The organism is Bacteroides sp. AM10-21B, from assembly GCF_003472565.1.
In the GTDB taxonomy this organism is placed as follows: domain Bacteria; phylum Bacteroidota; class Bacteroidia; order Bacteroidales; family Bacteroidaceae; genus Bacteroides; species Bacteroides propionicigenes.
In genome coordinates, this window is record NZ_QRME01000001.1 from 288,358 (window position 1) to 346,028 (window position 57,671).

The window sequence follows — 57,671 nt, forward strand, 5'->3', positions numbered from 1 at the left end:
TCACAAGTAGGTATGCCTCATCAAGGCAAAAAAAATCCCCATTGCGTTTTGCAATAGGGATCAACTGTGAGGATAAGTATTTAAGCTTTATATCTTTGCCTTTCCTTCATTAACCGCTGCGGATAACTGTTGCAAAGCCTTTTGCAGAACCGAACGGGGGCAACCTACATTCAGCCGCATGAAGCCTTCCCCCGGTTTGCCGAACATCGTCCCGTCATTCAGCGCCAAACGGGCTTTTTCCACAAAGAGCCGTACCAACTCTTCTTGCGGCAACCCCAATCCGCGACAATCCAGAAAAATAAGGTAAGAAGCCTGCGGGCGTATCATGCCGATGCCCGGAATATGCTCTCTCAGATAATTTTCCGTAAAGTCTATATTGCCTTGTATATATTCGAGCAGTTGTTCCAACCACTCTTCTCCATGCGTATAGGCAGCCGCAGCACCGATATAGGCCAGCAAATGTCCTTCGCTGAACTCGCCCGCCTCCATAAATTCCCGGAAACGATGGCGAATATCCTCGTTCACCGCTATGGCATAGGAACTGCCCAATCCCGGCATATTAAAAGCCTTACTGGGAGCCATAAAGGTAAGAGAAATCTCCGCAGCAGCCTCGGAAACTGTGGCAAAAGGATGATGCTTGTAGGGCGGTAAAGTCAAATCCGCATGTATCTCATCGGATATGACCATGGTTCCGCTATCCTTGCAGACAGCGGCTATCCGACGTAATTCCTCAACCGTCCATACACGCCCGCCGGGATTATGAGGATTACAAAGAATGAGCGCCCTGCATCCTTGAATATCCTTAGCGAAACGGTCGAAGTCAATATGATAATGCCCGTCGTACAAATCAAGCGGCGAGTAGACGACTTCACGCCCCAAACGTTCGGTCACCAAAAAGAAAGGATGATATACCGGAGTCATTACCATCACCTTATCTCCCGGCTTGGTAAAGCATTGCAAGGCAAAGGCTTGTCCGCGCACAATTCCGGGAACAAACGTCAGCATATCACGCGTAATATCCCATTGATGACGCCGGTGCAACCAACTGCAAACAGAGGTATACCACTCCTCACAAGCGAAAGTATATCCCAAAACCGCATGGTCGAGACGACGGCGCAAAGCATCCATTACAAAAGGCGGTGTACGGAAATCCATATCCGCCACCCACATGGGAAGCAAATCGTTACGCCCCCACACATTCTCCACGCCATCCCACTTTACGGAATCCGTACCGCGGCGTTCAATCACTTCATCAAAATTATACTTCATAAGGTTCAAGTAATTTTAAATAGGGAAAAAGATAAACACAGCCACATCCCACAAAGAATGCGACAGGATAATAGCGGCAAACCTATTCGGGAAGAAACGGTAAAGCGCTCCCCACACTACGCCTGCCACCAATGCTGCCATGATAAGCATGAAATTGCAAGAGCCGGCATGCACCAACGCGTACAAAGCCGTAGCCACCGCAAAGCCTGCATCGGGATTCTTCCAACGTTCGGAAAGCGTGCGTTGTACGTATCCCCGCCAAAAGATTTCCTCTGCAGGGCCTATCAACACCAGCATCAAGGCAGCCAGCAACCAGGGAGACTCGCCTTCTTTCATACCGTAAATGGAATCTACCTGCGGACGGGCAAAGTCGAACATCCAAGCGGAAACCTTATCTCCTACCCAGAAAATCATCCATAAAGCAACGGCAATGCCAACGCCCAACAAAACATTGGGAATACTCCATTTCACCCCCCGCCACCAGCCGGGGTTAAACAAAGTGGCAAAAACAGATAAAGTCAGTGCGGAACCGGTCATCATCCACCAAAAGTTAACGGCAGGCGCCGTCCACGGTGAAAACATGACAGTCCACAATATAGCTGCCAACACAATAGTAAAAACAAATTTCTTCATACGAATAAACCGGCTATAACAAATGATAAAGCAAATACCAAACTAAACAATAACTGGAGTTTTGCCGTCATTTCATCCAAATTGGCGATAGCGGCAACACCCTTCCCGGAAAACCGGGACATGACACGAACATTGCCGACGGCAGGAACCAATACAAGCAAGACCAACAAAGTCCATAAAGGAAAAGTTCCGGTAGCTACGCAACCGGCAATCCAACCGAAAGGAAACAATATCTCCGCGCAATAAAGAATCACAGAAGTCTTTCCTCCCAATTCCATTGCCAATGTCTTGATGCTTGCCCGGGCGTCGGTCTGCATATCGCGGGTATTATTGGCATGCAGGATTGCCACCGTAATCAATCCTACGGGAAGCGCTATCCACAGAACGTCCCACAGAAAGACTCCGGTAGAGACATAGGCAGTCCCCAAAGTAGGCAAGAAAGCGTAAGCCATGAAGATAACGACATCTCCCAACGCATTATACTTCAGCGGCGGATAGAGAAGCGCACACGCCGCACCGCCCAAGCCGATATACAACAAGGGAAAACCGGTGCGCCACAATAATCCGAGGCCTCCGGCAAGGGCCACCAAAAGCAGGGTTAACGACAAACGGTATATTTCCTTAGGAGTAAACATATTGTCCGTCAGCGTCTTTGCGCCAAACGTGTCTTTCATATCAACTCCTTGCTTATAGTCGAAATAATCACTCCAAGTATTTCCGGCGGCATGAAAGACAATGATATTCAACAAAGCCCATATACCGTTCGCCCAGTTTATATCTTCCTTCATCCAAAACAAATAGGCCAGCGTCACCACCACCGGCATGGCCGAAGCCGGGAACGACCACGGACGTACAGCTATCATCCAGTCTTTAAAAGAATGTTTCTTCATTATATATTCGTTTTTTTGATTTTAAATGCACTGAACAAAATTGTGCGCAAAAGTACGAAATATCTTCGCTTTTGAGTACATTTGCCAACCAATTTAAAAGAGACCTATATGATTAAAGCTCTGTTTTTTGACATTGACGGTACACTGGTGAGCTTCAAAACCCACCAAATTCCCGTTTCCACCATTGAAGCGCTGGAAGCCGCTAAAGCCAAAGGCATACAGATATTCATTTCTACCGGACGTCCACGCGTCATCATCAATAACCTCGCCGCCCTGCAGGAGCGGAATTTGATAGACGGCTACATCACCATGAATGGCGCCTATTGTTTTGTGGATAATACCGTTATCTACAAAAGCCCCGTTCCGACAGCCGAAGTAGATGCGCTGACAAGTTTCTGCCACGAACGCAATATCCCCTGCATACTGGTAGGCGAACAAGATATTTACGTAAACCAGCCCGGCGAAATCGTAACAGAGATATTCAATAATCAGCTCAAGACAGACCCTATTGCATCAGAACCCTATACAAGCAACCATTCAGACAAGGAGTATTACCAGCTTACACCTTTTATCACTATTGAAGAAGAGCAAACCATACTGCCTTCCATTCCCAACTGCGAGATGGGGCGCTGGCATCCCGCATTTGTCGACGTTACCGCCAAAGGAAATACCAAACAGCGGGGCATTGACGAAATAATCCGGCATTTCGGCATTCGTAAGGAAGAGACAATGGCGTTCGGTGATGGCGGAAACGACATCAGCATGTTGCGCCATGCCGGCATCGGAGTAGCCATGGGGAATGCCAAAGACGATGTAAAAGCCGTAGCCGATTATGTCACCACAAGTGTTGATGACCACGGCATAGCCAATGCGCTAAAGCGATACGGGATAATTGAAAGTTGAATCATGTCTTTCGTACCCGATACCCAAAACAAGGAGTTTCAAGACGCTTTGAACCTCATACAGTACACCCGCCAGTCTGTTTTCCTGACGGGGAAAGCGGGTACGGGCAAATCAACCTTTCTCCGGTATATCTGCGCACATACCAAGAAGAAGCACGTAGTGCTGGCGCCTACGGGAATCGCCGCCATCAATGCGGGAGGAAGCACATTGCACAGTTTCTTCAAACTGCCGTTCTATCCACTTCTGCCCGATGACCCTAATTTCAGTCTGCAGCGGGGACGCATCCACGAATTCTTTAAATATACCAAGCCGCACCGCAAGTTACTTGAAGAACTGGAATTGGTTATCATCGATGAAATTTCGATGGTGCGGGCAGACATTATCGATGCCGTCGACCGCATTTTACGTGTCTACTCACGCAATCTGCGGGAACCTTTCGGCGGAAAACAAATCTTACTGGTAGGTGACGTCTTTCAGCTGGAACCGGTGGTGAAAGGAGATGAACGGGAAATACTGAACCGTTTCTACCCCACCCCCTATTTTTTCTCTGCAAGAGTCTTCAACCAAATAGACCTTGTATCCATCGAACTGCAGACTGTCTATCGCCAGACCGATAAAGCATTTGTCAGCGTACTGGACCACATACGAAACAATACGGTGGGGGCTGCCGACTTGCAACTGCTCAACACCCGCTATGGCACACAGATAGAACAGTCCGAAGCCGATATGTACATCACTCTCGCCACCCGCCGCGACAACGTGGACTATATCAACGACAAGAAACTTGCCGAACTGCCCGGAGAGCCCGTAACATTCCATGGTGAAATCATGGGCGACTTCCCCGAAAGCAGTCTCCCCACCTCGCAGGAATTGATACTCAAACCGGGTGCACAAATCATTTTTATAAAGAATGATTTCGACCGCCGGTGGGTAAACGGCACAATCGGCATCGTCAGCGGCTTCGACCCCATTGAAGAGACGCTCTATGTCATTACGGACGATGGCAAGGAATGTGACGTGAAACGGGAATCATGGCGAAACATCCGCTATAAATACAATGAGAGCAAAAAGCAGATTGAAGAAGAAGAATTAGGAACTTTCACCCAATATCCCGTACGGCTGGCATGGGCCATCACTGTCCACAAAAGTCAGGGACTGACGTTCAGCCGGGTAGTTGTCGACTTCACAGGTGGAGTGTTTGCAGGCGGACAAGCATACGTAGCGCTTAGCCGATGTACCTCTCTGGAAGGAATACAACTGAAGAAACCCGTCAGCCGCGCCGATGTATTTGTACGCCCCGAAATCATAGGATTTGCCGAACGTTTCAACAATCGCCAAGCTATTGACCGCGCCTTGAAACAGGCACAGGCAGACGTACAATACGCAGCAGCGACCAAAGCATTCGACAAAGGAGATTTTGATACTTTCCTCGATGAGTTTTTTAAAGCCATCCATTCCCGTTACGACATCGAGAAACCTGTTGTGCAACGTCTTATCCGTAAAAAACTGAATATTATCAATCAATTGCGCGAAGAAAACCGCGCCCTGAAACAGGCAGCCGTAGAGAAAGAAAAGACACTGGTGAAATACGCCCGCGAATACATCATTATGGGTGACGAGTGCCTTAAACTGGAGATGAAAGAAGCCGCCATGAAGAATTACGAAAAGGCTGTTGCTCTCTGCCCCAAATTCAAAGAGGCATGGAAGAAAATTAAAAAATTAGAGAAAGAGATGCTAAAAAGATGATTCTCTTGCTTTTGAGAATATTAACAAGTATTTTTACACCCAACTTATTAATCCCATAGTATCATGCTTCTGAAACTTTATGAAAAGAATAACAATCCGGCAGATTTACAGCAAGTTATCGACATCCTGAATGACGGCGGCATCATCATCTACCCTACCGATACTATGTATGCCATTGGTTGCCACGGATTGAAAGAACGTGCAATAGAACGCATCTGCCAACTCAAGGACATTGACCCGAAAAAGAATAATCTTTCTATCATCTGCTACAACCTGAGCAGCATCAGCGAATATGCCAAATTCGACAACAATACGTTCAAGCTGATGAAACGCAACCTGCCGGGTGCTTTCACCTTCATCCTGAACGGCACTGTCCGTCTGCCGAAGATTTTTCGCAACCGCAAGGAGGTGGGAATCCGTATGCCCGACAGTCCGATTATTCAAGAACTGGCACGCCTGTTGGATGCCCCTATCATGACTACCACCCTCCCTTACGAAGAAAGCGAAGACATTGAATATTGTACCGACCCCGAACTGATTAATGAGAAATTCGGTAACATCGTAGACTTGGTAATAGACGGCGGCATAGGCGGTATCGAAGGCTCTACAATAGTAGACTGCACCGGTGGCGAAGCAGAAATCGTACGTCAAGGAAAAGGCCGGTTGGACGAAGGATAACAATTTACTAAAACGTGACCAACAATTTAGTAAAACGTGCTCGGAGATTTAGTAAATCGCCGGTCACGTTTTACTAAACAAAATAAAAGTAGCCAAACGGCAGAAGTGTAGAGCAATAAAAATAGAGCTGCCCGTTCCTCTCACAACGAGAAAACGGGCAGCTCTTTATCTATCTACTATTTCCTTATTATTTCAGCAAAGAAGCCGGGTCAAGATGATCTGCCTCAATGTCCTTGAAATAACGGTATGTACCGACTTTCAGTTCTGCGGTAGCGGCATCGTCACAAACGATGATTCCTTTTTCATGCATTTGCAGAGCGCTGATAGTCCACATCTGCATCACAGGACCTTCCACTGCATGATAAAGAGCGCGGGCCTTGTTATGACCGTTTACAATAATCATGACTTCTCTTGCGCTGAGCACAGTACCTACACCCACTGTCAGGGATGTTTTGGGCACTTTATTCACATCATTGTCAAAGAAACGAGAGTTGGCAATGATAGTGTCGGTAGTCAGAGTCTTTTGGCGAGTACGCGATGACAAAGAAGACCCCGGTTCGTTGAAAGCAATGTGCCCGTCAGGACCAATGCCGCCCATGAAGAGGTCAATTCCGCCATAAGATTTTATTTTTTCTTCATAACGTGCACACTCCGCATCGAGGTCGGCAGCGTTGCCGTTCAGTATATTGGTATTTTCCGGCCTGATGTCGATGTGGCTGAAAAAATTGTTCCACATAAAAGAATAATAGCTTTCGGGATGTTCCTTCGGCAAGCCTACATATTCGTCCATGTTGAAAGTCACTACATTCTGGAAAGATACAATACCCTTCTTGTTCAGGTCGATTAAGGCTTTGTACATACCCAGAGGTGAAGAACCTGTAGGGCATCCCAGTACGAACGGTTTCTCAGGTGTCGGATTAGCGGCTTTAATCTTAGCGGCTACATAATGTGCCGCCCACTGTGATACGGATTGATAATCCGGTTGAATGATTAGTCTCATTACGATTATTTTATTAGGTTAATAAATTGGAGGTTTATTGTCATTTTCTGTCTTTCTTCAAACGCTCTGCCATGGCGCGTGCCAGATTCTCGCATTGCTCATAGGTAATGTCCTTCATGGCTTGTTTCATTTCCACCGGATCGCCTACGATTTCAAACTTACTCTTTTCGGCAAATTCACCCATACGCTTCACAGCCGCACCTGCCCAGCAGAAGGAACCGAAATAGCCCAGATAGCGACCTTTCACTTCGCGCACCAATATCTTGGAAAGCAGCGATTCTATTTCCGGATAAATCTGGTTGCTGTAAGTGGGGCTTCCGATTATCAGACCCCGGTACTTGAATATATCGGCTATGATGTAAGAAGGATTGCTTTTGCTGACATTGTGCATCACGATGTTCTTGATGCCTTGCACTGAAAGTTCCGCAGCGATTGCCTCTGCCATTTGTTCGGTATTGCCGTACATGGAACCGTAGGCGATGACAACACCCTCCTCGGCTGCATAGCGGCTCAGGCGGTCGTAGACGCCGATTACTTTGGCAATGTTATCCGTCCACACCGGTCCGTGAGTGGAACAGATGGTGGAGATGGGCAGCCCGCCCAGTTTTGCCAGCGCCTTCTGCACAGGAGAGCCGTACTTGCCTACGATATTAGAATAATAACGAACCATCTCGTCCCAATACTTGTCCAGATTCATGCGTGTATCAAGGAAGCCGCCGTCAAGCGTGCCGAAACAACCGAATCCGTCACCGGAAAAGAGCACGCCGTCCGTTTCGTCAAACGTCATCATCGTTTCGGGCCAGTGCACCATGGGAGTCATGTAGAAACGAAGTTTATGGTGTCCTAAAGCAAGAAAATCTTCGTCTTTCACCATATATTGCTCACCCGTCACGCCATAAAATCCCTCTATCATTCCGAAAGTCTGTTTGTTGCCAACAATAATAATGTCGGGATAATGCTGTTTGATTAAGCGGATAGAGCCGGAATGGTCCGGTTCCATATGGTTGATGATGAGATACTGGATAGGGCGATCACCGATTATGCTCTTTATTTTCCGAAGATATACCTCAAAGTAACAAATATCTACCGTATCAACCAATGCAACTGTTTCATCGTCTATCAGGTAGGAGTTGTAAGATACTCCGTAAGGCAACGGCCACATACCTTCAAACAAATGCTTATTGCGGTCATTCACTCCCACGTAGTGGATTTTTCCTTTTATCACTGTTTTTGGGTTCATTGTTATTATCTTCTAATTTAGATTGATTCCATATTTAACTGCGGCAAAAATAAGGCTTTTTTCTCACATTTCATACTTCTTCCCCTGATATGCATCAAGTTCTTTCATTCTTTTTTGAACCCGATGGTTAAATTCATAATTTTTCAGTCCCCAGTCGGGTGCGATAAGCAAATCTTTAGGAGATTGCGAGACAAAACGCTCCAAGACAATATCCGGACGAAGATGTTCCACATAATCTACCACAAGTTCAATATATTCCTCTACGCCGAAGAGATGGAAATCTTCAGGACTCCGTTCATATTCCAAAGCCATACGGGTGCCGCGTATCAATTGTAACTGATGCATTTTCAGCGTAGTAATCGGCAAACCTGACAAATCTTGCGCCTGCGCCACGATGCTTTGGTGAGTCTCACCCGGTAGCCCCAAAATTATATGTCCGCCGGTCAATATGCCGCAAGCCGCCGTCCTTTCCACTGCATCAACAGTGGTTTGAAAAGTATGTCCGCGGTTAATGCGGCGAAGCGTTTCGTCACAAGTGCTTTCGATGCCGTATTCCACCAAAAGAAAAGTATGCTTATTGATACTTTCCAAATACCGGAGCAGGTCATCGGGCATACAATCCGGACGGGTACCGATTACCAGTCCCACTACCCCGTCTACCGACAACGCTTCTTCATACTTTCGCTTCAAAGATTCCAATTCGCCATAGGTATTGGTATAGGCTTGAAAATAGGCAAGATACTTCATTTCCGGATACTTATGGGCAAAGAAATGTTTCCCCTCTTCCAATTGCCGGGTGATGGATTTTTCGGTACGGCAATAATCCGGGTTAAAAGTCTGGTTATTGCAATAGGTACAGCCGCCATACCCTTTGTTCCCGTCACGATTGGGACAGGTAAAACCGGCATTCAACGAAATTTTCTGTACCTTATATGGAAAATAACGTTTCAAAAACAGAGGAAATTCATTATAAAGGGGTGTCACATTCATCGGTTTTTTCATTTAGAAGCAAAAATAAGTTTTTTTCTTCGTAATAAGAAATATTCATTTCATTCCCTTCGAAGTAAAGGGTTCTTATTGGAAAACTAAAATAAATTCATAGCTTTGCATACAACCTTTATCAATTAACCTCTAAGAGTATGAGTAACAGTTATCACAAAAACCTTGTATTTACTGCTGCATGCATCGGGATGTGTTTCTTCGGCGTTTCAATGATTACATTAGGTTCGGTCTTACCCGCCCTCGTATCCAAATTGGGGTTGAGCGGATTGCAAGCAACATCGTTAGTAACTTTCCTGCCTTTGGGCATGCTGATAGGCTCTGTAATTTTCGGTCCCATTGTCGACCGCTTCGGACATAAAGCCTTGCTTGTGCCCGGATGCATCATTGTGCTGCTGGGCGTGGAGGGTTTGATATTCTTCAGGAGTGTTCCGCTCCTTCAGGTCTCCATAGTGGGCATAGGTTTGGGAGGCGGCATCCTCAACGGAGAAACCAATGCGCTGGTGTCCGACATCTCAGGTGAATCGGAAAAAGGTTCGCGACTCAGCTTTTTGGGAATGTTCTACGGTTTGGGAGCATTAGGCATACCAAGCCTTTTGGGTATTTTATCTGAATATTACTCTTTTGAAACTATCCTGCAAGGCATAGGCTTTATCATGCTGGCAGGAATACTGTTCTGCATCCCGGTACGCTTTCCCACTCCCAAGCAGGCGCAAGGTTTTCCGGTAAAAGAAGGATTGGGACTGTTAAAAGAAAGCGCCTTACTGCTACTCAGCCTTGTCCTTTTCTTCCAAAGTGGAATTGAAGGAGTGTGCAATAACTGGTCTACAAGCTATTTGGGGAGGATGACTGACATTCCCGCCAACAGAGCACTGATTGTATTGACCTGCATGGTTGCGGGACTTACCATAGCACGTATGCTGCAAATCCTGATTTTCAAGAAAGTACAACCTGCAAAAGTATTGCCTTACAGCCTTATACTCACGGCAATAGGCTTCGGACTGTTGACCGCATCCCCGGGATTCCTGCGGGCTGCAACAGGCATGGTTTTGATAGGAATGGGGCTGTCACCCACTTACCCCGTCATACTCAGCATACTGGGCACACGCTATCCGGCACTGTCCGGCACGGCTTTCAGCATAGCGCTTGCCATAGCACTTGTAGGGCAGACTTGCATGAACGGACTGATGGGCATGATTTCCGTATACGACAATGGCATAGCACTTTATCCTTATATGATGATAGGCTCGCTCGTAGTCATGCTTATCATCTTCCTGCGTGTTCCCCGCAAACGATAAAAGGGAAATTATCATTTATTAATTAGATTAGATTTCCGCTTTATCGTATATTTGTACCCAATAACCGAATTAAGAGATATGAAAAAGATAAGTTTTGCACTTCTTTTCTGCCTTTATACGCTGGCAAGTTTTGCCCAAAGCGGCAAACCACTCGATTTAAAAGAAATTGTATCCGGAGAGTTTACCCCTCAAAGTATTTCAGGCGTAATCCCTATTCCGGGAGATGGAGAGCACTATTCGCAAATGAATGCGGACAAGACGCAAATCATCAAATACTCTTTCAAAACAGGCAAACCGGTGGAAGTATTGTTCGATGCCGCCACCGCCCGCGAATGCCCGTTTAAGAAGTTCGACAGCTACAGCTTTGCTCCGGACGGCAGCAAGCTACTTATCGCAACGGAAACGACTCCTATCTACCGTCATTCTTATACGGCAGTACATTATATATATAGCCTGAAACGAAATCTGGACGGTAAGATAAACAATGTAGTAGAGAAACTGTCCGACGGCGGGCCGCAACAGGTGCCGGTCTTTTCGCCCGACGGATTCCAAGTGGCTTTTGTGCGCGACAATAACATCTTCCTTGTAAAACTCCTCTACGGCAACAGCGAAAGCCAAGTGACCGAAGACGGCAAACGCAATGAAGTGCTGAACGGCATCCCCGATTGGGTGTACGAAGAAGAATTCTCTTTTAACCGTGCATTGGAATTCAGCCCCGACAGCAAGATGTTGGCATTCATCCGTTTTGACGAACGGGAAGTTCCGTCTTATACTTTCCCGGTATTTGCGGGAGAAGCGCCCCATATCGCTCCTTATGAAAAATATCCGGGTGAGTATACCTATAAATATCCCAAGACGGGTGAAAAGAACTCAAAAGTATCTGTACATACGTTTGACATCAAGTCTAAAGTAACCCGTAAAATCAATCTTCCGTTGGAAGAAGGAGGATATATTCCCCGCATCCGTTTTACGCAAGACCCGAACAAGCTTGCCATCATGACGCTGAACCGCCACCAAAACAGGTTCGACTTGTACTTTGCCGATCCTCGCAGCACTGTCTGCAAACTGGCGGTGCGTGACGAAAGCGATACGTATATCCGCGAGAATGTATTCGACAACATCATCTTTTATCCGGAAAACTTCAGCTTTGTAAGCGAAAAAAGCGGATATAACCACTTGTACTGGTACAGCATAGCCGGGAACCTCATCAAGCAAGTCACCTCCGGTTCCTATGAGGTACAGGACTTCTTGGGCTATGCCCCCGAAGACGGCAGCTTCTATTACAGCAGCAATGAAGAAAGCCCGCTACGTAGCGCTATCTACAAAATAGACCGTAAGGGAAAAAAGACTAAATTATCATCACAGACCGGCACAAACAGTGCGCAGTTCAGTACAGATATGAAGTATTTCATGAACCGTTACTCCAATCTGGACACTCCGACTGTCATTACCCTGAACGACAATACCGGCAAGACACTTACCACGCTCGTAGACAATGCCGCCTTAAAACAAAAGCTAAGAGGATATGATATGCCGAAAAAAGAGTTTTTCTCTTTCCAAACCTCCGACGGCGCTACCCTGAATGGCTGGATGATGAAACCGACAAACTTCTCCTCCGGCAAGAAGTATCCGGTTCTGATGTATCAATACAGCGGTCCGGGTTCACAACAGGTCCTTGACAAGTTCGGCATAAGCTGGGAAACCTATATGGCATCACAAGGTTATGTCGTGGTGTGTGTAGACGGACGCGGAACAGGCGGACGCGGTGCGGAGTTCGCCAAAGGCACTTATCTGAATCTCGGCATCAAAGAAGCCAAAGACCAAGTGGAAACCGCCCTGTATTTAGGACGCCAGCCCTACGTGGACAAAGAGCGTATCGGCATCTGGGGCTGGAGCTATGGCGGATATATGACTATTATGAGCATGAGCGAAGGAACTCCTGTGTTCAAGGCAGGTGCTGCCGTTGCCCCTGTCACCGACTGGAACTATTACGATACCGTATACGGCGAACGCTTTATGCGCACCCCGAAAGAGAATGCCGAAGGTTATAAAGCCTCATCCGCTTTTACCCGTGCCAACAAATTGCATGGCAATCTGTTATTGGTACATGGCATGGCCGATGATAATGTCCATTTCCAGAATTGTGCGGAATATGCCGAACATCTCGTACAGCTTGGCAAGCAGTTTGATATGCAGGTTTACACCAACCGCAACCATAGTATATTCGGTGGTAATACCCGCTTGCACCTGTATACCAAATTGACGAATTTCTTTAATCGGGAGTTGAAAAATAAATGAGCGAAAGAATACGCAAGCCGGAATGGCTCAAAATAAGTATCGGCGCCAACGAACGTTACACCGAGACAAAACGTATTGTAGAATCCCACTGCCTGCACACTATCTGCAGTAGCGGGCGTTGTCCTAATATGGGAGAATGTTGGGGAAGGGGTACAGCCACCTTCATGATAGGCGGAGACATCTGTACCCGTTGCTGCAAATTCTGTAATACGCAAACAGGCAAGCCTATGCCTCTCGATCCGCAAGAGCCGGTACACGTAGCCGAGTCCATCGCCTTAATGAAACTCTCGCACGCCGTGGTCACCTCTGTGGACAGGGATGATTTGCCTGACCTCGGCGCTGCCCATTGGGCGCAAACCATCCTTGAAATCAAACGCCTCAATCCGGAGACAACCGTCGAAGTATTGATACCCGACTTTCAAGGCAGAAAGGAACTGGTGAACATGGTTATTGCAGCCCGACCGGACATTATCTCCCACAATATGGAGACGGTGGAACGCATCAGCCCGTTGGTACGAAGTGCAGCCCGCTACGAAACCAGTCTCGAAGTACTGCGACAAATATCCGCAAGCAGTACTACCACCAAATCCGGTATCATGGTCGGTCTTGGAGAAACTCCGGACGAAGTGGAGGAATTAATGGACGACCTGCGCAATGCGGGCTGCCATATTCTCACTATCGGACAATACCTGCAACCTACACATAAACATTATGCGGTAGCCGAATACGTTACCCCCGCCCAATTCGCCGCTTACAAAGAACTCGGATTAAAGAAAGGATTCACTCAAGTAGAAAGCGCACCATTAGTACGCTCCTCCTATCATGCAGAAAAATCAACCCAATATCTACAAAAAAGGATGAAATAAAGAACATTTTATACAAGCCGTTTGTTAAAAAGGAAACGGCAAAATAGCGTAGTAATGGGCAAGCAAAGAGTTCTATCATCCAAGTTTAATATGTCTCTGGGATATATCCCCGTCATTATATCCATTATATTATGTGAGTTCATAATGCAAGACATAGCCATCTATATCGGTACAGGTGTAGGGGTGCTATCCAGTATCTATATGTCACAACGCAAAGGCTCGCATATCCCTCAAATCATACTATACTGCACGACAGGAATGTTACTGTTACTGACAATAACATCACTTTTCGCCACCGACTATTGTCCGAAAGCGATGTTTCCGTTCACCTTGGAAATTAGCGCCATCATTCCACCGCTTATCATCTTCTTGAACAGGAGGCGTTTCCTGAATTACCACGAAGCACAGACCCATAAGTGCTGTAAACAGTTCTTTGCACAAGGAGCCGAAGCCGCAATAGTATCCGCCCGCGTGCTGCTGCTAATCGGGTTCTTTCATTTTCTAATCATATCACTTGCCATATTGTTCGGTCACCCGCTAAGTGACACGATGCGCCATTTTTTATTCCGCATCCTCCCACCCTGCGTATTTATACTGAGCATCTTGTTCAACCAGTTCGGCATCTACTATTTCAATAAGGTGATGAAACACACCGTATTCGTCCCCATAGTGACTAAAAAAGGAGATGTCATAGGAAAAGCAATAGCATCGGAGGCCATCAACCGAAAAAATGATTATATCAATCCTGTTATCCGCATCACCGTAGCATCACATGGCATGCTATTCTTATTACCACGTCCTCAATGCAGTATACTCGACAAAGGAAAAACGGATATATTAATGGAAAGCTACTTATTATATGGTGAGACCTTAGAGCAAGGCGTAAAACGTGTATTGCTGAAAACACTACCGACAGCTCCTCTGCAAAACCTGTATTTCAACTTTACATATCACTTTGAGAATGAAGTAACCAACCGTCTGATTTATCTATTCACTCTTGATTTGGATGATGATTCCATCTTATGCAATAAAAAGTTTAAAGGCGGAAAGCTTTGGACATTCCAACAAATAGAACATAATCTTCATCGAAACTTCTTCAGCAGTTGCTTCGAGTCTGAATACGAACATATAAAAGAGATTATTTATACAAGAGAAAAATACAAGGAATCTTAGATAAATCGGGAACTTTTCCCTGCCATTCCTTCACTGTTTTAGTTTTGATATATTCCCTTTCACACGTAATATCGGCAGCGATACAGAGTTTGGTTTGGGGACGGCAGTTATGCAAAATATCCTCTATCATCTTATTGTTGCGGTAAGGAGTTTCTATGAAAAGCTGAGTTTGATGTTCGTTGTACACACGTTGTTCCAATGCCTTCAGCTTCTTAGCACGTTCTCCGGGTTCAATCGGCAGATAGCCGTGAAAGGCAAAGCTTTGTCCGTTGAAACCTGAGCCCATGACCGACAATATAATTGAAGAAGGACCTACCAAAGGAATAACCCGCAGATTCTTACGTTGTGCCATCGCCACTACATCCGCTCCCGGGTCGGCAACAGCCGGACATCCGGCCTCAGAAATCACCCCCATCGAATTGCCGGCTTCAAGAGGCTTCAAATATCCGGAAATATCTTCCGGTGATGTATGCTTATTAAGCGTATAGAATGTAAGCGAATCGATATCTATTTCCCTATCTACCTTTTTCAGAAAACGACGTGCCGAACGTACATCCTCCACTATAAAATGCCGGATAGTCAAAATCATTTCTTTGTTATAAGAAGGTAGTACTGTTTCAACCGGAGTATCGCCCAAAGTAACAGGCAATAAATAAAGAGCTGTTTCCATATAAAAAAAGTGATAGAATGGAAGAGTGAGAAAGTAATAGAGTGATAGGGTGTAAAATGTTGGAAATATCCTGCCATCACTTACCACCTTATCACCCTAGCACCTTTGTTTCTCTTATCCGTAGATTATATTTCCGTTTTCGTCCTTATATTCATCCAGACCTTTCTCATAAGTGGCCATAGCACGCAAACTCATACCTACGCTGGAGAAACCTCCGTCGTGGAACAGATTCTGCATGGTGACTTTACGGGTCAGGTCGGAGAACATTACGATACAGTAATCTGCACATTCATCAGCCGAAGCATTGCCCAAAGGAGACATACGGTTGGCAAAATCGAACAACTTGTCCATACCCTTTACACCTGAACCGGCAGTAGTCATGGTAGGAGACTGTGAAATGGTGTTGACACGCACATTGTGTTCGCGTCCGTAGATATAACCGAAGCTGCGGGCAATAGATTCCAACAGTGCTTTTGCATCTGCCATATCGTTGTAACCGTAGAACGTACGTTGCGCAGCTACATAACTCAATGCCAAGATAGAACCATATTCGGCAATAGCATTCATCTTTTTGGCAGCCTGTATCATCTTGTGGAAAGAAACAGCTGAAATATCCAACGTCTTACCCAACATATCATAATCCAGGTCATCATATGTACGTTTTTTGCGTACATTGGGAGACATACCGATAGAATGGAGGACAAAGTCAACCTGACCGCCCAACACCTCCATGGAACGTTTGAATACATTCTCCAAATCTTCTACACTGGTAGCATCTGCAGCGATAACTTCGCAATTCAGCTTCTCAGCCAATGCAGAAACTTCACCCATACGCACTGCGACAGGTGTATTGGACAAGGTGATAGTTGCACCTTCTTCTACTGCTTTTTCTGCTACTTTCCAGGCAATGGACTGCTCATTCAGAGCACCAAAAATAATGCCTCTTTTTCCTTTCAACAAATTGTAACTCATACCTTTTTTAATAAGTTTTGAGCTGCAAAGATAGTGCAAAAACCCCGAAAGCACACAAAGAAAAGCCTAAAACCACAAAAAATACACCAAAACCAACAATTAGTACACATCTTTTCAGCTAAAGCCCGATATTTTTGCAACGTAGTAATTAAGAGGTTTTTTCATAATATTTATTTAAGGTTAGAATTAGGTTAACATGAATCATTTATTATTTCTTTCGTAGGCCACTCGCGAGGGCAGCTTACGAGAGGATAATAAAAAAGGGATGAAAGTCTTTCTGAAAATGCCGCTTAATTCATTAATCACAAATTACAATTCATAATTCATTAATATAGTATCACGAATGAACACATTATTAAAAAAACTATTTACGCTTAGCACATTTTCTCTTGCTTTACTGCCTGTACAGAATGATGTTTATGCCCAATACAAAAGTCCTATAGACGAAAGTATCTATAAAGAGCTTCCTTTTAGTATGCCAAAAGTCGAGTTGCCCTCGTTTCCGGATTATACAGTCAATATCCTGCAGTTCGGAGCGAAAAGTGACGGAACTACCCTAAACACAGAAGCGATTAATGACGCAATCAAAGCTGTCAACGCAAAAGGCGGAGGTAAAGTAGTGATTCCGGAAGGATTGTGGCTGACAGGGCCTATCGAGTTATTGAGTAATGTCAATCTGTATACGGAAAAGAATGCATTAGTTGTCTTTACAGATGACTTTAACGCTTATCCCATTCTTGAAACATCGTTTGAAGGTTTGAATACCCGCCGTTGCCAGTCTCCTATTTCAGCACGCAATGCTGAAAACATAGCAATTACAGGTTATGGTGTATTCGACGGTTCGGGTGACAGCTGGCGTCCGGTAAAGAAAGGCAAACTCACAGCCGGTCAATGGGATGCCCTCGTCAAGTCGGGCGGTGTAGTGGACAAATCCATATGGTATCCCACCGCCGGTTCATTGAAGGGAGCGTTAGCCTGCAAAGAATTCAACACTCCTGAAGGTATTGAAACAGATGAAGAATGGAATGAAATACGTCCATGGCTACGCCCGGTATTACTAAATATAGTCAAGAGCAAAAAAGTTTTATTGGAAGGGGTAACATTCAAAAACTCACCGAGCTGGTGTCTTCACCCGCTGTCATGCGAGCACATCACTATCAACCAAGTAAAGGTATTCAATCCCTGGTATTCGCAGAACGGTGATGCTTTAGATTTGGAATCCTGCAAAAACGCACTGATAATCAACAACATATTTGACGCCGGTGATGATGCTATTTGCATCAAATCCGGAAAAGATGAAGACGGGCGCAAACGCGGCGAACCTTGCCAAAATGTTATTGTAAAGAACAACACCGTACTGCACGGACATGGCGGCTTCGTAGTAGGCAGCGAAATGTCCGGCGGTGTGAAGAACATCTATGTAACAGACTGTACGTTCCTCGGTACAGACGTAGGTTTGCGTTTTAAAAGCACCAGAGGACGCGGCGGTGTCGTAGAAAGCATCTACATCCACAACATTCACATGATTGACATCCCTCACGAACCCTTGTTGTTCGATTTATTCTATGGTGGTAAAGCTGCCGGTGAAGAAACAGAAGAAAATTTGAAAGGCCGTATGAAAACAGCTGTTCCCGAAGTAACTGTCGAAACGCCTTCTTTTCGCAATATTCACATCTCCAACATTATCTGTAAAGGATCGGGACGTGCTATGTTCTTCAACGGATTGCCGGAAATGCCCATCAAGAATGTAACTGTAAAAGATGTAATCATCAACGACGCCCAAGAAGGCATTGTCATCAGCCAAGCAGAAGGGGTCGCACTGGAAAACATACGTATCGATACTAAAGGGCACACATTGGACGTGAAAAACGCCAAGAATCTGAAAGTTGACGGAAAGATGTATTCCGCCATTGGTGCAGAAGGAAAAATATTGGATTTCAAATAATCCCAATAAGAGCAATAAGCGCAAAGCAGACAGTTTTTTTGCCAAAAGAAAAAGAACTGTCTGCTCTTTTTAGTTTAATTTTGCCACAGTTAATTAAACACATTCCTTATGAAAACGCCCTTTTTAACCGGTTTTCTATTCTTGTGCGCAAGTACTCTCGCCGCACAAGTACAGACAAGCACCAAAACTATCTCGGTAGAAGTAAGTAACTCATGGAGCAAAGATAAAATCGATGCTCCGATAGTATTAAGAATCCAAGACCTGCAACCCGGTTTCCGTGTTCGCTCAGCTATTGTAATGAACGGTAATAAAGAGATACCCTCACAGCTGGATGATTTGGACGGTGATTTGAAAGTTGATGAGTTGGCATTTGTCATGAATATTCCTGCCAAAAGCAAAGAGACGCTGACAGTAACCTTATCTTCCGCCAAAACAGATAAGACCTATCCGGCACGTGTCTTTGCCGAAATGCTGATACGAGATGCCAAGAAGCAGAAGCATGCTCCTACACAGGCAGTCACCGTACCGGGTACGACCAATTTTTATAATATGCTGCATGGACATGGGCCTATGTTTGAGTCGGAGCTGGTTGCATACCGCGTTTATTTCAATCAAAAGCAAACAATAGACCCCTATGGCAAATTCAACAAAGGGTTGGAAATACAAGAAAGCGGTTTTTATCCTAATGATGAACAGCTTGCACGTGGTTTTGGCGATGATGTGCTACTGGTGGGAAACAGTTGCGGCATCGGCGCTCTGAAAGGATGGAACGGAACAAAAGCGACTCATATAGAACCGATAGCCTTCCGCACGGAAAGTATTCTCGCTTACGGCCCTATACGCACAATTGTTGATGTTGCGGTAAAAGGCTGGGAGTATCAAGGAAAAGAACTGAATATGACTAACCGTTACATTCTTTATGCAGGCCACCGCGATCTGCTTGTAGAAACCTTTTTTGATGAGCCGCTGAAAGATGAAGTTTTTTGTACCGGTGTACAAAATATTATGGGTAACGAAACACTCTCTGAATCCGATCACAAAGGTTTAGTAGGCAGTTGGGGAAGGCACTGGCCCGTAAACGACACTGTAAAATATGCAAAAGAAACGATAGGAATCGCCACTTACATCCCGCAGAAATACGTCCGCAAAGAAGTAAAAGACAAAGATAATTTCCTTTATACGCTTTCAGCCCCCGGCAGCAAAGGCTTCCGCCACTACACCATGTTCACGTCATGCAAGGAAACTTTCGGTTATCCTACTCCCGAAACATGGTTTGCCCATATGCACGAGTGGAAAGAAGAACTGCAACATCCGGTTCTGATAAAAATTGAACATTAAGAATTTAAACATTAAAGAATCAAATCGTAACATGAAAACCAGAAGCGCACTTTTAGGACTCAGCCTGCTGCTCACATTACCCTTGACAGCACAAGAGAAGAATTATGTTTCCGAGGTATGGGTGGCCGACCAAGGTAACGGTAAATATAAGAATCCGATACTCTATGCAGACTATTCCGATCCGGACGCCTGCCGTGTGGGAGAGGATTTCTACATGACTTCCTCCAGTTTCAACTGTCTGCCGGGTTTGCAAATCCTGCACTCCAAAGACCTCGTTAACTGGAATATCATCGGCGCTGCCGTCCCCTACTCCCTCGCTCCTGTTGAAACACCGGAACGTCCGGAACATGGTAACCGTGTATGGGCGCCTGCCATTCGTCACCACAACGGTGAGTTCTACATATTTTGGGGCGATCCCGACCAAGGCGCTTTCATGGTGAAAGCGAAAGATCCCAAAGGGCCGTGGACAGACCCCGTACTCGTAAAGCCGGGTAAGGGTATTATAGATACATGCCCTTTCTGGGATGAAGACGGAAAAGTATATATGGTACATGCCTACGCCGGAAGCCGTGCCGGATTGAAAAGTATCATATCCATATGCGAACTGAATGCGGATGCCACCAAAGCCATTACGCAATCACGCGTCATTTTCGACGGACATGAAGCACACCAGACTTGTGAAGGTCCCAAACTTTACAAAAGAGGAGATTATTATTACATCTTCCACCCGGCAGGAGGGGTACCCACCGGTTGGCAGGTCGTACTCCGTTCCAAGAATATATACGGTCCTTACGAATGGAAAAAGGTACTGGCTCAGGGTAATAGCCCAGTCAATGGTCCTCATCAAGGAGCATGGGTGGATACTCCTACCGGTGAGGACTGGTTCCTGCACTTTCAGGATGTCGGCGCTTATGGGCGCTTGGTACATTTGCAACCCATGAAATGGGTAAACGACTGGCCTGTTATCGGTATTGACAAAGACGGTGACGGCTGTGGCGACCCGGTACTGGTTTATAAAAAGCCGGATGTAGGTAAAACATACCCCATCCGTACTCCGCAGGAGAGTGACGAGTTTGACGGCTACACCCTTTCTCCACAGTGGCAATGGCATGCCAACATCAATGAAAAATGGGCTTACTATGCAGGAGATCAAGGCATAGTCCGACTCTACTCCTATCCTGTTATCAAAGAGTTCAAAAATCTATGGGACGTAGCCAACTTATTGTTACAGAAAACTCCTGCCAACAATTTCACCGCTACCATGAAGCTGACCTTCAAGCCTACGGAGAAGTACAAAGGAGAGCGTACCGGACTGGTCGTTATGGGTCTTGACTACGCCGGACTGATTTTAGAGAATACAGACAAAGGTTTAGTATTATCCCAAGTATCTTGTCCCAAGGCAGACAAAGGTACTCCCGAATCTGTGAACGGAACTATCAATTTAAAAGACAACACGATTTACTTGCGTGCCAAGTTCACCTCCGATGGAAAAAAGATTTCCAAGAGCGAAGGCGGGCACGACCTTTTGGTACTATGTAATTTCAGCTACAGCCTCGACGGTAAGAAGTATCAACCGTTAGGTAAGCCGTTTCAAGTAAAAGAAGGTAAATGGATTGGCGCCAAGGTGGGAATGTTCTGTACTCGTCCGGCTATTGTCACCAACGACGGCGGTTGGACAGATGTAGACTGGTTCAGAATTACGAAATAACAGTTTTTCGATGAATTATCGTATCTTTGCGCCTGAAGCAATAAGATAAGAATAATGAAGAAACTTGTTATATTCGATTTGGACGGTACTTTACTAAATACAATTGCCGATTTGGCACAAAGCACCAATCATGCCTTGAGCATGATTGGTTATCCTACCCACGAAGAGTCTGCCTATAACTTTATGGTAGGCAATGGGATTAATAAACTTTTTGAGCGTGCTCTTCCCGAAGGGGAAAAGAGTGAAGAGAACGTACTCCGTGTACGCAAGGAATTCATTCCTTATTATGACGTGCACAACGCAGACAAGAGCCGTCCGTATCCCGGCATTCCCGAACTACTGGAGCAACTACAGTTGCAGGGACTACAGATAGCTGTTGCATCCAACAAGTATCAGGCGGCAACACAAAAACTGATAGCCCACTATTTCCCCGGAATACGTTTCATCGCTGTTTTCGGACAACGGGAAGGAGTCAATGTAAAGCCTGACCCTACCATTGTAGAAGACATTCTGACCATTGCCAAAGTAAATAAAGAAGAAGTACTCTACGTAGGCGACTCCGGAGTGGATATGCAGACAGCTATCAATGCCGGCGTCACTTCCTGCGGAGTAACTTGGGGATTCCGCCCACGGACGGAATTGGAGGAATTCCGTCCCGATTATATTGTGGATAAGGCGGAAGATATTATAGACCTCCTTCTACCTGCTTTTTCATAATATCTTTCACAAGATAGTGCAAATACATCTCTAAGTTCGTATAATTCATGTCCGGATCAAGTGTCTTGCTGTTGCCGTCGTTCGCATCATTAGGATTCAAACCAAATTCTATTTCAAAATCATCAGGCATACCGTCACCGTCCGTATCCGTCACATCAATGGAAGTATCCGTCTTCAAAGCCGGATAGGGATTTCCGTTCAGTTCCGGTAAGGCAGAAAGTATATCTTTAGGAGTATTTATATAGCCGAGCCCGGCACTGTTATCGGTAGCCGTACAAGTAGCCAGCCCATTCTTCACATCCCCCAAAATCAGTTTATCTATGGCGTCACGGTAATTGCAGGCGCCGACATACTCCATTACCTTGACATAGGCATCCGTTGCGGAATGAGTTGTTACGCCTCCTGTCTCCACAACCAACGTTTCTTTTCTGATATCTTTCTTAACGTCGTCCGTCCAAAGATAATCGACCTTTTCATTATTGTCTTGTTGCTCATAAACACCCTTTTCCCAATTATCCGCCGTAACATCCGCATATCCTTCCACCGTGTTGCCATCAATATAGAATGTACCCCACTTGTGCAACGAAGGCTGCCAAGAGTTCCAATTACCATCTTTATCCTGACAGTACGCAGTCGTACGCACTCCAATCTTGGCAATGCGATAGCGTGTGCGTTTGCTGGTGCCGGCAGAGTTAGTGGCAGGCCCCGGCTTATAATAGTTGTTTACTATATTCATATGCTGGTTCTCACCGCCATAGCAGCCTTCACCCGACCAGTTATAATAAACATTATTGCGAATATCAACATACTCACTCTCCTGAGTTGTAGAACGAGGACCAAGACGCGGAACACGACTTTTGCAATGAGCAATCATATTATGATGATAAGAAGCACGATTACCTCCCCAGTTCCCGCCATAACCGTGCGAACCCTTACCATGAGTTGAGTTGTGCAGAGCCTGCGCTGCAAGGCACCATTGCACGGTAGAGTTCTCCATGCCATATACCGACAGGCATTCGTCCACGCTCCAACTCATAGAACAATGGTCCACTATGATATTTTTCTTGTCCATTCCCCCCAAACCATCAGGTTCGGCTCCACCGATATCTCCCGGACGGAAACGAAGAAAACGGATTATAACATCATTAGAATTAATCCAGAACTGATAATCAGCGATACAGATACCGCCGGGGGACGTCTGTCCGGCAATCGTCAGATAATCTTTCTGAGTTTTAATATCCGATTTCAAATGAATTGTACCTGCTACGTCAAACACAATTGTCTTAGGCCCGTCTTGTCCTAACGCCCAACGTAACGTACCTTCTGTACCGTCATCCTCCAAACTGGTGACGTGATAGACCTTGCCCTCACGACCGCCTACGGTATTCTTTCCATGACCTTCAGCACCGGGGAAAGCGGCGAACTCCACCTGCTCCATTGACGGATGAGAACTGTATTGCACGATTCGTACACTATCAGAAACTCCCTTTTTACTCGTAAAGACTATTTCCGCCCTGCGGGAAGTATCTTCATCATTTGCATCAACCGTAAAGTGATGGGTATAAGTAGACATGCCTTTAGTTGCCGGCTTTTCCCTAATCCAATCAACACCGGCAGGTAACTGAATGGTATATTCCACATTACTTTGCAATTCTATTGTTATATCCTGCCCCTCAGCAGGTATCTTATAGTTGGTTTCATTCAGTACAATAGTTGGGATACTTCCTGCCTGATAAACGGTTACCGTCTCCAACAAATCACCGCTCTTGAAAGTGATAGCGCCTTCACGCTTTTCATCGGACATATTCTCCGATGCTGCGAATTTTAAGACAGAAGTAGAGAGGGCACGTGTTTGGGTAACAAGACGTAACCAATCCCTGTCTTCTTCACTGACTTCACTTGTAAAACTCACATTTGCTTTTACCTCCACAGTAAACTCTTCCCCTTCTCTTTTTACCTCCACCTTGCCGGAAGTCAACAGAATTGCATCTTTCTGTTTTTGTGTGACAGTTACGTATTCTACAGCATCGCCACAAGTGATGGTCACCTTAGAGTTACGCTCATCATAGCTGCCATTCTCTCCGGCTGTAATGGTAAGAATAATGTCTCCTCCCGTTTCCCCGGAAGCTGGCGTTACTGTACACCAAGTTTTTTCAGCTTTAGCAGTCCAAGCCTTATTGGCTGTAAAGGTTACAGACACCGCCTCTTTGCCGTCAGCAGAAATTGAAGTAACCGGTTCAATAAGTTTTTCTATTTTCCCTGTTGTCACATCTGTTGAGTCTTTCCCTTCCGAATCAGAGCTACATCCCCATGTAAAGAGAAAGCACAGTAATAGTATCCACTTGCTTTTATCCATATCGCATAGTATTAAATTATTAGTATTATAATTATAGTTCGCAAATGTATATAGTCCTACCCATCCTTATGTGTACTTTTTGATTTTCAACTTGTCCTTTTCCTTGTTTCCTGCTATACAACATATTTACAAGAGGATTTAAGTGACAAAATATTACAGAGAACAAAAATTACATACCTAAAAACAAATATTCCACAAGTCATTTTTCACGTTAATCTACATTTGCATCGATGAATTAACAGTGTGCACGAACACACACAACGAAAAATCACTTTTTTAATAAACAAATATGCAAAGAATGTCTAAAATGAAAAACATGCGCACGGCGTTACTATTCCTCTTAGTAACCATGATATCGCTTAGTATATCAGCGCAAAATGTAACCGTAAAAGGTACTGTGAAAGACAAGACAGGAGAAACCGTTATCGGTGCTTCTGTAGTCCAAAAAGGGAATACCGGTAATGGTACAATCACTGACATTGACGGTAACTTTACCCTAAGTGTTCCGGGCAATGCAACTTTAGTCATCTCTTATGTGGGAATGACAACACAGGAAGTTGCCTTGAAAGGAAAAACTCAAATCAATGTTGTTTTGGAAGATGACGCACAAGCCTTGGAAGAAGTGGTAGTCATCGGTTACGGTACAGCTAAAAAGAAAGACTTAACAGGTGCGGTCAGCACAGTAAAAGGAGCCGACTTGGCTAAAGTTCCCGTGACCAATGCAGCCGAAGCATTAACCGGTAAACTGGCCGGTGTGCAAATCACAACGACTGACGGCTCGCCTGATGCAGAAATGATTATCAAAGTGCGTGGAGGCGGCTCTATTACCGGAGACAGTTCTCCTCTTTATATAGTAGACGGCTTTCCGGTATCAAGTATCAGCGACATTGCTCCAACCGATATTGAAGACATCACCGTGTTGAAAGATGCAGCTTCTACCGCCATCTACGGTTCACAAGGTGCTAACGGTGTAATATTAATCACCACTAAAGGGGCTAAAGGCGGAAAGACAACCGTCAGCTATAACGGATATGTACAAGGAAAAACAATCCGCAAGACTTTGGATGTAATGAACCCCTATCAGTTTGTCATGTACAATTACGAGCGTCAAGCTCTTAGAGGCGCTTCCGCCATCAGAGGTTTTGAAGAACGTTATGGTGCATATGGCGACTTAGATTTATACAAATACCAACAAGGTCACAACTGGCAGGAAGAAATGTTCGACAACAGCGACCTGTCTCAGTCACATAACATCAGCATTACCGGTGGTAGCGAAAAAACCAAATTCACATTAAGCGGAACTTATGCCAACGACAACAGCTTAATGGAGAACAATGGATACAGACGTTACAATATGAATTTCAAACTGAAGCATGAACTATACAAGAATCTAAGTCTGGACTTTGGCGCACGCTTGGCCGATACCGAAACCAAAGGTGTGGGTACAGGTGGTGGCTCATACAAAATCCGTTCTTATGATGCTTTAATGAAAGCTCCTGTAAACGGTCTGTATGACCAAATTGATATTGATCCGAGCACGCTTCCGGAAGAAGAATATGAAGAATATGTTAACGCAACACGCAGCTTGAAAGATCAGGTTAACGACTACTGGAGAAGAAAGAACGAGCGTCGTTACAACTTCAATGCAGCCATCAACTGGAATATCACAAAGAACTTCACCTATCGTGCAGAAGGCGGTTACGACTATACCTTCTTCCAACAAAAAGACTGGTATGGCCCAAGAAGCAGCAAAGCTGTCCAAGACGGTCAAGGATTGCCAATGGGCGAATGGGAAAAGAAAGACTCATGGAAACTTCGTGCAGCACACACTCTGACTTGGAAACAAAAATTCAACAAGATTCATGATGTGAACATCATGGTAGGACAAGAATATGTGGCATCCAACAGCGAAAGCAATGAAATTATCGGCAAATTCTTCCAAGAAGATATCACTCCGGAAAAGATGTTCGCAAGTATGGCAGCCAATTCCGGTGCTACAGGTTCACGCACTATTTCTTCTCAATTAGGACAAGAAGACAGGACAATATCTTTCTTCGGACGTGCCAATTACAGTCTGTTAGACAAATACCTATTGACCTTCACCATCCGTGCGGACGGTTCTTCCAAATTTACCAAAGGCAACCGTTGGGGATATTTCCCTGCCGCAGCTCTCGCATGGCGTGTAATAGAAGAACCATTTATGGAACCTGCCAAAGAGTTCATGTCCAACTTGAAGCTCCGTTTATCTTATGGTACTGCCGGTAATAACCGTATCGGTAATTCTCTGTACGAAACCAGCTATAAGGCATACTCCGGCGGTAAATACTATGGAGCCGGTGAAGAGCAGAATCCTCACTATACATTGAACAACGACCAGCTTGCCAACCCCGACTTGAAATGGGAAACAACAATTACCCGTAACGTCGGTTTGGACTTCGGCTTCTTTAACGAAAGACTTACCGGTAGCATTGATTATTACTGGAACACAGTTAAAGACCTGCTCATAGAACAAAGCATCACAGCCATCGGCTACAAGACCATGCAGCAGAATATCGGCCAAACCTCAAACCGAGGTGTTGAATTGAGCTTGAACGCAGCTATTCTTCAAAAGAAAGATTACTCTTTGAACTTTAATTTCAACATCGGTTTCAACAAAAACAAAGTTGACAAATTAGCAAACGGCATATCATCCATGTCGTACAACTCCGGAGCATTCTCCTCGGATATGCGTGGACGCGACGACTACCGCGTAATCGTAGGTGAGCCTTTAGGCATTGTATGGGGATTTGTGTATGACGGCATATATGGCGTAGATGACTTTGTCACTTATACAGATGACAACGGCAAGACCCAATTTCAGTTTGACAAATCCGGAAATTATATCCTGAAAGAAGGCGTTACAGACAACACCTACACAACTGCAAGCTCTTACGGAGGTCTCCGTCCGGGAGCTATGAAACTGAAAGACCAAGACGGCGACGGTAAAATTACAGAAAAAGGCGACCGTGTAATCATCGGACGTACCCAACCCAAGTTTACCGGTGGTTTCGGTTTAAGCGGTAACTACAAATGGTTCGACATATCCGCCAACTTCAACTTTGTGGTAGGCAATGATGTTTATAATATGGACAAGATGGTATCTTCTCAATCCTACCGTAACTCTTACGCCAACCTCCGTGCAGAAATGGCTCCTGTAACATTAGGCGGTAGGGCATGGACCTATCTGGATCAGTCAAACGGTACTATCATTACCGATTATGAGACTCTGAAAGCCATGAATGCCAATGCCTCTTACTGGTCTGCCACTACCATGTCCGACAATAACCCTGTACCTACCTCATGGGCAGTAGAAGACGGTTCATTCCTGCGTCTGCAGAACCTGACCGTAGGTTTTACCTTACCTAAAGACTGGACAAGAAAGTTCGCTTGCAATCAACTTCGTCTGTACTGCACGCTCAACAATCTGTTCTGCATCACCGGTTATGACGGTTACGACCCTGAGGTGAACTCAGCTATCCGCAACAGCAAGACAAGCGGTGTCACTCCGGGTGCCGATTACTCTGCATATCCCAAATCATTCTCTTGGACAGCAGGTGTCAACATTACATTCTAATTAATAAATAATTGAAGAAACATGAAGAAGAAATTTATATATATAGCAACTTTAATCTGCGGCCTGTTCCTCACATCCTCTTGTGATGATATGCTCGACACAGAGTCCTTGTCCACAGATGACTTATCGTACGTATGTTCCAATCCTACGGACGCACGCAAGATGGTCTCTCACGTTTACTCATACTTTTGCGAAGATACCTACACCTCACGTATGGGTACCAACTGGATGCAAAATACAGATATTGAAGTAGGTTTCATCAACAAAGCTCAAAGAGAAAATACCGACCGTCGTGGAGTATGGGGATTGAATATGAAATATTTCAGTGATATTCTGAACTGCTGGGACAACACCTACAAAGCTATCGACTTTGCCAATCAGTGTATCAAAGGCATAGAAGCAAGCGAACGTTATACCGAAGGGGATAAGGACATGAAGCAACTCCTCGGAGAGGCTTACTGCCTGCGCGCCTATTGGTACTGGATGTTGTGCAACTTTTGGGGAGACGTACCTTTTGCCACAACACCGTCAACTAAAGATGAAATGCATAACGATCCGCGCACTGACAAGAACATTATTTATACACATTGTATCCAAGACCTTATCAACATCGAAGAAGATATGCAATGGAGCAATGAAATCGGTGTGGAATATATGAACCGTGAATTTGCATTAGGTTTTATTGCCAAGCTGGCTATGTTCCGTGCAGGCTACTCTATGCAAGCAGACGGAACAATGGCACGCTGCACAGAAAGCGGTGAAGAATATACCGTTACTTACACTGATGAAAACGGAAATGAAGCGACAGCTTCTTCAGCCGATGATTATTATAAAGTAGCAAAAGCTTATGCACTTAAACTCATCAAACTGAAAGACCGTGCTCTGAATCCAGACTTCAAAGAAATATTCGACAACCAAATCAATGGCTGCAACCCCGCTAACGGAGATGTATTGTTCGAACTCGGATACGTTACCAACTCTGGCGGTGATATAGGCTGGTGTCATGGTTTAAGTGTAGTAAACAGTTCCAAAGGTTCAGGTACTACTTATACCAACTTAACTCCGAGTTATGCTTGTTCTTTTGCCCCTACAGACCAACGCCTGTCTGCCACATGTGCCAACTATCGCTGGCTGTACGACAATAAGCAGAATGCAGTAGACGGATTCAGCGTACAACCCGCAAAATGGTGCCGTCTGGATTTGGTGACAGCCACAGAGAGCAAAGGTACAGGTATCAACTGGCCTATCTTGCGCTATGCAGACGTCCTGCTGTTGCTGGCAGAAGCTGAAAATGAGATTAATAATGCCCCTACACAAACAGCCAAAGATATGCTGAAACGAGTACGCGAGCGCGCATTTGCCAATGCTTCCGACAAAACTGCCCAAGTAGACAATTACATCAATGCTTTGACAGATCATGACGCATTTAAGCAAGCCATCATCAATGAAAGAGCTTGGGAATTCGGTGGTGAGAATATCCGCAAATTCGACCTTATCCGTTGGAACTACTACAGTGACGCTATCGTAAATACAATAGAATGGATGCGCGACATTGCCATCAACTACCAACAGTTGAAACTGGAAGGGGGCGAACTGATTTACGACAAAAACCAACCGGTAGAAGCCAAGAACATTGCATCACGCCTCTACTTCAAATATCAGGAAGGTAAAGTCGTATTCGAAGCCGGTAACAACAACTTGTACACTACATATTACGACCGTTCCGAGAGTCCTTACAAAGAAGCAGAAAGCCTGAAAGACGATGATATCAAAGACGCAGGTGCTACATACGAAGGTCTGAAATATGTAAGTTTCGTAGACGGATTTATCAGTGTCAGCGAGAAAGACCCTGAAACCAATCAAGCTTACGGAAAGGATGAAGCCGGAGATCCCATTAAGAAAGGTGTGGTAAACGAAAAAATCACTTCTTCTTGGTATGGTTTGACCGCAGGTGTATTGGTGACAGGAGCAGAAGACATCTCAAGCTTGAGAACCAAAGTGACTCCTTATGTATTCCCTATCCCGTCAGACCGTATCATGTCATCGGGTGGTGTATTATCTAACGATGGTTATGCAATCCGTAACAAATAAAAAAACAGCAGTATTATGAAAATCAAGAAATATATATCAATCATGTTTCTTGCGTTGACAGCAAGTTACACCTTTACCGCATGCAGCGATGATGACTCCCTCGGTGAAGCTCCTCGTCTGTTTCGTCCGGTAACATCACTGGAAGTGAAAAACAATAATCTGGTAGCTACTTGGGAAAACATCAAAGGAGCTACAGACTATGTGTTGGAACTGTATCGGGTAACCGGTACAGACGACCAAGACAACAATACCTACGAACTCCTGTCGGAAGTTTCTTGTCAAACTTCCCCCTACACTTTCGAAGGGCTGAACTGGGACGAGAAATACATGGTGAAGATTAAATGTAAAGGCATAGGCAAAGAGTCCGAACAATACCAGACTCTGGATGCAAACATTGCTTACATCTCTCGCTTGTCAGGAACTAAAGCCATTGACAATGCAGTACGTATCAGTTGGAAAGAGGCCGGTGGCTCCAATGCCGATATCATCAAGGCCATTAAAGTTGTAACTGAAACTACCGCTCCCGATGCAGCAACAAGAGCCGAGGGAGAAGATGGTAGCGAAACTACCGCACGTATAGAATTGGTATCTGAAGCAGAACTTAATGCCGGATATAAAGATATCTTTAATCTGAGTCCCGAAACGAAGTACACTTTTTATGCTTACAAAGATGACGAGATACTGGATAACTCAACGTATGCAGGTAAGCTGAGCACAACAACAGCAACACCAGTAAACTTTGGAGAAAGTTTTCCTGCAGGTTATATTGATTTGCGTAATGAAGATCATGACTCACAGAAAATACTAAAGGATCCTGAATTTTGGAATAAACTTACAGAAGGAATGGGGGTTATTTTAAAAGGTGAAACCGATTATGTTGTTGATACCAACAATTCTGAATTAACAAAATCCATAACCTTTATGACAGGTCCCACATTAGGTGGAAATGCCCGAATTCTTGCTAGCAGCAATATGAGATGTCCGCAAAATACAAATATAGAAAAAGTACAATTTATTAATATAGATTTCTATGGAGATAAAGCACTCACTACTGAAAATGAAATAGTAAAGGTTAACCCTAATTTCATAAAAGATTTATCTTCTATAAGCATATCTTCTGGTGGTCAAATCATTTGCTTAGATAAAAAGAATTCTTCCATTAAAGAATTAATCTTCAAAGGATGTTATATTGAAGGTGGACGTGGTACTATACGCACGAAAGAAGAAACAGCGGCTATCGTTAATGCAACTTTTGATGGATGTACCATTAACGGTGTAGGAAATCAAGGTGTTGTAACAACTGACAACAAAGCAAGTGCTTGGGAAAAGATTACATTCAAAGATTGTACAATTACTAATATTGTAATGTTATGTGATATGCGTAAAACAGCTGGAGATATAACTTTCAACATTGAAAACTGTACATTCTGTTATGCACCTTTAGAAACCACAGCTAATGCTAACACACCGTTATTCCGATTCAATGGAAATGAAAAGGTCGTGACATTGAATATCAGTAAAACAATCTTTGGTCCATCATTGGCAACAACAGGAAGTGCAGGTACTAACCGTTTAGCATATACTGCCGGAGTAAAAGGTTCAATTTTTGTAAATCCCAATAATAATTTAAACGCAGGGGTTAGCCATAGTTATAAAACTAATTTTATATGGTGTGAAGATTCAAAAGGAAAGACATATCCTCTTGATGGTCTTCTTCCCTTAGATTTTGATGAGAAATCTTTGTGGCAAGACCCCGAAAACGGAGACTTCAAAGTTATTGGTGTCATTGGTGAAGACGGTATCGGCGCTTCCAAATGGTTACAATAACTAAACACCTAAAACTATAAAAAGTAAGGGTTGGCTTCAAAGCCAACCCTTACTTTTTATACATCAATCCCCCCTTCCACCTTCCACACCCCCCTATCCGTCGGGCTTTGCGGGTGGAACCCACATCAGCATCACTGCCTCACAATCCTGTCCCTGCTCACCCCGTAATATCCCGCCACAGGCACATACACAGGCTGTGTAGGTATTCCGATGTTCCGTATTTTGCCTTCCGTCCTCAGCCTTCGGATATGTTCCATCGCCTTCGACTTCATAAATCCGCATATCTGCTGGAAGTCCGCTCGCGTCATCAGCTGGTGGTCGGCGAAATACGTCCGCAAGCGCATATCTATTTCCACGTCCGACAGCTTACGGGAGTGTCCCTTATGCTTGATATTCTTAAGCTTCACAACCCCTATCTCGTTCTTCAATGCTTGGTCGGCACGAAACTTGATACCTTTCAGACGAACTTTCGTGTTTTTACGTTTCGTATCTGCCGTCACCTCCTCTACACATTTCAGCGTAGGATGGAAATAGCCTATCCCGTCCAAATGCACTTGGCGTCCGTCGCCCAACTCTTCGCCCAGTATATGCGACAAGGCATCGAGCACAGACGTTACATCCGTTTCCGTCAGTGAGCAACGTTCTTGAATCCTGCGCCTCACATAGTCCGTTCCTATCTTTCCATTGAGCGTAATGCGCGCATGGAGCTTTTTCTCGTCCGGTCGGTTCGGCGGTACCGGATTCTCGTACCATTCAAAATGAATTGCCATAGTGCAGTATTTATTTATACTGTGTAAAGTTAGTGTTTTCCCATGAGATAATCTATTATTCCTATAAGAATAAATGAATGCTGACTACTGCCAACAGACCTGTTGACAAATGTAAACAGATACGTTGACAGATATAAATAGACCTGTTTACTACTGTCAACATCCTATTTTACTACGAGGAAAAACAGGCTATCCTACGTTGAAAATAGAATAAAACAAGGGTTTGAGTTGTTCGGCGCTACAAGCGAAAATAGTACGGAAAAGGCTTGCAAAAGGAGGTTTGCCGATAGTAACTTCGTGACACAAAACAATTAATAAAAACAATTTGTATGATGGAAAACAGCATTATGAAATTTATCTCTTTCTTAATAAGAGATTGGAGAAACGGGCATCAAAGAAAATTCCTCGAACAAAAATCACCCGCCAAGCATCATCCGGTCAGCCTGACAGAGCAAGTGAACCGCTTTCTGCAAGTCACCTACGACTTTCGCTACAATATGCTGACAGAAGAAACCGAATACCGTCTCAGTGACAGCACACATGAAATATTCACACCGATAGGTAAGCGCGAACTGAACTCCCTGTGTCTTGAAGCCCATGCACAGGGTATCCTTTGTTGGGATAAAGACATCAGCCGCTATCTATTCTCTAAAAACGTACAAGAATATCATCCCTTCTTACTTTACTTCGACCGGCTCCCCGTTTGGGACGGCATTGACCGGATTGGCAAACTGGCACGCCGCATCTCTTCCGAGCCATTCTGGATAAACGGCTTCCACATATGGATGCTCGGACTGGCCGCACAATGGACCGGGAAAACCGGAAAGCATGCCAACAGTGTAGCTCCCCTTCTCGTCAGCACCCGGCAAGGCTGCCTGAAATCCACCTTCTGCAAAAGCTTGATGCCCGACAGCCTGTCCCGTTACTATTCGGATGAGGTAGAGCTCACCTCACGAAGCAATGTCACCCGCAAAATGTCGGAAATGGGACTGCTAAACCTCGACGAGTTCGACAAATACTCTATCGGAAAAATGCCCCTGCTCAAGAACCTGATGCAAATGGCAGACCTGAACCTATGCAAGGCATACCAAAGGAATTTTCGCAATCTGCCCCGCATCGCTTCTTTCATCGGCACAAGCAACCGCTTCGACCTGCTTTCCGATTCGACAGGCAGCCGCCGTTTTCTGTGCGTAGAGGTAAAGGAAAAAATAAATTGCAGCCACATCGAACATAAACAAATCTATGCACAGCTCAAACAGGAACTCTCGAATGGAGCCCGCTATTGGTTTACCGCCGAAGAAGAACAGGAACTGCAAGAACACAACCGTACGTTCCAACGTCGTAATATGACGGATGAAGTACTCTTTTCATGCTTTCGCCCTGCCACCGAAAAAGACACTAAGGAGATGGTTCATAATCTTTCTGCCGCCGATATATTCAAAGCATTGAAAAAACAGAATCCCGCTGCCATGCGAGGAGTAAATCCTAACAGTTTCGCGCAACTGCTATCTCCGGCTGGATTCGTACGCAAGCGCGGACGTTACGGTAACGTTTATCCGGTAGTGCAACTCGTCTGAACAATGGTTCCACCCGTAAAGTCCGATAAATAAAGGGATGCAGAAGTGTGTAAGGGGTGTCTTGCAAATCTGAGTTTCTCGTTAAAAATCAATTTTTCCACAAAGAATACCAAAAAATAATCTTCTATTTATTAACAATCTATTACGTTTGTGTTCGATAACAGAGGGAAACACCTCACAATAGATGTTAACCTTTTATATTTAATAACTATAAAAAACAAACTTATGGATTTAAAAAGACTTGCCAAAAGGGCATTAGCTACTCTGTCACTGAGTATGTTGTGTTTAGTCGCTTTTGCACAAGGTCGCCAGATTTCGGGTACTGTCATAGATGGTACGGGCGAACCTGTAATAGGTGCAAATGTATTGGAAGTAGGAACTACCAATGGTGTGATTACCGACATCGACGGTAAATTCAAACTTCAAGGCGTACAGCCCAACGCCAAAATTCAGGTATCATTTATCGGTTATATCTCGCAAACTGTTACTGTCGGCAACCAGAGTAACATCAAAGTCACGCTGAAAGAAGATGCGCAAGCATTGGACGAGGTAGTGGTTGTAGGTTACGGTACTATGAAGAAAACAGACGTAACGGGTTCTTTAGCCTCTGTTTCCTCTGATAAGTTGGCCGCTCGCGGTGCACTTCGTGTAGAAGACGCTTTGCAGGGTTCAGTTCCGGGTGTCAATATCACAGCAACCAACAGCCGTGCCAATGGTAAATTCAGTATGCAAATCCGCGGACAATCATCCATCAATAATTCAAGCGGACCTCTCTATGTAGTAGATGGCATGGTGGTTTCATCCATCGACTTCTTGAACTCCGAAGATATCGAACGTATCGACGTACTGAAAGATGCTTCTTCTACTGCTATCTACGGTTCCCGCGCTTCCGAAGGTGTAATTCTTATTACCACAAAGGGCGCAGGTGCAGGACAGAACAAGGCACAACCGGTAGAAATCACATACGATGGTTATTATGGCATCCGCAAGGTAGCCCGTATGCCGGAGTTTATGGAATCTACAGAATGGATGAACTACCGGTTCGCACGTTATACTACTACCAGTGGTCCTAACGCAGACGGTACTATCGACTATACCATTACGGACGGTGACCTGCAATCCGTATTCCAAAACGGAACAGACTGGAAAAACTCTCCCCTTCACGACAGATGGATGAGCAATGAAAGTTATGATTGGGCCGGTCAGGTTCTGCGCACTGCTTCCCAACAAAACCACTTCATTAGTGCCAGCGGCGCTTCTGAAAAAACGAACTATCGCTTAGGCGTAGGTTATCAAGGTGAAGAAAATGTATTCAAGAAAAACGACTACAACCGTTTCAACATCAAAGGTGCGTTCGACAGTAAACTGAACAAGGTGGTAGAAGCCGGTATGTCTGTCAATTTGGTTTATGACGTACAGAACGACTGGTTTACCGACGGTTCAAATACCTACTCCCCCTACAACAACGCATTCTGGTTTGCTCCCGTAGTTTCTCCTTGGGATGAAGACGGAAATTTACTCGCCATTCCGGCAAAAGTAGGAAAGATGTCTTTGACTTCCACGCCCTCGCCCCTCGTTGACTTTGAGATAGACGCATACGAAAATACGACTCGCAAATTCCATGTATTCGGTAATGCTTACTTGCGTTTCAACCTCATGGAAGGGCTGAAATTCACAACCACGTTCTCACCCAACTTCTACCACGGCCGTCAAGGTGTCTTCATGGGTACAGGTGTCTCTGAGAAATATCCACTGGGTACTGCTTGGTATCAGAAGAAGAAATACAACGAAGCCACTGTTACCAACACAGACCGTTTGGACTGGACTTGGGATAACCAGATTGACTTTACAAAAACGTTCGGAGACCACCGTATCGGCGCTATGGGATTATTCTCTCTGTATAAATCAGACAAAGAGCAATATACACAAGGCGTAACGGACATCTCGGATGACAAGCTCTCATTTTATGCTATGGGTAAAGGTTCCGGAACAAAAGATATCGCTTCTTCGTATACGGAATCATCATTGGTTTCTGTCGCTGCCCGTGTAAACTACGCCTATAAAGAACGCTATATGGCTACCGTAACCGTACGTACTGACGGTTCTTCACGCTTTGCCAAAAACAACCGTTGGGGCTGGTTCCCCTCCGCAGCTGTGGCATGGCGCGCTTCGGAAGAAGACTTCCTGAAAGACGTAGAATGGCTGGATAACCTGAAGCTACGCCTTTCTTACGGTATTACAGGTAACAACAATGTAGGTGATTATGTGACCAGCTCTTCAGCTGCCGGTCCGTCTTACGTAACCATCAACGGTAAAGAGTTACAAGGCTACTACCCCAACGGATTGGTAGACAAAAACCTTATTTGGGAGAAGATTAAAGAATTCAACTTCGGTTTGGACTTTGCCGTATTACAAAACCGCATCAACGTAACTGCTGACGCTTATCGCCGCTTATCCGACGGGCAGATTATGAAAGCCACCGTCCCCATCGAAACCGGTGAAAGCTCCATCACTACCAATATCGGTTCTGTACAAAACACCGGTATCGAATTAGGGTTGAATTTTGGCGTTATTCGCAACCAGAACTTCACTTGGGATGTAAACGTATCATTTGCACGCAACTGGAGCAAAATCAAGGAATTGCCAAACGGCGATGACATTTCCAAGAACTGGTTCATCGGCGAGCGGTTAAATGTATTGCGTGACTACACGCCTGCAGGCGTCATTACAGACAAGGGTGTAACAATGCATACCATCAATGGTGACCGCCATTACACTCTGCAAGAGGTTTACGACACATTCGGTCCCAAGAGCAAGAACAAATTGAAATGGTATGAAGGTCAAATGGCTGTAAACGATTGGAACGATGACGGAGTAATCAATGACGATGACAAACAAATCTTTGGCTGTACGGATCCCACTTGGACCGGAAGCTTGAGTTCGAGCATGGCATATAAAGGTTTTGATTTCTCTTTCATGCTTTACACCAAACAGGGACAATGGTCACGCAGCTACTTCCACGAACAATATATGGACTACAGCGACCGTGGCCGTCAAAAGATGAGTTTTGACTATTATATTCCTGCCGGTACTCCGGTACTTGATCCCGTGACCGGTGACGTGACTACACAAGCCACAACTCACTATGGCAGCTGTCCCTACCCCAATAATACAGACAAAACGGGCGGAAACTACTTCACTAAAAGCAGCACAGCCGTCAGATACCATAAGACCTCTTTCGTCAAGGTGAAAAACATTACATTGGGCTACACCTTCCCGAAACAATGGACCAGCAAACTTGCCATCAAGCACCTGCGTCTCTATGTCAATGTACTCAACCCCTTCTGCTTCACCGACTATGAAGGCTTCGACCCGGAATGGGCCAGCGCTTCATTGGTTGACGGCGGTCCGGCTTCCGTAACCTACCAAATCGGTGCAAATATCAAATTCTAAATCTATAAACATTCTAAAGATATGAAACCATATAAAAGATTACTATATGCAATGTGTATGGCAACTTCCATCACATTGACAGGATGCGACGACTTCCTGACTCCTGACAATAAAAGTTCTGTGACCGACATAGAGTACTTTGCCACAGCCGACGGTTTCCAGTCATTGGTTAATGACGCATACGGACAACTTGATGCCATATTCAACAGCAGCGATGTGACAACCTACTTCAACTCCGGCACAGATATGTATCAAGACGGACGTAAAGACAACGATGCAGCCTTGCACCGCTGGTCCAACTTCACCCCTGAAAACGGTATTGTGGAAGACTTCTATACTACTTGTTATGACGGTTTACGCTCTTGCCTTGCCATACAGTACTATGCCCCCAACGCCACAGTGAGTGACGAGATAAAGCAGAAAGCGATAGATGAAGGACGCTTTGTGGAATCATTGTTCTACTATCTGTTAGTGAACAACTATGGCGGTGTACCCCTGATTACCGAATATGCCAGTACAGCCGTCAAAGGCTATCCGAGAGCCACTGCCGAGGCTGTGTACAACCACATCATCAACACCTTGAAGGACATCATCAGTAACAACAAGTTAGTAGCCTCTTCAGCAACCAAAGGAGGCGGTGAAGCCAGTATAGAGGCAGCCAAAGCATTGCTTGCCAAGACCTATCTTTCCGCTGCATGGGATTTGAACAACAACTCTTACTTTACAGAAGCTGCCAAACTTGCCGATGAAGTGATTAACGGACGTTCATTGACAACAGAATTCGCCAAACTATGGGCGGCAGACCGTTCAGGGGACGATGACGCGGAATTCATCTTCGACGTGGAATATGACTACGAAACTGCACACGACCAAAATGTAGGTAACCGCTGGCAGTCCCTCTACTCCGGCTACTACGGTGGTTCGGAAGAAGGCATGAAAAATGGAGATTCCCGATACATCCCCTATATGCACACACTGAGATACTTTGAAAAAGGTGACAAACGTTATGATGCCACGTTCATGAAGACGTTGCTCGTAAAGAAATACTGGGGCGACAATGCCACAGGATTCAAAGAAGACGGAAAGCCCATCGGCGATTACTTTGCCTTCTATAGTAACGGAAACACTGCTCAAGGTAAAATGGTAGGCGTTTACTACCCCGCTTATTGGGAATGTGATGAAGCTTCCGTAGCCGCGTGGCGTAATGAAGATCCGACAAACCGCGCCCATGCTTTCATAATCCCGCAAAATGAGCTAACAGCTGGTATGGAGCCGATGAGTAATTATACGGAAGACTTAAAAGAATACCCCAACGGAATCATCACAAAGTATGACTTTGCCACAGCACAGCAATGGAGTTGGGCCGTAATGCCTTGCCGTAAATTCGATGACTCTGCCATAGCATCCTACGATGCCGGAAAGAGTTTTCGCGACCTGCACATAATCACACTTCCTGAAATGTTTTTTGTAGCTGCCGAGGCTTACTACAAGCTAAACGACCCGAAAGCCCTTGCCCGCTTGAACAGTGTCCGCAAACGTGCCGGTTTGCCTGATGCTCCCTCTGTTGATTTGGATGTTATTCTCAAAGAATCAGCTTGTGAAATGTATGGTAACGGTTATCGCAGAATGGACCTCCGCCGTATGGGCAAACTCATAGAGTACAATAATCTGTATAACCCGCATTTGAAAGGTTCTGCAGCTACCGCCATAGGTGAAAAATTATTATGGCCTATCCCGCAGGCTGCCATTGATGCCAATGAGCAACTGACTATGGAGGACCAGAATCCCGGATATTAATTGCGATTTTCGACTCTCATAGATAATCTTGATAAAGAAAGAGCACGGTCTGTAAATAAGATCGGGAGATTTTAAAACAGACATTCTTTGCAAGAAAGAGGGACACCACGAATATGGTGTCCCTCTATTTTTAGTTACGAAACAGCAGCTTATTTCAGCACCTTATCCCGATACTCGGTCGGTGTCATTCCCATTTTCTGTTTAAAGCATTTACTGAAATAACGCGGATCGTTGATACCCACCATATAGGAGATTTGCGTCATGGAGTACTCCCCTGTTTCTATCAGCTGGACAGCACGGTTGATACGCATTTCCTTGATGAACTCGATAGGTGCCAAACCGGTCAGGGTTTTCAGCTTCTTGAAGAAGACAGAACGGCTGACAGCCAGTTCCCGCACAAAATCATCTACTATCAAATCGCCATTATCCATGTTCTTCTCCATTAAATCAACGAGTTTGTCCATAAACTTACGGTCGTTGGGAGACATTGACGGGGATTTGTCTGTCTCAGAACCAGCTGTTACATTTTCTTCCGTTTGCTCACCGGGAACGGGCACAGCCACTCCCGCGGACATCAAATCCTGACGGTACAGCGTTTGTAACTTCTGCCGCTGGGCAAGCAAGTTCTTGACACGCGCCTTCAGGTAAGTAGCGCTGAATGGTTTCGTTATATAATCATCGGCCCCGTATTCCAACCCTTCCAGTTTGCTTTCAATGGAGGACTTCGCTGTAAGCAACACAATAGGAATATGACTGGTAGTCATATCGGCACGCAACTCACGGGTCATGGCTATACCGTCTTTCTCCGGCATCATCACGTCACTGATGATTATATCAGGCAGGAACTTCAAGGCTTTGCTCCAACCTTCCATACCATCGGCAGCCTCTACGATGCGGTACTTGGAGGAGAATATGCTCCGCAGGAATATACGTAACTCCGAATTGTCTTCTACCAAAAGCATCAGTCCTTTGGACGTTTCCACTTCTCCGTTGCCTTGTACTGTTTCTTCTGTTACCGATTGTGAGAAAACCGCTTCGTCCGTATCCTCCACTTGTTGCCGGTGAACTTCCAGACCGACCGTTACATCATCCTGCATAAATTCCACCGAATCATCATAATGTTCTTTACCCTTCTGAAAGTCTACCTTGAAACAACTGCCTTCGCCCAGTTTGCTGTCCACCGAAATCAGGGCCTTATGCATTTCCACTAATTCCTTCACCAATGACAAGCCGATACCCGTACTCGGATTAAACAGATTACGGTCTACCAGATTCTCAAAACGGACAAAGATGGACTTTTTCTTGTTCTCAGCAATGCCGATACCCTGATCCTGCACGCCAATGGAAACAGTATCCTCGTCTTCATGAATGAACATCTTAATCATCTTTCCATTGGGAGTATACTTGAAAGCATTGGAAAGCAGGTTGAAGATTATCTTTTCGTACTTATCGACATCCACCCACAGATAGAGTTCGGATTTCTCCGTCTCAAACAAGAAATCAATGTGATGCTCCTCGGCTACGGAATCAAAGTTTTCCATAATCTTACGAGTAAATGCCACCACCTCGATGCGTTGTACCTGCATTTTCATCTTCTTGTTCTGAATCTTCCGGAAATCCAATATCTGATTAATCAGGCGCAACATACGGTTTGTATTTCGCTCTACAACCTGCAGCTGTTCACGGGCATCCTCCGGCAACTGCGCATTGTTCAGCACATACTCCACCGGGCCGGATATCAAGGTCAAAGGAGTACGCAATTCATGCGAAATGTCCGTAAAGAAGCGCAGTTTCATGTTTGTCATTTGCTGTTCCACGGACACCTCATGCTTCAGACGATAGATTGTGAACAGAATATAGACAGCCGTCACAATAATCAGCACCACAAACAACACATACAAGAAATAGGCAAAAGGAGTTTCCCAAAAAGAAGGAAGTACCTCTATATCAAGCAGACGAGTATTTTCCGTCCACACACCCTCGGCATTGGTAGAACGAACCTTAAACACATAATGTCCTTTGGGCAGGTTGGTATAGGTAGCCATCCGTTGCTTGCCGACGTTATTCCATGACTTCTCAAAGCCTTCCAGAATATAGGCATACTGGATTTCAGCGGGCTCGGTATAGTCGAGCGCCGCAAACTGAATGGTGAAAATATTCTCTTCATGGGAGAGCTTCAACTCGCGGGTGTCATCCAGACTTTGTTGAAGCACAGAGTTTGCACCCGGAAGCACTTCTTCGTTCGATACCAATAATTTAGAAAGTACCAACGGCGGAATATAGGTACTCTTCCGGGTAATATCCGGATTGAAAAAGAAAATACCCTCACTCGTTCCATACATAAGATTCCCCCACGAAGTATAAACCGAAGCGGCTTCACTAAAGCGTATACGGAACGAACTATGCTCATCGGCGTAGTTCTCAAATCTTTCCTCTCCGGGAATGAACTTGCTGATACCGTTCTCCGTACTCATCCAAAGGTTGCCCTTATTATCCTCACAGATAGAAAGGAGGATGTCCGAGGGCAAGCCGTCATTGACACAATATGATTTGAACATCGCATTGCCGTCCGCATCTACAGACTGCAACTTGTTTAATCCGCCTCCAAAGGTGGCCAAATAGAGTTCTTTGTTACGGGTAGGCAGTATCCAATGTACATCATTGTTGCTCAAACTGTGTATATTATCCTGCACACGAAGATAATGATGGAATACGGCATCTTCGGGATTCTTGAAATCACCGTTTACCATCAGAGCCCCTATGGTGGTGGCAATCCATATATATCCCCGATGATCGCCTGTTATGAAACGCACCTTATGGCATTTGTCAATAGGGAAACCTTTCAGGTTGTTGCGATGACTGATAAATATCTCCTCACCTTCCCGATTGCGTGTCAGGTAATTGACACCGCCTCCGAAAGTAGCAACCCAGATACGCCCCTTGCTGTCCTCGTATACACAATATACATTATCGTCACTCAAACTATATATATCATCCTTCCGGTATTGATAGCGCGTCAGCTTATAGCGCATCTCGCCTTGGGGTTCCGCTTTTACAAGCCCCTCTCCCTTGGTGGCAATCCAAAGGTTGGCTTTGCTATCTTGATACACAAAATAGACATTCCCTTTCAAAGGTGTGCCCACACGGGATATGGTTCCCGCATCGGTCAAGTATCCGCGTTCGGAATGGTTCTTGTCATAGACACGTAGTTTCCCGTTCTTCAGCCCCACCCAAAGATTGTGTCCGGTGTCTTCACAAAGTGCACGTACCTCATTGCTCAAAGATTCATAGCGGTGAGGTTCCGGAGTTATCATACGGAACTGTGACGCCCGAAAAGTAATTTTCTCCAATCCCTTGGAATGCGTACACATCCACAGGTTGCCTTGCTTGTCAGAGAAAGCCGAATGAATCTTATTGGAGAACCGCCAGTTAGAGTCATGCAATCCGTTGTAGAAAGGCAGCAAGCGATTGCTCTCTCTGTCAAAACGCGAAAAGCCCCCTCCATAAGGATGCACCCATACGGTTCCATAAATATCTTCGTGCACATGAAAAGCCGGACGTGAACGGTCTGTACTGGTTGGCTCCACCGGTACCACTTCCGTTTTCAGCACTTTTGTTTTCGTGTTGAAGTGGGCAACAGTACCCGGTACTTCCTGTTCGAACCATATTTCCAAATGCCGGTCTATATGGACAGAACGGACTGCCGCCTTTGGAAGACGTGAGGCTTTATAATGCTCCCACCCCTGTGAAGGTACGTTATAAACAAAGAAACCGTCTGTTTCCGTTACGATTAAAATATCTTGTTCATCTATCTTTTTTATCTCCACAATCCGTGAAGATGCGGGCAACTGCAACAACACGAACTGTCCGTCCTTCTTTTGATAACGCCATACCCGCCCATGGTCTGAGCCAAAGAATATCTCATTTCCAAACTCTTGAGCCGCATAAAAATACTGTCCTTTCGTTTCTTCCTTCTGCGCTGTCTCCACAAAATAAGAAACAAGCTTGGAACTTCCTGCCGAAAGCATTCCCAACCCATTATCAGTCAGTATCCACTCGTTACCGGCATGGTCCTCATAAATATCATACACGCACATTGCCGGAAACAAACCCGATGTTTCGGAGTACCACTCCGAAGAAATACGGTAAGTAGACGGATCCGTCTTTACACGAACAGCTCCTTCATTTTCCGAAAGCAGCCACACAGAGCCGCATGGCAATACTTTTATTGAAGTTATGGCAATTCTACCCCCTTTTTCTTCCGTAGCAGGAACATGTTCAAAGACTTCGGAACGAGTATCAAAGCGATAGACTTGATTATCGTACGTCTGCAACCAAAGAAAACCATACTTATCCTCGTACATATGGTCCACACGGTTATTCGTCAAGTTTATCCGGTTATCAAATTTGGCTTTATAGGTTCTGAAAACATATCCGTTGAATTTATTGATACCGTCCCATGTAGCAAACCACATATTTCCTTTTCTGTCTTGCAGAATACTCATAACCGTATTCTGAGAAAGGCCTTCTTCGGACGAATAATGGGTAAACAGGCAGTCCGTTTGTGACTGAACCGACAATGCACACAGCAAACTTACAATCAGATATAAGATTCTCCTCATAATATATTCATTCTGTGGTGTAAAGATACATATTTTGTTGAAAAATCTTGTATCTTTGTTTTTATTTTAAATATTGGCATGAGACTATTTGTTATACTTTTTTTTACTTTTATTGCTGTAAATCAGAGCATAAAAGCACAAACAGATACAATAAGTTACGAGGTAATAAAGAATATGCCCGTTTTTTACGAGTACCTGAAGCAACAACTCACTTATCCCGAAGCATGGGGTAATTCGGGTACAAAAGATTTCGAGGCATGGAGGAGCCAAGCGCGCAATATAGTCATGGAGTGCATGCAAAATATGCCTCCCGCCCCCAAAGAGTACAATATGTCTGTTGCCGAAACGGAGCAACGTGCAGGATACGAAGCACGCAAAATATGGTTCAATATTTCGGAATGGTCCCGCATACCGGCTTATTTATTGGTTCCTGAAGGAAAGGGACCCTTTCCGGCTATCGTAATGCTGCATGATCATGGAGCCCACTTTTCCATTGGTAAAGAGAAAATGGTCCGTCCCTTTGGAGTATCACCTAAAATATCGGCTGATGCCGAGGATTGGGTAACACGTTGCTATGACGGACAGTATACAGGTGATTATTTCGCACTGAATGGTTATGTGGTATTATCTATTGATGCCTTATTTTGGGGAGAACGCGGACGCAAGGAAGGTGTAAGTTATGACGGACAACAGGCATTAGCCTCCAATTTTATGCAAATGGGAGCCTCTTGGGGGGCTTTCATCAACATAGACGATGTACGAAGCGCTGAGTTTTTAGCTTCCCTCCCAATGGTGGATAAGGAAAAGGTTGGTTGCTTGGGATTCTCCATGGGAGCTTACCGTTCGTGGATGTTGTCCGCTTTGACTGACTGCATAAAGGCATCCGCTTCCATCTGCTGGATGAATACAACAGAACATTTAATGACACTGACAAACAACCAGAATAAAGGAGGGTCAGCCTACTCCATGCTCATTCCCAACCTAAGACGTTATCTGGATTACCCACATACGGCAAGCATCGCTTGTCCGAAACCGGCCCTTTTCTTTAATGGAACCAAAGACAAGTTATTCCCGATAGAGGGAGTAAAAGACGCATATCGGACTATGCGCTCGGCATGGGAAAGTCAATATGCCGGTAGCAGGCTCGTAACCAAAATTTGGGAAGAAAAGCATTTCTTTAATAAAGAGATGCAAAGGGAGACACTGGATTTTTTTAATAAAGAAATGAGAAGATAGCGGTTAATACTAACCGCTATTTCAAATGCTTCTTTATCCAAACCAAATGCCCGTACTCCGTATCTTCGGATGTCCAATGCTCGTTAACAGGAGTAATTAGAGCTTCCTTAGGACAAGTCAGCACATTATATACAATATAACTGGTGGTAGGCGGACAGGTATCATCGTTGTACCCCCAAGTCAGGTAAGTGGGAGCTTTTATCCGGCGTGCAAAGTTGACTACATCATAATACGCCATTGTACTCAGTTTATCAGTTGTATCCATCCCCGCTACTCGGAAGAAGTGCGGATAACCGCCAGCTCTACCTGCCTTATATCCTGCCATATCACTTAGAGCCGGGTGATTGGCGACGCAAGCTGTCACCCGCTCATCCAACCCGGCAGTAATTAATGCCAAAGCTCCGCCTTGACTGCCGCCTTGTACAATAACATTTTTGCCGTCCCACTGCGGCAAAGAGGTCAGAAAATCAATACTGCGAACGCATGCCAGATAAACACGCTTCATGTAATAATTATCCTTATTGTCCAATCCGTTCGACAAATAGCCGTTTTCCCTGCCGTTGAAGGCATTGCTGATTTCCTTAAAATCCGATTCGGACATCTCCGGATTGAGCCCGTGTATTTCTATCTCGAAACGGATGCAACCCTGCTCTGCATAATATTTATGGCGGAGAGGAGCTTTGATTGTTTTGATACCTGCACCCGGAGGGCAAAGCACCACCGGGCAAGCACCCTTCTGCATATTTTTGGGACAGGTCAGATAGCCATAAATACATTGCCCGCGGCTGTTAAGCTGCAATTTAACCAAATAACAGTCTATCTTATCTGTAGAATATTTTTCAACCCGCTCTTTTGTATACGCCAAAGGAAAAGATGAAGCCTCCGATTTATTCTTCTCCCAGAAATCTTCAAAATCAGCCGGCATCTTCGTATAAGGTTGAAGCTTTTCGGGTGAGAAACCCACTTTTATATGATGCTTATAAATTTTGCCGCCAATAGTGGCTTGCAAACGGCAATCACGGAACCCGGGTTGCTTCATCGTACCGATAGCCACAACAGCTTTACCATTCTTCAACGTAACAGAACCTTTCGCATCCGAAGGCATCATATCGTTGCCAAGTTCATAGTCTACCTTTACACCGTCTTGCGGAATGCCGTATTGATAGAATTGCACTTCTACGGTAGCCTTTTCTCCCGTTTGATAAAGCCAATCGGCATGATTAGGCACAGTCACCCAAAGCACATCACTTCGATAAGGATAATTCTCCGCTACAACCGGCAATACAAGTCCAAAAAGCAGGATGATAATCCCCGATATTATTTTATTCTTTACCATTTTTTATCAATCAACGTTTTATGTTAACCAATGCATTACCGTTTGCAACCGGATTCCAACCATCGTTACCGGAAAGGACAGACTCTATTTCATATCCTTTTATATCTTTCAATTGACGTGAGAAGGTTGCGCGAGCTTTAGGATTAGCTCCCGGACCATAACTGTCATACTCAGCATAGAAAACTGTTTTCTCAGCATCTTTCTTGTTCCAATTATGCCAACCGGCAGGAAGAATATGCTTCCCTAAATCACAATGAATAAACACGGCTTGAGCAAAAGGACGCCACGGACGGGATAAATAAACATTTTTCACCTCTGCATCCGCAGTCAGCTTACAGTCGTAGAATACATAACCGTATTTCTGACCTTCATCCGTAGAAGGAGCTGTCACATACCCATCGCGCTTACTGTGGATATGGCAACGGTTGAATACCGCCGTAGACCATCCGAAAATAAAATCGACCGTACCTTCTATATAACAATCCTCATAGTATTGCCGCACTCCCTTTCCATAGGTGTAGAGTGTATCTTGGAAACCAAGAAAACGACAGTTCTTGAAATAAACACGATCGGCACTGATAAAACAAGCAACCGCCTGACCTACCGGACCTGATGTATTCTCAAATGTGATATTTTCGGTATAAAAGTCGGGTGCATAGATATAACAGGAAGATGAACCGGAAGTGCCTTTATTCTCACCAAAGATATTAGGTTTGTTAGCATAATCATCATATGATATGACAGCTCCCTCCTGACCTACCAGAGAGATATTAATCTTACTTTCAGGCACAATCAGTTTCTCCTTATATACACCCTTGCGCACCAATATCGTGGTACGTACATTTTTACGGAAATCGGGTACGGCATTAATGGCCTCCTGCACGGTAAAGAAATCACCGCTACCGTCTTGAGCTACCACAAAATCGTAATGACGGACATATTTTGCCAGTTCCGGTACAGCCTGTGCTATGGCATCTACTGTAATTCCGGCTATGACACGCGCACCATAGATATTCAGATGTGTATTGTCTTCGCGCCCTTTAGGCATAGCGGAAATCGTATTGGCAGGCACCCACATAAAAAGTTTTTTCGATTCTTCCGGTCCCAGCCCTTCCACCAAATCATGGGTAAGCTTGTTCATATCGATAAAAGGTACATCCAACTCTTTCGCCACATTACGCGGAGAATCCAGATAGGCTCCATGTGTATCAATCAGCTTGTCTCCTTCCTTCACATCGTTTTTCTGCGAGGCATCCCTCTTGGCATCAGGATTAACACCTTTGCGAATGTCATCTTGAAGCACTGCTTCCGCCACAGCTTTATTATCGGCTGTGCCGAAGTTGCGGCGCACAATAGAATTGAACAAAACGGGAATACCGCCCTTAGCACGAGTTTCACTGACAAACTTACGCAAGTTGGCATCGAAAGTTGTTCCCGGATCGGTATGACGGTCTGCTTTCGGTTTCTCATCGTTGTGTCCGAACTGGATAAAAACATAATCTCCTTCCTTTATTAGCGAAAGTACTTTATCCCAACGTCCTTCATCAATAAAGCTCTTGGAACTGCGCCCGTTCATAGCGTGATTATCCACTCGTATATCCTCAGAAAAGAAACCGGGTAATACGTGCCCCCACCCTCTTTCCGGATTACCGCCTACCAACGACTTATTGGCCATTGTAGAATCACCAATCATAAATATGGTGATTAGCGGCTTATCTGCCTTAAAAGCCGAACACAGAAAAAACGCCGCTAAAAGCAAAATCAATTTATTTTTCATGGTTTTTAAACTTATTATTTTAATGTCGTATATTTGCCAAAGTAAAATAATCCTTCACACAATGAAAAAGACAAGAAGCAATACATTTATCTTCGAAAATGAGAAAACATGGGAACCCGCCGGTGAAGGCGTCGTTCGGCAGATTTTGGGATATGACGGTCAGGTTATGCTCGTTAAAGTTAAATTTGAGCAAGGCGCAGTAGGTACACCGCACACTCATTATCACACCCAAACAACCTATGTGGCAAGCGGTAAATTCGAATTCACCGTCAATGGCGAAAAACAAATTGTTTCAGCTGGCGACGGCGTTTATATCGAACCGGATGCCGAACATGGCTGTACTTGTCTGGAAGCCGGTATACTTATCGACTGCTTTAGTCCTATGAGAACTGATTTCCTGAAAGAGATGTAAAATTCATAATCACATCTCTTTCCAATCACTGCACATCTGGAAAAGATAGCCCGAATCTTCATATCTTCCAACTTCCTTTTTTGTCAGTTGTTTGGCCCATTTTACCCGGTTCGTATTGCCAGCGCCTTCTCCCGTGCTGCCAAATTCAGCGTAACGGGCTGTCTTTTCATTTTCAGGATTGCGCCAGTTATCCCAGCCGGCTGGACAGATATGTTTTCCCAATTCACAATTGATGAATACAGTAGCCGCATACGGACGCCACGGGCGCCCCAAATAGACCTTATCCACCCCCGGTGCAGCAGTCAACTTGCAATTCTTAAAAACATATCCCACTTCAATGTCCTTCGGAGTGGATGCAGCCGTTATATATGAGTTGGATTTACTATGAATAGTGCAGTTGCGGAACAATGCCGTAGAAGGACCAAAGATAAAATCGGTAGTGCCTTCGATATAGCAATTCAGAAAATAAAGCCGAGTACCCTTCGCACCGGTATAGATAGTATCCTGATTTCCCAGAAAACGGCAATTGATAAAAGTCAGACGGTCACCTTCCGTATGGAGTGCAACAGCCTGCCCCAAACGTGCCGCATTATTCTCGATAGTCAAGTTCTTAAAAGTAATGGAACTCCCTTCTACCTTGAAAGTATATGTTCGGAAAGTTCCCATTTTATTTATATTGGCATGGTCGTCATAAGTGATAATCGTATTTTCTGCGTTTTCACCGATAAAATCGACGTTTTCCAACCAAGAAGGAAGAATGACCTTCTCTTTATATATGCCATTTTTAATCAGCACCGTCACTTTATAATCCATAAAAGCACGAACACCCTCCATTGCTTCGTTCAGCGTGCGATAGTCACCTGTACCGTCACGTGCAACAACAATCGTATCTTTCCACTGTTGCGCTGCCGACAAAGAACCGGCCCCACAAAGCAAAGCCATCAAAAAGCTGCATAATATTTTCATATCCGTCTTCATCACCACTTCTGATTAACGATTGCTTTTACATCTTGAAGACGCTCCCACTCCAACGATGCAAGAATAAAGGGACCTACGGCTTTAGGGTCGTTATTGCGGATGGTTTCATTGATATAATAATCATAATCTCCCGAACGATAGACCTTTCCCCCAAGTCCGGCTACGGCACAAGCCTTTGTTATACTGATTACTCCATCTTTATCCACTTCAATGAAGTTATCAATAATCCCTTTATACCCTTTGACAGCCACTTCCAAATAGGATTTATCAATATATCCCTTACGCACCCCTTTGAACAAAGAGTACACAAACATAGTGGAACAAGAAGACTCCAGATAATTGCCGGGTGCACCGCTCTTATCTAATACCTGATACCACAAACCTGTTTTAGTATCTTGCAAGCGTTTTACTTGAGAAGCTATTTTTTTGAAGATTATCAACATGGAGTCACGACCCGCCTCATGTTCCGGAATGAACTCAAGAGCATCTACAAAAGCCATAGCGTACCAGCCCATAGCACGTCCCCAACTGTGTTTGGATTGTCCCGTAACCGGATCGGCCCAACGTTCTTTACGACTTACATCGCAGGCATGGCGATATACATCATTTTTTGGATCGTAAGTATGACGAGCTGCCATTAGAAATTGATTGATGACATCCGCGTAATCGTTCACTTGATTATTGCGAAAAGCATATTCTGCATAGAAAGGAGCTCCCATATAAACGCCGTCCAGCCACACTTGGTTCGGATAAATCTTCTTATGCCAGAAACCTCCATCCGCATTTCGGGGATGTTCTTCGAGCTGGCTTCTCATCAAAGCAAGCGCTTTCTTATATTTTTCATCTTTTGTCTGTTCGTAAATTCGAAACATGAATTTCCCGGAATTTATACGGTCAAGACTGTATTCTTCACGTTTATACATTTTGATAGTTCCATCCGCATTTACCATAGTATCGGCATAAGCCAGTGCGTAGTCATAAATTTTCCGGTCACCGTAACGGTCATATACATCCAGCATAGATTGCAGTTCCAGTCCGTGGCAATAGTCCCACTTCAATCTCGGCTGAAAATCCAACTGCCAGGATTTCGGGCAACGAATCATCTCGGACTCCACCATACGCACCGACCAAGGCAAATCAGCGCTTACGCGTTGCGCAAACATACTCAGAGGAGAAAACAACAATAAACCGGATACAATAAAATTACAAATTAAACTCTTTTTCATGAAGTTGTTCTTTTTTGGTATTAGACCTTATTATTTTTCACGAAACAAAAGTAGAGGTTTCTTTCCAAACCTCTGTGCATTTTTTGGCGCAGAGGGTGCATTTTTTGATTTTCGTGTACGAAAACGAACAAATTTGTGCACGATAACGACAAATTTGTCCAAAATCGTCCTTATTTACTATTTATTATGCCTTTACAGTTTGATTAATAAGGAAAAGGTCTTATTTTTGACCCCGGTTTTTAATTCATACTATCGTAAAACATAATCATTTATCAATTAAATCACAAAAGAATGGAACAAGTTTTCGGTTACATCATCGCTTTGGGAGCGTCTGTAATGATGCCTATTATTTTTACAATTATAGGTATGTGCATCGGAATGAAATTTGGCAAGGCTCTGAAATCAGGTCTCTTCGTCGGAGTCGGATTCGTAGGTTTAGGTGTAGTCACCGCCCTACTGACAACAAATTTTGATACTCCCTTGAAAGCCATATCCGATTTGTATCACCTGCAACTGAATGTATTCGACATGGGTTGGCCCGCTGCTGCTGCCGTAGCTTATAATACTGCCGTCGGTGCCCTCATTATTCCTATTTGCTTAGGCGTTAACTTCTTGATGCTTATCACCAAAACCACACGTACTGTGAACATAGATTTGTGGAACTACTGGCACTTTGCTTTCATTGGCGCCGTGGCTTACTTTGTCACCGGTCAAAATTTGGCATGGGGCTACTTCGCCGCTATCATATGTTATGTCATCACATTAGTTTGCGCAGACCTCACTGCAGAGAAATTCCAAAAGTTCTATGATTTGGACGGAATTTCCATTCCCCAACCTTTCTGCCAAAGTTTCACACCGTTTGCCATAGTTATCAACAAAGCATTAGACAAAATCCCCGGTTTCTCCAAATTGGAAATTGATGCGGAAGGCATGAAGAAAAAGTTCGGCGTAATAGGCGAACCGTTAGTATTAGGAGTTATAGTGGGTATGCTGATAGGTTGGGCTGCACAACTTGACATTAAGAAAGTACTCTTCCTGGGTATCACAATGGGAGCCGTAATGGAACTTATTCCCCGTATTACCTCCTTGTTTATTGAAGGACTGAAGCCCATCTCCGAAAAGACTTCTGAATTGGTAAAAGCCAAGTTTAATGGCAAAAAAGTACATATCGGCATGAGCCCTGCATTGGTTATCGGTCATCCCGCCACATTGGTAGCATCGGTTATCCTGATTCCCGTTATTTTGGCGCTTGCCGTATTCCTGCCGGGTAACCAGTTTCTGCCATTAGCTTCACTTGCCGGTATGTTCTACCTCTTCCCTATGATCCTGCCCTTTACCAAAGGTAATGTATTGAAGACACTCATCATTGGTCTTATCACCCTGATATTAGGTCTGTATTTCGTGACCGATATGGCACCGGACTTTACATTGGCAGCCAATCAGGTATATGCAGAAACACACGATCCTACGGCACACATTCCCGAAGGTTTCGATGGTGGAGCTATTGACTTTGCAGCATCTTTCTTTGGATGGACTATATATAGAGGTATAAAACTCTCGTATGTAGGCGCTGCAATACTGGTTGTAATAGCAATCTCCATGATGCTTATTAACCGCCGCATCATCATCCGCAGCGAGAAAGCAGCTAAAGAGAACGCTTAAGTAAAAGAAATATCAATCACAGTATATTAATATTTAAAAGTTTATATCAGACATGAAAAAATTAGCAATTGCCCTGATGTTGGGTGTCGCCGCAATCTCGGCTTCCGCCCAAGTAAATTACACTGTGCAGACTGCATGTCATCCGTTAGACGTAAAGCACTATGACACCGAGCGTCTCCGTAGCGCCTTTATGATGAGTAAAGTAATGGCTCCGGATGAAATCAACGTTACTTACACTCTTTATGACCGTTTAATTTACGGAGGTGCAATGCCTGTAAATAAAGTATTGAAACTGGAAACTTTCCGCGAACTGGGTCCGGAAATCACATATTTCCTCGAACGTCGCGAATTGGGCGTTATCAACACCGGTGGTGACGGAGTAGTTACCGTAGACGGCAAAGAATACCCCATGAAATATAAAGAAGCACTCTACGTAGGTTGCGGCAACAAAGAAGTGACTTTCAAGAGCAACGATGCTACCAAACCCGCTAAATTCTATATCAATTCAGCTCCGGCTTACAAACCTTACGTTACTCAGTTGATTACAACCGATGCCAAACTCCAAAAGGCTAATCCCAAGAAATATGCTTTGGGTATCTCCGACCACTACGGAAAAATGGAAGACAGCAACGACCGTATTGTCAACCAACTGATTGTAAAAGACGTTTTGGAAAGAGTAAAAGACGGTGGTACAAACCAATTGCAAATGGGACTTACCGAACTCGCTCCCGGCTCTGTATGGAATACCATGCCTGCACATACTCACACACGCCGTATGGAAGCATATTATTACTTCAATCTGGCTCCGGGAAATGCAATCTGCCACTTAATGGGCGAACCGCAAGAAGAACGTCTCGTTTGGTTGCACAACGAACAAGCCATCACTTCTCCCGAATGGAGTATCCACGCAGCTGCAGGTACCAGTAACTATACCTTTATCTGGGGTATGGGAGGTGAAAACCTGAAATATAGCGATAAGGATGAAATCAAATATACAGATATGAAATAATATCTATAGATAAAGAAATTAGGCATGGCTGCTCGCAGCCATGCCTAATTTTGTCATTTTCTCCATGATTTCTACCAAATATTACACATACACATAGCCTTAGAACGCGTATTTTTGCAACATTAAATAATAAATCTATTATCATGAGTACAATTCAGAACACACTGGGCAAGATGACCAATTACCGTTGGACCATTTGCGCCATGTTATTCTTCGCGACAACAGTTAATTATCTCGACCGCCAGGTTTTATCACTTACCTGGGATGAATTTATTAAACCGGAATTTCATTGGGACGAATCACACTACGGTACAATTACAGCCGTTTTTTCATTTGTTTATGCAGCCTGTATGTTGTTTGCAGGCCGTTTTGTAGACTGGCTTGGATCTAAAAAAGGATATTTATGGGCCATTGGCGTATGGTCTTTGGGAGCTTGCCTCCATGCTTTCTGCGGTATTATTACAGAACATTTTGTAGGTCTGCACAGCGCCGCCGAGTTAATGGGTGCCACAGGTGACGTGGTTGTTACCATTGCCACAATCAGTATGTACTGTTTCCTTGCAGCACGATGCGTACTTGCATTAGGAGAAGCCGGAAACTTCCCTGCAGCTATCAAAGTTACAGCTGAATACTTCCCCAAAAAAGACCGCGCATACGCAACTTCCATCTTTAATGCGGGCGCTTCTATCGGAGCTTTAATTGCACCTCTATCCATTCCTCTGCTTGCAAAGGCTTGGGGTTGGGAAATGGCATTCATCGTAATCGGTGTGCTTGGTTTCATCTGGATGGGATTTTGGGTATTTATGTATACCGCACCGGCCAAGAGCAAGCACGTAAACAAAGCTGAATTGGAGTATATTGAACAAGACAACCATGAGGAAGGACAAGTAGAATCGCAAACGGAAGGAAAGAAAATGGGCTTCCTGCAATGCTTCGGCTACAAACAGACTTGGGCATTCGCTATCGGTAAATTCATGACTGACGGTGTATGGTGGTTCTTCTTGTTCTGGACTCCTTCCTATCTGAATACACAATTCGGTATCAAAACCTCCGACGGATTGGGTATAGCTTTGATTTTTACATTATATGCTATTACAATGCTTTCAATTTATGGTGGAAAGCTACCCAGTATCATTATTAAGAAAACAGGTTTAAATCCTTATGCAGCACGTATGCGTGCCATGTTGATTTTTGCATTCTTCCCACTATTGGTATTATTGGCTCAACCTTTGGGTACTATTTCTCCATGGTTTCCGGTTATATTGATTGGTATCGGCGGTGCAGCTCACCAATCATGGTCGGCTAACATATTCTCTACAGTAGGTGATATGTTTCCTAAGACTGCAATTGCAACGGTTACCGGTATTGGCGGTATGGCAGGCGGTATAGGCTGTATGGTACTGCAATACGTTGCCGGTGAACTTTTCGTTTATGCCGGAGAGACCAATATGGCATTTATAGGCTTTGAAGGAAAACCTGCCGGATACTTTGTTATTTTCTGTGTATGCGCTGTAGCATACCTGATTGGTTGGTGTATAATGAAGGCATTGGTTCCGAAGTACAAACCTATCGTACTGAACTGATATAAATTAAAGATATAAATACAAAAAAGCTCTTTCTCGCGAAAGAGCTTTTTTGTTCTCTTAGCAATCTATAATTTGTTATCAGATTAATAAGAGAGCAACTTTCAAGGCGAAAAAAAGGGAAGTCTCACGACTTCCACAATTCTTCTAACCTTAAATCTAAATCTCTATGAAAAAAACGTGTTGCAAATATAAGGCTTTATCAAACATGTTGTTATTAATAAAGTATATAAAGAGAAAGAAAATATTTAAGATTTATTAAACGAAGTAAAGACAGCAGTCTACAGAAAGCAAAAGCTATTTTAATCGTTATGATTCACAACTTTTCAATAAACGGGAATAGATAGGATTCTGTTCCAGCAAATGAGGAACTCCCGTAATGAACATCTGTTTACGGGCTCTGGTCAAAGCCACATTAAGTTTACGATCTATTTGAATCCCGTTTTCTTCTGTCAGGTTAGCAAGAAACTTCAACTGGTATGCCCTGTTTACACAAAAAGAGTAAATAATGACATCACGCTCACTTCCCTGAAAACGCTCCACCGTATCTATCAGAATATCATTCAAAACAGAAATTCCCAAAGCGGAAATTTCCTTTTTGATTAAGGCTATTTGGCTTCGGTAAGGAGTGATTATACCTAAAGTGGAAATAGCATTGAATCCCTCCTCGGACAAGGTATACTGTCTATATATAGCAACGGCCAGTGCGGCTACAATCTTTGCTTCCGAATGATTTATCTTTGCCGACTGCATGAGCGGTTCGGGAATAGACGGAAGAAAAGCGACACGACGTGTCAGCAAAGGAGCAAATTCATTCGCAGAAAGTTCGGGAGACAATTCAAGATTCCCCGTTTGATGTTTCAATCCTATCGGTTGTAATAATCCGCCGTAGAAGGCGCGATTCGGAAAGTCCGCAACCTCTACATTCATACGTCCCTGACGGCACAAAATGTCAAGGGAGTTAAAAGTAGAGGTTTGCAAGCCTAAAATAGAGGTTTGTGAATGTAGCATAGAGGTTTGCTTCCTGCAAACCAACGGTTGCTTAGTGATATTCCGATAGAGACGTTCAAAAAGAGAATCTTTCAAATTACATAAACCGATAGCACGCAAACCTTCATCCTGAACTTCCGACTGTTCCGATGACTGAAGCACTACTGCCGGAAGCTGTTTATGGTCACCTATTAAGATAAACTTACCAATGGCATTTCCTCCGGCAATGCTACGCATACAAAGTAATCCCAACAGTTGCGGTTCCAATATTTGGGTAGCCTCATCTATCAGAGCGACATCAAAAGTCTTTAGACGAAACAGCTCTGTCTTGGCGGAGAGCGTAGCCACCGTTCCCACAAAAATACGGCAACGTGCCATACGTTCCTGCACTTCGCGACGAGTAGAACAAGTCTCCAGCATATTTTCTATCAAGTATGGACGATAGGCTTCGTCACAGGAGAGTTCACTACCGATACGTATAAAATCGACTTCGGGTGTAATAGCCGTCAGCATCTTGCATATCTCATCCACTGCCCGATTGGTATACGAAAGCAGCAGAATTTCTTTTCCCTCCCGATAAAAAGTCTCCACCATATTCCGCAAGGCACGGGAAGTCTTGCCAGTCCCCGGAGGACCTATCAACAAGAAATAATCTTTGGCAGCCTGTGCTTTCAAAGTAATACGTGCAAAGTCACTGTCGGCAACTGCTATAGCACTGCTAAAAGCACTGTCAAATTCCGGTTCGCGCTGACTTAGCAGCAAATCCCGGCGGTCTTTCGTAGCAGACAAGAAGGCAGACAGCCCCCAATACATACTACGAAAAGAAGTATCCATGTAATCATGCTCTATCGCATAACGACTATCCATTGGCAGAACTCTGATATTCTGTTGTGCTGCACGAAGTCTGACACGAATATCGGAATCGGAAATTTCTTCGATATTTCCCTTAAATACCATTTTATTGGTTACATTATCTTCACCGACATTCCGTTCATACAGAACAATCGCATCCC

Annotated in this window: 38 protein-coding genes and 1 pseudogene (1 of these 39 running past the window's edge); 22 read left to right on the top strand and 17 right to left on the bottom strand. The window is 44.5% G+C overall.

Annotated features, from left to right (window positions below):
- Window positions 1-87 precede the first annotated feature (87 nt).
- From DW121_RS01125 to DW121_RS01135, 3 genes are read right to left on the bottom strand one after another with little or no spacing between them, the layout of a single operon-like run.
- Complete coding sequence (locus tag DW121_RS01125; RefSeq protein WP_118322844.1) at window positions 88-1,269, bottom strand: MalY/PatB family protein; 1,182 nt, start codon at window positions 1,267-1,269, stop codon at window positions 88-90.
- Between the two features lie 15 nt (window positions 1,270-1,284).
- Window positions 1,285-1,902, bottom strand: a complete 618-nt coding sequence (locus DW121_RS01130; RefSeq protein WP_118322845.1) for a CPBP family intramembrane glutamic endopeptidase — start codon at window positions 1,900-1,902, stop codon at window positions 1,285-1,287.
- On the bottom strand, window positions 1,899-2,792 hold the full coding sequence (locus DW121_RS01135) for a prenyltransferase (protein ID WP_118322846.1): 894 nt from the start codon (window positions 2,790-2,792) through the stop codon (window positions 1,899-1,901). The genes DW121_RS01130 and DW121_RS01135 overlap by 4 nt, the downstream gene beginning before the upstream one ends.
- Window positions 2,793-2,900: 108 nt before the next feature.
- On the opposite strand from DW121_RS01135, the gene DW121_RS01140 reads away from it, so the two are divergent.
- The 3 genes from DW121_RS01140 (at window position 2,901) to DW121_RS01150 (ending at window position 6,119) form a co-directional block, all read left to right on the top strand.
- Window positions 2,901-3,695 carry a Cof-type HAD-IIB family hydrolase gene (locus tag DW121_RS01140; protein WP_118322847.1) on the top strand — a complete coding sequence of 265 codons (795 nt, stop codon included), beginning with the start codon at window positions 2,901-2,903 and terminating at the stop codon, window positions 3,693-3,695.
- Window positions 3,696-3,698: 3 nt separating this feature from the next.
- Entirely contained in the window at window positions 3,699-5,441 is a 1,743-nt protein-coding gene (locus tag DW121_RS01145; RefSeq protein ID WP_118322848.1) for an ATP-dependent RecD-like DNA helicase, read from the top strand.
- Between the two features lie 63 nt (window positions 5,442-5,504).
- Window positions 5,505-6,119, top strand: coding sequence for an L-threonylcarbamoyladenylate synthase (locus DW121_RS01150; RefSeq protein WP_118322849.1), 615 nt, complete (start codon window positions 5,505-5,507; stop codon window positions 6,117-6,119).
- Between the two features lie 187 nt (window positions 6,120-6,306).
- On the opposite strand, the gene nagB is transcribed toward DW121_RS01150, so the two are convergent.
- The 3 genes from nagB to DW121_RS01165 form a co-directional block, all read right to left on the bottom strand.
- Window positions 6,307-7,119, bottom strand: a complete 813-nt coding sequence (gene nagB, locus DW121_RS01155; RefSeq protein WP_117711117.1) for a glucosamine-6-phosphate deaminase — start codon at window positions 7,117-7,119, stop codon at window positions 6,307-6,309.
- A gap of 40 nt (window positions 7,120-7,159) precedes the next feature.
- Complete coding sequence (locus DW121_RS01160; RefSeq protein ID WP_118322850.1) at window positions 7,160-8,359, bottom strand: FprA family A-type flavoprotein; 1,200 nt, start codon at window positions 8,357-8,359, stop codon at window positions 7,160-7,162.
- A 63-nt stretch (window positions 8,360-8,422) separates the two neighbouring features.
- A complete protein-coding gene (locus DW121_RS01165) occupies window positions 8,423-9,349 on the bottom strand; it encodes a TIGR01212 family radical SAM protein (protein ID WP_117711244.1) in 927 nt (308 codons plus the stop codon).
- A 149-nt stretch (window positions 9,350-9,498) separates the two neighbouring features.
- Between DW121_RS01165 and DW121_RS01170 the strand changes: the two genes are divergently transcribed.
- From DW121_RS01170 to DW121_RS01185, 4 genes are all read left to right on the top strand, one after another.
- A complete protein-coding gene (locus DW121_RS01170) occupies window positions 9,499-10,656 on the top strand; it encodes an MFS transporter (RefSeq protein ID WP_118322851.1) in 1,158 nt (385 codons plus the stop codon).
- 78 nt (window positions 10,657-10,734) lie between these two features.
- Complete coding sequence (locus tag DW121_RS01175) at window positions 10,735-12,954, top strand: S9 family peptidase (protein ID WP_118322852.1); 2,220 nt, start codon at window positions 10,735-10,737, stop codon at window positions 12,952-12,954.
- A complete protein-coding gene (gene lipA, locus DW121_RS01180; RefSeq protein ID WP_118322853.1) occupies window positions 12,951-13,820 on the top strand; it encodes a lipoyl synthase in 870 nt (289 codons plus the stop codon). The genes DW121_RS01175 and lipA overlap by 4 nt, the downstream gene beginning before the upstream one ends.
- A 54-nt stretch (window positions 13,821-13,874) precedes the next feature.
- Window positions 13,875-14,993 carry a hypothetical protein gene (locus DW121_RS01185; RefSeq protein ID WP_118322854.1) on the top strand — a complete coding sequence of 373 codons (1,119 nt, stop codon included), beginning with the start codon at window positions 13,875-13,877 and terminating at the stop codon, window positions 14,991-14,993.
- Here DW121_RS01185 and DW121_RS01190 read toward each other — a convergent pair.
- Together DW121_RS01190 and DW121_RS01195 are read right to left on the bottom strand one after the other, a co-directional pair.
- Entirely contained in the window at window positions 14,959-15,663 is a 705-nt protein-coding gene (locus tag DW121_RS01190; protein ID WP_118322855.1) for an SAM-dependent methyltransferase, read from the bottom strand. The genes DW121_RS01185 and DW121_RS01190 overlap by 35 nt on opposite strands.
- Before the next feature lie 114 nt (window positions 15,664-15,777).
- Window positions 15,778-16,635 carry an enoyl-ACP reductase gene (locus DW121_RS01195; RefSeq protein ID WP_022218190.1) on the bottom strand — a complete coding sequence of 286 codons (858 nt, stop codon included), beginning with the start codon at window positions 16,633-16,635 and terminating at the stop codon, window positions 15,778-15,780.
- Window positions 16,636-16,978: 343 nt separating this feature from the next.
- Between DW121_RS01195 and DW121_RS01200 the strand changes: the two genes are divergently transcribed.
- The 4 genes from DW121_RS01200 to DW121_RS01215 all read left to right on the top strand — a co-directional run bounded on the left by DW121_RS01200 (window position 16,979) and on the right by DW121_RS01215 (window position 22,343).
- Window positions 16,979-18,580, top strand: a complete 1,602-nt coding sequence (locus DW121_RS01200) for a glycoside hydrolase family 28 protein (protein WP_118322856.1) — start codon at window positions 16,979-16,981, stop codon at window positions 18,578-18,580.
- A gap of 108 nt (window positions 18,581-18,688) precedes the next feature.
- Entirely contained in the window at window positions 18,689-19,918 is a 1,230-nt protein-coding gene (locus DW121_RS01205; protein ID WP_118322857.1) for a DUF4861 domain-containing protein, read from the top strand.
- Window positions 19,919-19,949: 31 nt separating this feature from the next.
- Window positions 19,950-21,626 carry a glycoside hydrolase 43 family protein gene (locus tag DW121_RS01210; protein WP_118322858.1) on the top strand — a complete coding sequence of 559 codons (1,677 nt, stop codon included), beginning with the start codon at window positions 19,950-19,952 and terminating at the stop codon, window positions 21,624-21,626.
- Window positions 21,627-21,680: 54 nt separating this feature from the next.
- Entirely contained in the window at window positions 21,681-22,343 is a 663-nt protein-coding gene (locus DW121_RS01215; protein ID WP_118322859.1) for an HAD family hydrolase, read from the top strand.
- On the opposite strand, the gene DW121_RS15755 is transcribed toward DW121_RS01215, so the two are convergent.
- Together DW121_RS15755 and DW121_RS15760 are read right to left on the bottom strand one after the other, a co-directional pair.
- Window positions 22,312-23,982, bottom strand: a complete 1,671-nt coding sequence (locus DW121_RS15755; protein ID WP_410492036.1) for a BACON domain-containing protein — start codon at window positions 23,980-23,982, stop codon at window positions 22,312-22,314. The genes DW121_RS01215 and DW121_RS15755 overlap by 32 nt on opposite strands.
- Before the next feature lie 99 nt (window positions 23,983-24,081).
- Window positions 24,082-24,699: pseudogene (locus DW121_RS15760) on the bottom strand (BACON domain-containing protein); the annotation flags it as partial.
- Window positions 24,700-25,048: 349 nt separating this feature from the next.
- On the opposite strand from DW121_RS15760, the gene DW121_RS01225 reads away from it, so the two are divergent.
- The 3 genes from DW121_RS01225 to DW121_RS01235 are packed head-to-tail and all read left to right on the top strand — an operon-like array spanning window position 25,049 to window position 32,230.
- Window positions 25,049-28,312, top strand: coding sequence for a SusC/RagA family TonB-linked outer membrane protein (locus DW121_RS01225; RefSeq protein WP_233555751.1), 3,264 nt, complete (start codon window positions 25,049-25,051; stop codon window positions 28,310-28,312).
- 21 nt (window positions 28,313-28,333) lie between these two features.
- A complete protein-coding gene (locus DW121_RS01230; protein ID WP_118322861.1) occupies window positions 28,334-30,403 on the top strand; it encodes a RagB/SusD family nutrient uptake outer membrane protein in 2,070 nt (689 codons plus the stop codon).
- 15 nt (window positions 30,404-30,418) lie between these two features.
- The gene (locus DW121_RS01235; RefSeq protein ID WP_118322862.1) at window positions 30,419-32,230 is read left to right on the top strand and encodes a hypothetical protein; all 1,812 of its coding nucleotides are present in this window, start codon (window positions 30,419-30,421) and stop codon (window positions 32,228-32,230) included.
- Window positions 32,231-32,361: 131 nt separating this feature from the next.
- Here the strand turns inward: DW121_RS01235 and DW121_RS01240 are convergent, their stop codons facing one another.
- Window positions 32,362-33,000, bottom strand: coding sequence for a DNA-binding protein (locus DW121_RS01240; RefSeq protein ID WP_118322863.1), 639 nt, complete (start codon window positions 32,998-33,000; stop codon window positions 32,362-32,364).
- A 332-nt stretch (window positions 33,001-33,332) separates the two neighbouring features.
- Between DW121_RS01240 and DW121_RS01245 the strand changes: the two genes are divergently transcribed.
- The 3 genes from DW121_RS01245 to DW121_RS01255 all read left to right on the top strand — a co-directional run bounded on the left by DW121_RS01245 (window position 33,333) and on the right by DW121_RS01255 (window position 39,827).
- Window positions 33,333-34,577 carry a VapE domain-containing protein gene (locus DW121_RS01245; RefSeq protein WP_117711243.1) on the top strand — a complete coding sequence of 415 codons (1,245 nt, stop codon included), beginning with the start codon at window positions 33,333-33,335 and terminating at the stop codon, window positions 34,575-34,577.
- 225 nt (window positions 34,578-34,802) lie between these two features.
- Window positions 34,803-38,030 (top strand): SusC/RagA family TonB-linked outer membrane protein, encoded by a 3,228-nt coding sequence (locus DW121_RS01250; protein WP_118322864.1) that lies wholly within the window; start codon window positions 34,803-34,805, stop codon window positions 38,028-38,030.
- Window positions 38,031-38,051: 21 nt separating this feature from the next.
- Window positions 38,052-39,827 (top strand): RagB/SusD family nutrient uptake outer membrane protein, encoded by a 1,776-nt coding sequence (locus tag DW121_RS01255; protein WP_118322865.1) that lies wholly within the window; start codon window positions 38,052-38,054, stop codon window positions 39,825-39,827.
- Window positions 39,828-39,976: 149 nt separating this feature from the next.
- On the opposite strand, the gene DW121_RS01260 is transcribed toward DW121_RS01255, so the two are convergent.
- Complete coding sequence (locus DW121_RS01260) at window positions 39,977-44,449, bottom strand: two-component regulator propeller domain-containing protein (RefSeq protein WP_118322866.1); 4,473 nt, start codon at window positions 44,447-44,449, stop codon at window positions 39,977-39,979.
- A 78-nt stretch (window positions 44,450-44,527) separates the two neighbouring features.
- On the opposite strand from DW121_RS01260, the gene DW121_RS01265 reads away from it, so the two are divergent.
- Complete coding sequence (locus DW121_RS01265) at window positions 44,528-45,685, top strand: dienelactone hydrolase family protein (RefSeq protein ID WP_118322867.1); 1,158 nt, start codon at window positions 44,528-44,530, stop codon at window positions 45,683-45,685.
- A gap of 16 nt (window positions 45,686-45,701) precedes the next feature.
- Here DW121_RS01265 and DW121_RS01270 read toward each other — a convergent pair whose 3' ends face one another.
- Window positions 45,702-47,021, bottom strand: a complete 1,320-nt coding sequence (locus tag DW121_RS01270) for an acetylxylan esterase (protein ID WP_117711097.1) — start codon at window positions 47,019-47,021, stop codon at window positions 45,702-45,704.
- A 10-nt stretch (window positions 47,022-47,031) separates the two neighbouring features.
- Window positions 47,032-48,798, bottom strand: coding sequence for a pectinesterase family protein (locus DW121_RS01275; RefSeq protein WP_118322868.1), 1,767 nt, complete (start codon window positions 48,796-48,798; stop codon window positions 47,032-47,034).
- 61 nt (window positions 48,799-48,859) lie between these two features.
- On the opposite strand from DW121_RS01275, the gene DW121_RS01280 reads away from it, so the two are divergent.
- A complete protein-coding gene (locus DW121_RS01280; RefSeq protein WP_117711095.1) occupies window positions 48,860-49,210 on the top strand; it encodes a cupin domain-containing protein in 351 nt (116 codons plus the stop codon).
- A 9-nt stretch (window positions 49,211-49,219) separates the two neighbouring features.
- Here DW121_RS01280 and DW121_RS01285 read toward each other — a convergent pair whose 3' ends face one another.
- Together DW121_RS01285 and DW121_RS01290 are read right to left on the bottom strand one after the other, a co-directional pair.
- A complete protein-coding gene (locus tag DW121_RS01285; RefSeq protein WP_118322869.1) occupies window positions 49,220-50,188 on the bottom strand; it encodes a pectinesterase family protein in 969 nt (322 codons plus the stop codon).
- Window positions 50,188-51,414 (bottom strand): glycoside hydrolase family 105 protein, encoded by a 1,227-nt coding sequence (locus tag DW121_RS01290; protein ID WP_118322870.1) that lies wholly within the window; start codon window positions 51,412-51,414, stop codon window positions 50,188-50,190. The genes DW121_RS01285 and DW121_RS01290 overlap by 1 nt, the downstream gene beginning before the upstream one ends.
- A gap of 291 nt (window positions 51,415-51,705) precedes the next feature.
- On the opposite strand from DW121_RS01290, the gene DW121_RS01295 reads away from it, so the two are divergent.
- The 3 genes from DW121_RS01295 (at window position 51,706) to DW121_RS01305 (ending at window position 55,668) form a co-directional block, all read left to right on the top strand.
- A complete protein-coding gene (locus tag DW121_RS01295) occupies window positions 51,706-53,076 on the top strand; it encodes a PTS galactitol transporter subunit IIC (protein WP_117711092.1) in 1,371 nt (456 codons plus the stop codon).
- Between the two features lie 52 nt (window positions 53,077-53,128).
- Entirely contained in the window at window positions 53,129-54,085 is a 957-nt protein-coding gene (kduI, locus tag DW121_RS01300) for a 5-dehydro-4-deoxy-D-glucuronate isomerase (protein WP_117711091.1), read from the top strand.
- Between the two features lie 143 nt (window positions 54,086-54,228).
- Window positions 54,229-55,668 carry an MFS transporter gene (locus DW121_RS01305; RefSeq protein WP_117711090.1) on the top strand — a complete coding sequence of 480 codons (1,440 nt, stop codon included), beginning with the start codon at window positions 54,229-54,231 and terminating at the stop codon, window positions 55,666-55,668.
- 309 nt (window positions 55,669-55,977) lie between these two features.
- Here DW121_RS01305 and DW121_RS01310 read toward each other — a convergent pair whose 3' ends face one another.
- Window positions 55,978-57,671 carry the end of an AAA domain-containing protein gene (locus DW121_RS01310; RefSeq protein WP_118322871.1) on the bottom strand. The gene runs 1,750 nt beyond the window's last position, so the window shows 1,694 of its 3,444 coding nt (coding positions 1,751-3,444); the start codon falls outside the window, past its right edge — the gene reads right to left on this strand; its stop codon occupies window positions 55,978-55,980.

Bases quoted from the DNA above. Each gene is read 5' to 3' on its own strand.
- DW121_RS01225 (WP_233555751.1), top strand. From the start codon at position 25,049: ATGATATCGCTTAGTATATCAGCGCAAAATGTAACCGTAAAAGGTACT.
- DW121_RS01190 (WP_118322855.1), bottom strand. From the start codon at position 15,663: ATGGAAACAGCTCTTTATTTATTGCCTGTTACTTTGGGCGATACTCCG.
- DW121_RS01250 (WP_118322864.1), top strand. From the start codon at position 34,803: ATGGATTTAAAAAGACTTGCCAAAAGGGCATTAGCTACTCTGTCACTG.
- DW121_RS01290 (WP_118322870.1), bottom strand. From the start codon at position 51,414: ATGAAAAAGAGTTTAATTTGTAATTTTATTGTATCCGGTTTATTGTTG.
- DW121_RS01170 (WP_118322851.1), top strand. From the start codon at position 9,499: ATGAGTAACAGTTATCACAAAAACCTTGTATTTACTGCTGCATGCATC.
- DW121_RS01255 (WP_118322865.1), top strand. From the start codon at position 38,052: ATGAAACCATATAAAAGATTACTATATGCAATGTGTATGGCAACTTCC.
- DW121_RS01260 (WP_118322866.1), bottom strand. From the start codon at position 44,449: ATGAGGAGAATCTTATATCTGATTGTAAGTTTGCTGTGTGCATTGTCG.
- DW121_RS01185 (WP_118322854.1), top strand. From the start codon at position 13,875: ATGGGCAAGCAAAGAGTTCTATCATCCAAGTTTAATATGTCTCTGGGA.
- DW121_RS01270 (WP_117711097.1), bottom strand. From the start codon at position 47,021: ATGGTAAAGAATAAAATAATATCGGGGATTATCATCCTGCTTTTTGGA.
- DW121_RS01195 (WP_022218190.1), bottom strand. From the start codon at position 16,635: ATGAGTTACAATTTGTTGAAAGGAAAAAGAGGCATTATTTTTGGTGCT.
- DW121_RS01130 (WP_118322845.1), bottom strand. From the start codon at position 1,902: ATGAAGAAATTTGTTTTTACTATTGTGTTGGCAGCTATATTGTGGACT.
- DW121_RS01230 (WP_118322861.1), top strand. From the start codon at position 28,334: ATGAAGAAGAAATTTATATATATAGCAACTTTAATCTGCGGCCTGTTC.
- DW121_RS01205 (WP_118322857.1), top strand. From the start codon at position 18,689: ATGAAAACGCCCTTTTTAACCGGTTTTCTATTCTTGTGCGCAAGTACT.
- DW121_RS01125 (WP_118322844.1), bottom strand. From the start codon at position 1,269: ATGAAGTATAATTTTGATGAAGTGATTGAACGCCGCGGTACGGATTCC.
- DW121_RS01165 (WP_117711244.1), bottom strand. From the start codon at position 9,349: ATGAATGTGACACCCCTTTATAATGAATTTCCTCTGTTTTTGAAACGT.
- DW121_RS01305 (WP_117711090.1), top strand. From the start codon at position 54,229: ATGAGTACAATTCAGAACACACTGGGCAAGATGACCAATTACCGTTGG.
- DW121_RS01175 (WP_118322852.1), top strand. From the start codon at position 10,735: ATGAAAAAGATAAGTTTTGCACTTCTTTTCTGCCTTTATACGCTGGCA.
- DW121_RS01295 (WP_117711092.1), top strand. From the start codon at position 51,706: ATGGAACAAGTTTTCGGTTACATCATCGCTTTGGGAGCGTCTGTAATG.
- DW121_RS01235 (WP_118322862.1), top strand. From the start codon at position 30,419: ATGAAAATCAAGAAATATATATCAATCATGTTTCTTGCGTTGACAGCA.
- DW121_RS01160 (WP_118322850.1), bottom strand. From the start codon at position 8,359: ATGAACCCAAAAACAGTGATAAAAGGAAAAATCCACTACGTGGGAGTG.
- DW121_RS01200 (WP_118322856.1), top strand. From the start codon at position 16,979: ATGAACACATTATTAAAAAAACTATTTACGCTTAGCACATTTTCTCTT.
- lipA (WP_118322853.1), top strand. From the start codon at position 12,951: ATGAGCGAAAGAATACGCAAGCCGGAATGGCTCAAAATAAGTATCGGC.
- DW121_RS01215 (WP_118322859.1), top strand. From the start codon at position 21,681: ATGAAGAAACTTGTTATATTCGATTTGGACGGTACTTTACTAAATACA.
- DW121_RS01140 (WP_118322847.1), top strand. From the start codon at position 2,901: ATGATTAAAGCTCTGTTTTTTGACATTGACGGTACACTGGTGAGCTTC.
- DW121_RS01280 (WP_117711095.1), top strand. From the start codon at position 48,860: ATGAAAAAGACAAGAAGCAATACATTTATCTTCGAAAATGAGAAAACA.
- DW121_RS01240 (WP_118322863.1), bottom strand. From the start codon at position 33,000: ATGGCAATTCATTTTGAATGGTACGAGAATCCGGTACCGCCGAACCGA.
- DW121_RS01275 (WP_118322868.1), bottom strand. From the start codon at position 48,798: ATGAAAAATAAATTGATTTTGCTTTTAGCGGCGTTTTTTCTGTGTTCG.
- DW121_RS01245 (WP_117711243.1), top strand. From the start codon at position 33,333: ATGGAAAACAGCATTATGAAATTTATCTCTTTCTTAATAAGAGATTGG.
- DW121_RS01265 (WP_118322867.1), top strand. From the start codon at position 44,528: ATGAGACTATTTGTTATACTTTTTTTTACTTTTATTGCTGTAAATCAG.
- nagB (WP_117711117.1), bottom strand. From the start codon at position 7,119: ATGAGACTAATCATTCAACCGGATTATCAATCCGTATCACAGTGGGCG.
- DW121_RS01210 (WP_118322858.1), top strand. From the start codon at position 19,950: ATGAAAACCAGAAGCGCACTTTTAGGACTCAGCCTGCTGCTCACATTA.
- DW121_RS01150 (WP_118322849.1), top strand. From the start codon at position 5,505: ATGCTTCTGAAACTTTATGAAAAGAATAACAATCCGGCAGATTTACAG.
- DW121_RS01145 (WP_118322848.1), top strand. From the start codon at position 3,699: ATGTCTTTCGTACCCGATACCCAAAACAAGGAGTTTCAAGACGCTTTG.
- kduI (WP_117711091.1), top strand. From the start codon at position 53,129: ATGAAAAAATTAGCAATTGCCCTGATGTTGGGTGTCGCCGCAATCTCG.
- DW121_RS01135 (WP_118322846.1), bottom strand. From the start codon at position 2,792: ATGAAGAAACATTCTTTTAAAGACTGGATGATAGCTGTACGTCCGTGG.
- DW121_RS01285 (WP_118322869.1), bottom strand. From the start codon at position 50,188: ATGAAGACGGATATGAAAATATTATGCAGCTTTTTGATGGCTTTGCTT.